General features: G+C 38.0%; 68 protein-coding genes, 1 tRNA gene, 3 pseudogenes and 1 other annotated feature (2 of these 73 only partly in view). Of the genes and pseudogenes, 62 read left to right on the top strand and 10 right to left on the bottom strand.

Going from position 1 to position 53,695, the window contains the following annotated elements:
* The 4 genes from G5B60_RS07005 to G5B60_RS06990 form a co-directional block, all read left to right on the top strand.
* Positions 1-933, top strand: the 3' portion of a protein-coding gene (locus tag G5B60_RS07005) for an ATP-binding cassette domain-containing protein (protein ID WP_164683370.1). It extends 444 nt beyond the left edge of the window; 933 of the gene's 1,377 nt are visible here — the last part of the coding sequence; its start codon lies beyond the left edge, outside the window; its stop codon occupies positions 931-933.
* 117 nt (positions 934-1,050) lie between these two features.
* A complete protein-coding gene (locus G5B60_RS07000) occupies positions 1,051-2,559 on the top strand; it encodes a zinc ABC transporter substrate-binding protein AdcA (RefSeq protein WP_164683369.1) in 1,509 nt (502 codons plus the stop codon).
* Positions 2,560-2,943: 384 nt separating this feature from the next.
* Entirely contained in the window at positions 2,944-3,234 is a 291-nt protein-coding gene (locus G5B60_RS06995) for a hypothetical protein (RefSeq protein ID WP_013642908.1), read from the top strand.
* A complete protein-coding gene (locus G5B60_RS06990; RefSeq protein WP_164683368.1) occupies positions 3,224-3,553 on the top strand; it encodes a type II toxin-antitoxin system RelE/ParE family toxin in 330 nt (109 codons plus the stop codon). Before G5B60_RS06995 ends, G5B60_RS06990 begins: the two co-directional genes overlap by 11 nt.
* A gap of 295 nt (positions 3,554-3,848) precedes the next feature.
* On the opposite strand, the gene G5B60_RS06985 is transcribed toward G5B60_RS06990, so the two are convergent.
* The 3 genes and pseudogenes from G5B60_RS06985 to G5B60_RS06980 form a co-directional block, all read right to left on the bottom strand.
* On the bottom strand, positions 3,849-4,322 hold the full coding sequence (locus G5B60_RS06985) for a hypothetical protein (protein ID WP_164683367.1): 474 nt from the start codon (positions 4,320-4,322) through the stop codon (positions 3,849-3,851).
* A 172-nt stretch (positions 4,323-4,494) separates the two neighbouring features.
* Positions 4,495-4,620 (bottom strand): annotated as a pseudogene (locus G5B60_RS11475) (plasmid recombination enzyme); the annotation flags it as partial.
* Positions 4,565-4,870 (bottom strand): DNA-binding protein, encoded by a 306-nt coding sequence (locus G5B60_RS06980; RefSeq protein WP_164684227.1) that lies wholly within the window; start codon positions 4,868-4,870, stop codon positions 4,565-4,567. The gene G5B60_RS06980 and the pseudogene G5B60_RS11475, both read right to left, overlap by 56 nt.
* A 238-nt stretch (positions 4,871-5,108) precedes the next feature.
* Here G5B60_RS06980 and G5B60_RS06975 point away from each other — a divergent pair, with 238 nt between their 5' ends.
* Positions 5,109-5,672, top strand: a complete 564-nt coding sequence (locus tag G5B60_RS06975) for a helix-turn-helix domain-containing protein (protein WP_164683366.1) — start codon at positions 5,109-5,111, stop codon at positions 5,670-5,672.
* Between the two features lie 66 nt (positions 5,673-5,738).
* Positions 5,739-6,896: a site-specific integrase gene (locus tag G5B60_RS06970; RefSeq protein WP_164683365.1), complete on the top strand. Its 1,158-nt coding sequence runs from the start codon at positions 5,739-5,741 to the stop codon at positions 6,894-6,896.
* 104 nt (positions 6,897-7,000) lie between these two features.
* Here G5B60_RS06970 and G5B60_RS06965 read toward each other — a convergent pair whose 3' ends face one another.
* On the bottom strand, positions 7,001-7,243 hold the full coding sequence (locus G5B60_RS06965; RefSeq protein ID WP_115269015.1) for a type B 50S ribosomal protein L31: 243 nt from the start codon (positions 7,241-7,243) through the stop codon (positions 7,001-7,003).
* A 261-nt stretch (positions 7,244-7,504) separates the two neighbouring features.
* On the opposite strand from G5B60_RS06965, the gene wecB reads away from it, so the two are divergent.
* The 5 genes from wecB to G5B60_RS06940 are packed head-to-tail and all read left to right on the top strand — an operon-like array spanning position 7,505 to position 12,006.
* Positions 7,505-8,671: a non-hydrolyzing UDP-N-acetylglucosamine 2-epimerase gene (gene wecB, locus G5B60_RS06960; protein WP_241154512.1), complete on the top strand. Its 1,167-nt coding sequence runs from the start codon at positions 7,505-7,507 to the stop codon at positions 8,669-8,671.
* Complete coding sequence (locus G5B60_RS06955; protein ID WP_164683364.1) at positions 8,664-9,449, top strand: hypothetical protein; 786 nt, start codon at positions 8,664-8,666, stop codon at positions 9,447-9,449. Before wecB ends, G5B60_RS06955 begins: the two co-directional genes overlap by 8 nt.
* 12 nt (positions 9,450-9,461) lie before the next feature.
* Entirely contained in the window at positions 9,462-9,599 is a 138-nt protein-coding gene (locus tag G5B60_RS06950; protein ID WP_164683363.1) for a hypothetical protein, read from the top strand.
* Entirely contained in the window at positions 9,592-10,902 is a 1,311-nt protein-coding gene (locus G5B60_RS06945) for a glycosyltransferase family 2 protein (protein ID WP_164683362.1), read from the top strand. The genes G5B60_RS06950 and G5B60_RS06945 overlap by 8 nt, the downstream gene beginning before the upstream one ends.
* Before the next feature lie 6 nt (positions 10,903-10,908).
* The gene (locus G5B60_RS06940) at positions 10,909-12,006 is read left to right on the top strand and encodes a glycosyl hydrolase family 8 (RefSeq protein WP_164683361.1); all 1,098 of its coding nucleotides are present in this window, start codon (positions 10,909-10,911) and stop codon (positions 12,004-12,006) included.
* A gap of 31 nt (positions 12,007-12,037) precedes the next feature.
* Here G5B60_RS06940 and G5B60_RS06935 read toward each other — a convergent pair whose 3' ends face one another.
* Positions 12,038-12,964: a DHH family phosphoesterase gene (locus G5B60_RS06935; RefSeq protein ID WP_164683360.1), complete on the bottom strand. Its 927-nt coding sequence runs from the start codon at positions 12,962-12,964 to the stop codon at positions 12,038-12,040.
* Positions 12,965-13,118: 154 nt separating this feature from the next.
* Between G5B60_RS06935 and add the strand changes: the two genes are divergently transcribed.
* The 9 genes from add to G5B60_RS06890 all read left to right on the top strand — a co-directional run bounded on the left by add (position 13,119) and on the right by G5B60_RS06890 (position 18,087).
* On the top strand, positions 13,119-14,141 hold the full coding sequence (gene add, locus G5B60_RS06930) for an adenosine deaminase (RefSeq protein WP_164683359.1): 1,023 nt from the start codon (positions 13,119-13,121) through the stop codon (positions 14,139-14,141).
* Between the two features lie 55 nt (positions 14,142-14,196).
* On the top strand, positions 14,197-14,640 hold the full coding sequence (locus tag G5B60_RS06925; RefSeq protein ID WP_164683358.1) for a flavodoxin: 444 nt from the start codon (positions 14,197-14,199) through the stop codon (positions 14,638-14,640).
* 60 nt (positions 14,641-14,700) lie between these two features.
* Positions 14,701-15,420, top strand: a complete 720-nt coding sequence (locus G5B60_RS06920) for a VTT domain-containing protein (RefSeq protein ID WP_164683357.1) — start codon at positions 14,701-14,703, stop codon at positions 15,418-15,420.
* Positions 15,389-15,658, top strand: coding sequence for a chorismate mutase (locus G5B60_RS06915; RefSeq protein WP_164683356.1), 270 nt, complete (start codon positions 15,389-15,391; stop codon positions 15,656-15,658). Before G5B60_RS06920 ends, G5B60_RS06915 begins: the two co-directional genes overlap by 32 nt.
* On the top strand, positions 15,651-16,040 hold the full coding sequence (gene crcB / locus G5B60_RS06910; protein WP_164683355.1) for a fluoride efflux transporter CrcB: 390 nt from the start codon (positions 15,651-15,653) through the stop codon (positions 16,038-16,040). Before G5B60_RS06915 ends, crcB (G5B60_RS06910) begins: the two co-directional genes overlap by 8 nt.
* Positions 16,040-16,381 (top strand): fluoride efflux transporter CrcB, encoded by a 342-nt coding sequence (crcB, locus tag G5B60_RS06905; protein WP_206225107.1) that lies wholly within the window; start codon positions 16,040-16,042, stop codon positions 16,379-16,381. The genes crcB (G5B60_RS06910) and crcB (G5B60_RS06905) overlap by 1 nt, the downstream gene beginning before the upstream one ends.
* A 102-nt stretch (positions 16,382-16,483) precedes the next feature.
* Positions 16,484-16,831: a 50S ribosomal protein L19 gene (gene rplS / locus G5B60_RS06900; protein WP_115269035.1), complete on the top strand. Its 348-nt coding sequence runs from the start codon at positions 16,484-16,486 to the stop codon at positions 16,829-16,831.
* A gap of 46 nt (positions 16,832-16,877) precedes the next feature.
* Positions 16,878-16,949, top strand: a tRNA-Arg gene (locus G5B60_RS06895).
* 271 nt (positions 16,950-17,220) lie between these two features.
* On the top strand, positions 17,221-18,087 hold the full coding sequence (locus G5B60_RS06890) for a hypothetical protein (RefSeq protein WP_164683354.1): 867 nt from the start codon (positions 17,221-17,223) through the stop codon (positions 18,085-18,087).
* 65 nt (positions 18,088-18,152) lie between these two features.
* Here G5B60_RS06890 and G5B60_RS06885 read toward each other — a convergent pair whose 3' ends face one another.
* Both G5B60_RS06885 and G5B60_RS06880 read right to left on the bottom strand, forming a co-directional pair.
* Complete coding sequence (locus tag G5B60_RS06885; protein ID WP_241154557.1) at positions 18,153-18,548, bottom strand: ImmA/IrrE family metallo-endopeptidase; 396 nt, start codon at positions 18,546-18,548, stop codon at positions 18,153-18,155.
* Positions 18,523-18,891, bottom strand: coding sequence for a helix-turn-helix domain-containing protein (locus tag G5B60_RS06880; protein WP_164683352.1), 369 nt, complete (start codon positions 18,889-18,891; stop codon positions 18,523-18,525). Before G5B60_RS06880 ends, G5B60_RS06885 begins: the two co-directional genes overlap by 26 nt.
* 154 nt (positions 18,892-19,045) lie before the next feature.
* Between G5B60_RS06880 and G5B60_RS06875 the strand changes: the two genes are divergently transcribed.
* On the top strand, positions 19,046-19,249 hold the full coding sequence (locus G5B60_RS06875) for a hypothetical protein (RefSeq protein ID WP_164683351.1): 204 nt from the start codon (positions 19,046-19,048) through the stop codon (positions 19,247-19,249).
* Here G5B60_RS06875 and G5B60_RS06870 read toward each other — a convergent pair.
* Positions 19,230-19,412, bottom strand: a complete 183-nt coding sequence (locus G5B60_RS06870) for a hypothetical protein (protein WP_164683350.1) — start codon at positions 19,410-19,412, stop codon at positions 19,230-19,232. The two genes, G5B60_RS06875 and G5B60_RS06870, sit on opposite strands and share 20 nt — an antisense overlap.
* Before the next feature lie 850 nt (positions 19,413-20,262).
* Positions 20,263-21,078: a DUF3825 domain-containing protein gene (locus G5B60_RS06865; RefSeq protein WP_164683349.1), complete on the bottom strand. Its 816-nt coding sequence runs from the start codon at positions 21,076-21,078 to the stop codon at positions 20,263-20,265.
* 294 nt (positions 21,079-21,372) lie between these two features.
* Between G5B60_RS06865 and G5B60_RS06860 the strand changes: the two genes are divergently transcribed.
* From G5B60_RS06860 to G5B60_RS06775, 18 genes and pseudogenes are all read left to right on the top strand, one after another.
* Positions 21,373-21,939 carry a hypothetical protein gene (locus G5B60_RS06860; RefSeq protein WP_346773328.1) on the top strand — a complete coding sequence of 189 codons (567 nt, stop codon included), beginning with the start codon at positions 21,373-21,375 and terminating at the stop codon, positions 21,937-21,939.
* Positions 21,940-22,077: 138 nt separating this feature from the next.
* Positions 22,078-22,329, top strand: a complete 252-nt coding sequence (locus G5B60_RS06855) for a hypothetical protein (RefSeq protein WP_164683347.1) — start codon at positions 22,078-22,080, stop codon at positions 22,327-22,329.
* Positions 22,330-22,575: 246 nt separating this feature from the next.
* The gene (locus G5B60_RS06850; protein ID WP_164684221.1) at positions 22,576-22,923 is read left to right on the top strand and encodes a nucleotidyltransferase family protein; all 348 of its coding nucleotides are present in this window, start codon (positions 22,576-22,578) and stop codon (positions 22,921-22,923) included.
* Complete coding sequence (locus tag G5B60_RS06845) at positions 22,883-23,266, top strand: HepT-like ribonuclease domain-containing protein (RefSeq protein ID WP_115271334.1); 384 nt, start codon at positions 22,883-22,885, stop codon at positions 23,264-23,266. The genes G5B60_RS06850 and G5B60_RS06845 overlap by 41 nt, the downstream gene beginning before the upstream one ends.
* A gap of 77 nt (positions 23,267-23,343) precedes the next feature.
* Positions 23,344-23,766 (top strand): helix-turn-helix domain-containing protein, encoded by a 423-nt coding sequence (locus G5B60_RS06840; protein WP_164683346.1) that lies wholly within the window; start codon positions 23,344-23,346, stop codon positions 23,764-23,766.
* 24 nt (positions 23,767-23,790) lie between these two features.
* Positions 23,791-24,114, top strand: a complete 324-nt coding sequence (locus tag G5B60_RS06835; protein ID WP_164683345.1) for a hypothetical protein — start codon at positions 23,791-23,793, stop codon at positions 24,112-24,114.
* Positions 24,115-24,346: 232 nt separating this feature from the next.
* Positions 24,347-24,787 carry a thioredoxin gene (locus G5B60_RS06830; protein ID WP_164683344.1) on the top strand — a complete coding sequence of 147 codons (441 nt, stop codon included), beginning with the start codon at positions 24,347-24,349 and terminating at the stop codon, positions 24,785-24,787.
* Positions 24,780-25,091, top strand: coding sequence for a hypothetical protein (locus G5B60_RS06825; RefSeq protein WP_164683343.1), 312 nt, complete (start codon positions 24,780-24,782; stop codon positions 25,089-25,091). Before G5B60_RS06830 ends, G5B60_RS06825 begins: the two co-directional genes overlap by 8 nt.
* A gap of 234 nt (positions 25,092-25,325) precedes the next feature.
* A complete protein-coding gene (locus tag G5B60_RS06820; protein WP_164683342.1) occupies positions 25,326-27,548 on the top strand; it encodes an LPXTG cell wall anchor domain-containing protein in 2,223 nt (740 codons plus the stop codon).
* A gap of 173 nt (positions 27,549-27,721) precedes the next feature.
* The gene (locus G5B60_RS06815; protein WP_164683341.1) at positions 27,722-28,027 is read left to right on the top strand and encodes a hypothetical protein; all 306 of its coding nucleotides are present in this window, start codon (positions 27,722-27,724) and stop codon (positions 28,025-28,027) included.
* Between the two features lie 15 nt (positions 28,028-28,042).
* On the top strand, positions 28,043-28,495 hold the full coding sequence (locus tag G5B60_RS06810) for a DUF961 family protein (protein ID WP_164683340.1): 453 nt from the start codon (positions 28,043-28,045) through the stop codon (positions 28,493-28,495).
* Between the two features lie 3 nt (positions 28,496-28,498).
* Entirely contained in the window at positions 28,499-30,151 is a 1,653-nt protein-coding gene (locus tag G5B60_RS06805; protein WP_164683339.1) for an FtsK/SpoIIIE domain-containing protein, read from the top strand.
* Between the two features lie 250 nt (positions 30,152-30,401).
* Positions 30,402-31,664, top strand: coding sequence for a replication initiation factor domain-containing protein (locus G5B60_RS06800; RefSeq protein WP_164683338.1), 1,263 nt, complete (start codon positions 30,402-30,404; stop codon positions 31,662-31,664).
* Positions 31,642-32,004: a hypothetical protein gene (locus tag G5B60_RS06795; RefSeq protein ID WP_164683337.1), complete on the top strand. Its 363-nt coding sequence runs from the start codon at positions 31,642-31,644 to the stop codon at positions 32,002-32,004. The genes G5B60_RS06800 and G5B60_RS06795 overlap by 23 nt, the downstream gene beginning before the upstream one ends.
* Positions 32,001-32,342, top strand: coding sequence for a hypothetical protein (locus G5B60_RS06790; RefSeq protein WP_164683336.1), 342 nt, complete (start codon positions 32,001-32,003; stop codon positions 32,340-32,342). The genes G5B60_RS06795 and G5B60_RS06790 overlap by 4 nt, the downstream gene beginning before the upstream one ends.
* Positions 32,343-32,497: 155 nt before the next feature.
* Positions 32,498-32,770, top strand: coding sequence for a hypothetical protein (locus G5B60_RS06785; protein WP_164683335.1), 273 nt, complete (start codon positions 32,498-32,500; stop codon positions 32,768-32,770).
* Positions 32,771-32,829: 59 nt separating this feature from the next.
* A pseudogene (locus G5B60_RS06780) lies at positions 32,830-33,308 on the top strand (antirestriction protein ArdA).
* A gap of 10 nt (positions 33,309-33,318) precedes the next feature.
* A complete protein-coding gene (locus tag G5B60_RS06775; RefSeq protein ID WP_164683334.1) occupies positions 33,319-33,558 on the top strand; it encodes a hypothetical protein in 240 nt (79 codons plus the stop codon).
* 458 nt (positions 33,559-34,016) lie between these two features.
* On the opposite strand, the gene G5B60_RS06770 is transcribed toward G5B60_RS06775, so the two are convergent.
* Positions 34,017-34,682, bottom strand: coding sequence for a hypothetical protein (locus G5B60_RS06770; protein WP_164683333.1), 666 nt, complete (start codon positions 34,680-34,682; stop codon positions 34,017-34,019).
* Between the two features lie 61 nt (positions 34,683-34,743).
* Here G5B60_RS06770 and G5B60_RS06765 point away from each other — a divergent pair, with 61 nt between their 5' ends.
* The 23 genes and pseudogenes from G5B60_RS06765 to G5B60_RS06655 form a co-directional block, all read left to right on the top strand.
* Positions 34,744-35,211: a hypothetical protein gene (locus G5B60_RS06765; RefSeq protein WP_164683332.1), complete on the top strand. Its 468-nt coding sequence runs from the start codon at positions 34,744-34,746 to the stop codon at positions 35,209-35,211.
* A 57-nt stretch (positions 35,212-35,268) separates the two neighbouring features.
* On the top strand, positions 35,269-35,535 hold the full coding sequence (locus tag G5B60_RS06760; RefSeq protein ID WP_164683331.1) for a type II toxin-antitoxin system Phd/YefM family antitoxin: 267 nt from the start codon (positions 35,269-35,271) through the stop codon (positions 35,533-35,535).
* Positions 35,528-35,782 (top strand): Txe/YoeB family addiction module toxin, encoded by a 255-nt coding sequence (locus G5B60_RS06755; protein ID WP_164683330.1) that lies wholly within the window; start codon positions 35,528-35,530, stop codon positions 35,780-35,782. The genes G5B60_RS06760 and G5B60_RS06755 overlap by 8 nt, the downstream gene beginning before the upstream one ends.
* A 112-nt stretch (positions 35,783-35,894) precedes the next feature.
* On the top strand, positions 35,895-36,767 hold the full coding sequence (locus G5B60_RS06750; protein WP_164683329.1) for a conjugal transfer protein: 873 nt from the start codon (positions 35,895-35,897) through the stop codon (positions 36,765-36,767).
* 2 nt (positions 36,768-36,769) lie between these two features.
* Positions 36,770-36,988 (top strand): TcpD family membrane protein, encoded by a 219-nt coding sequence (locus G5B60_RS06745; RefSeq protein WP_115271326.1) that lies wholly within the window; start codon positions 36,770-36,772, stop codon positions 36,986-36,988.
* Positions 36,989-36,993: 5 nt separating this feature from the next.
* The gene (locus tag G5B60_RS06740; protein ID WP_164683328.1) at positions 36,994-37,386 is read left to right on the top strand and encodes a TcpE family conjugal transfer membrane protein; all 393 of its coding nucleotides are present in this window, start codon (positions 36,994-36,996) and stop codon (positions 37,384-37,386) included.
* Positions 37,376-39,907 carry an ATP-binding protein gene (locus G5B60_RS06735; protein ID WP_430523647.1) on the top strand — a complete coding sequence of 844 codons (2,532 nt, stop codon included), beginning with the start codon at positions 37,376-37,378 and terminating at the stop codon, positions 39,905-39,907. Before G5B60_RS06740 ends, G5B60_RS06735 begins: the two co-directional genes overlap by 11 nt.
* 11 nt (positions 39,908-39,918) lie before the next feature.
* The gene (locus tag G5B60_RS06730) at positions 39,919-42,315 is read left to right on the top strand and encodes a hypothetical protein (RefSeq protein WP_164683327.1); all 2,397 of its coding nucleotides are present in this window, start codon (positions 39,919-39,921) and stop codon (positions 42,313-42,315) included.
* 8 nt (positions 42,316-42,323) lie between these two features.
* Positions 42,324-43,730: a phage tail tip lysozyme gene (locus G5B60_RS06725; protein WP_164683326.1), complete on the top strand. Its 1,407-nt coding sequence runs from the start codon at positions 42,324-42,326 to the stop codon at positions 43,728-43,730.
* Between the two features lies 1 nt (position 43,731).
* Positions 43,732-44,277, top strand: a complete 546-nt coding sequence (locus G5B60_RS06720) for a hypothetical protein (RefSeq protein ID WP_164683325.1) — start codon at positions 43,732-43,734, stop codon at positions 44,275-44,277.
* Between the two features lie 14 nt (positions 44,278-44,291).
* Entirely contained in the window at positions 44,292-45,182 is an 891-nt protein-coding gene (locus tag G5B60_RS06715) for an LPXTG cell wall anchor domain-containing protein (protein ID WP_164683324.1), read from the top strand.
* A 65-nt stretch (positions 45,183-45,247) separates the two neighbouring features.
* Positions 45,248-45,478, top strand: coding sequence for a DUF4160 domain-containing protein (locus tag G5B60_RS06710; protein WP_164683323.1), 231 nt, complete (start codon positions 45,248-45,250; stop codon positions 45,476-45,478).
* Between the two features lie 13 nt (positions 45,479-45,491).
* On the top strand, positions 45,492-45,776 hold the full coding sequence (locus G5B60_RS06705) for a DUF2442 domain-containing protein (protein WP_164683322.1): 285 nt from the start codon (positions 45,492-45,494) through the stop codon (positions 45,774-45,776).
* 265 nt (positions 45,777-46,041) lie between these two features.
* Positions 46,042-46,419, top strand: a complete 378-nt coding sequence (locus G5B60_RS06700) for a type II toxin-antitoxin system RelE/ParE family toxin (protein WP_164683321.1) — start codon at positions 46,042-46,044, stop codon at positions 46,417-46,419.
* Positions 46,400-46,675 carry a helix-turn-helix domain-containing protein gene (locus tag G5B60_RS06695; RefSeq protein ID WP_164683320.1) on the top strand — a complete coding sequence of 92 codons (276 nt, stop codon included), beginning with the start codon at positions 46,400-46,402 and terminating at the stop codon, positions 46,673-46,675. Before G5B60_RS06700 ends, G5B60_RS06695 begins: the two co-directional genes overlap by 20 nt.
* A gap of 250 nt (positions 46,676-46,925) precedes the next feature.
* Positions 46,926-47,786 (top strand): hypothetical protein, encoded by an 861-nt coding sequence (locus G5B60_RS06690; RefSeq protein ID WP_164683319.1) that lies wholly within the window; start codon positions 46,926-46,928, stop codon positions 47,784-47,786.
* A 54-nt stretch (positions 47,787-47,840) separates the two neighbouring features.
* Entirely contained in the window at positions 47,841-48,191 is a 351-nt protein-coding gene (locus tag G5B60_RS06685) for a DUF771 domain-containing protein (protein ID WP_164683318.1), read from the top strand.
* A 69-nt stretch (positions 48,192-48,260) separates the two neighbouring features.
* On the top strand, positions 48,261-49,385 hold the full coding sequence (locus G5B60_RS06680) for a site-specific integrase (protein WP_164683317.1): 1,125 nt from the start codon (positions 48,261-48,263) through the stop codon (positions 49,383-49,385).
* 238 nt (positions 49,386-49,623) lie between these two features.
* Positions 49,624-49,758 (top strand) — a sequence feature (ribosomal protein L10 leader region).
* A 28-nt stretch (positions 49,759-49,786) separates the two neighbouring features.
* A complete protein-coding gene (gene rplJ, locus G5B60_RS06675; RefSeq protein WP_115269039.1) occupies positions 49,787-50,284 on the top strand; it encodes a 50S ribosomal protein L10 in 498 nt (165 codons plus the stop codon).
* Positions 50,285-50,346: 62 nt separating this feature from the next.
* A complete protein-coding gene (rplL, locus tag G5B60_RS06670) occupies positions 50,347-50,715 on the top strand; it encodes a 50S ribosomal protein L7/L12 (protein WP_115269041.1) in 369 nt (122 codons plus the stop codon).
* Between the two features lie 178 nt (positions 50,716-50,893).
* On the top strand, positions 50,894-51,448 hold the full coding sequence (locus tag G5B60_RS06665; protein ID WP_164683316.1) for a TetR/AcrR family transcriptional regulator: 555 nt from the start codon (positions 50,894-50,896) through the stop codon (positions 51,446-51,448).
* 70 nt (positions 51,449-51,518) lie between these two features.
* The gene (gene uvrC, locus G5B60_RS06660; protein WP_164683315.1) at positions 51,519-53,297 is read left to right on the top strand and encodes an excinuclease ABC subunit UvrC; all 1,779 of its coding nucleotides are present in this window, start codon (positions 51,519-51,521) and stop codon (positions 53,295-53,297) included.
* Between the two features lie 207 nt (positions 53,298-53,504).
* Positions 53,505-53,695: pseudogene (locus tag G5B60_RS06655) on the top strand (glycoside hydrolase family 70 protein); it runs 4,445 nt beyond the window's last position.

The raw sequence follows: 53,695 nt of genomic DNA, 5'->3' as shown, positions 1-53,695 counted from the left end.
GAGCAAGGAAAAGTCAAGCAGTACGACTGTGGCTATGAGGACTATCTGACCGAGCGAGCTTATGAGACCAGTCATTATCAAAGTGAGCTCAAAAACTATGAGCGTGAAAAGCGTAAGCTCAAGAAATCCCTCCAGCAGATGAAGGAAAAGAAGGACAAGAAAAAGGGCAAACCTAGAAAGATGAGCGCTTCTGAGTACCGTATCGCAGGGGTGAAAACGAGTATCAACGTCAAGCAAAAGAAACTGCAAAAGGGTATCACACAACAAGAGAACAAACTAAGCCAGCTCAAACAACCTAAGCAAGTGACAGAAGACTACGACATCTCATTTCTAGCTCAAGCCAGTCTCCGTCCCAAAAGACAGCTGGTCATACCAGCCTACAGCGCCTTTGTCGGTGAGAAGCGCCTTTGGCAATCACAAGACTTAACGCTTAAAAGCGGTGACAAACTGGCTATCAAGGGCGCCAACGGTTCTGGAAAGACTACTTTTTTGAACTACCTGTACACAAGCCTGCCAACAGCCTACAAAGTCGGTTATTTTCGCCAAAGCCATCTGGATTTTCTAGATAGCAATGACACGGTTTTAGCAGCGGTGAGTGAGAAGGCAGAGGGGCGTTTAGAGGAAAGTCAGTTGAGAACCTTGCTTGCTCTTTTGGATTTTAAAAGGGAGAAAGTCTTTCGTAAAATCAAAGACCTCAGCCGAGGTGAGCAGGTGAAAATCAGCTTTCTAGCTTTGCTGGTCAGCGACTTGGATGTCTTGCTGCTGGATGAGATTACCAATTTTCTCGATATGAAAACCATCGAAGCTTGCGAGAAGGTCTTGAATACTTTTCCAGGTATCTTGGTTTTTGTTAGCCACGATTATTACTTTATCGAGCATGTGGCGAATCGTGTCTTAGACATCAAAACATGGCAACAGGAGAATGATACTTAAAAAAAGACTTAGCTTTTTTGACATCAGGGCTTGAAATTTCCAAAAATCATGATATAATTAACCAGTAAACAATTAACTAGTTAAGTATATACTTGACCTAATGAGGAAAGGAAAACCATGAGAAGGAAATTAGTATGCTTACTGACTGCTATGACATTGGTTCTTGGCGTGTCGCTTGCCTTTAGCAAAACGAGCCACGCAGATGATAAGATAAAGGTAGTGACCACCTTTTACCCTGTCTACGAGTTTACCAAGGAAGTCATGGGAGATGAGGGAGACGTGTCTCTTTTGATTAAGGCGGGAACAGAACCGCATGATTTTGAGCCTTCCACAAAGGACGTTGCCAAGATTCAAAAGGCGGACAGCTTTGTCTACATGGATGATAACATGGAGACTTGGGTCAGCTCTGTCAAGAAGACAGTCGGCGACAACTCGAAGTTTATCAAAGGTACAGGGGATATGCTCCTTTTAGCTGGTAGCGAAGAAGAGCACGAAGAAAGCGGCAAAAGCCACAGCCACGCCTATGACCCACACGTTTGGCTCTCTCCAAAACGTGCCAAAACCGTCGTTGAAAATATCCGTGACGGCTTGATTAAAGCCTATCCAGACAAGAAAGAGACCTTTACTAAAAATGCTGCCGCTTACATCACCAAGCTAGAAGCACTGGATAAGAGTTATGAAACAGCGCTCTCAAAAGCTAAACAAAAGAGCTTTGTCACACAGCACGCAGCCTTTTCTTACCTTGCCCTTGACTACGGGCTCAATCAAATCGCTATCACAGGTGTCAGCCCTGAGACAGAACCAACCGCAAAACGTCTAGCAGAGCTTGCTAAATACATCAAAAAATACGACATCAAGTACATTTACTTTGAGGAAACAGCCTCAAGTAAAGTCGCTAAAACCCTGGCGAATGAAGCAGGTGTCAAAACAGCAGTGCTCAACCCTATTGAGAGCCTAACCAGCAAGCAAGAAAAAGCTGGCGAGTCTTACATCTCTATCATGAAATCAAACCTCAAAGCCCTTCAAAAGACAACATCTGTCAAGGGGAAAGAGATTAAGGCAGAGTCTGACGCAAGCGAAAAAACAGTTGAAAATGGCTACTTCAAGACAAGTGCTGTTAAAAATCGCACCCTGTCTGACTGGAGTGGTAATTGGCAGTCTGTTTATCCTTATCTTGAGGATGGCACACTTGACCAAGTCTGGGACTACAAGGCAAAGCTCAACAAGGACAAGACTGCCGAAGAGTACAAAGCCTACTACACCACAGGTTACAAGACAGATGTCACCAACATCAGCATTGATGGTAGCAAAAACACCATCACCTTTACACAAAATGGTGAAAAGAAAACCTTTACCTACAAATATGTCGGCTACAAAATCTTGAAGTATAAAAAAGGCAATCGAGGTGTTCGCTACCTCTTTGAAACAGAGGATAAAGACGCTGGCGAGTTCAAGTATGTCCAGTTCAGCGACCACGGTATCAAGCCACAAACAGCTGCGCATTTCCACCTTTTCTGGGGCAGTACCAGCCAAGACGACGTCCTAAAAGAAATGGACAACTGGCCAACCTACTATCCTGAAAAACTCTCAGGACACGACATTGCCCAAGAAATGGTAGCTCACTAAAGAGAATCTAAAAGACTAGAAGTTAATGCTTCTAGTCTTTTTTGGTAGGTAGAATAAAAAAACTCGCTTCCGTAGAAGAAACGAGTTTTGTATTAGCACATTTAAGTAGCAAATGGTTTTGCTTATTTGAGACCGTATTATCCAAAAATTATATATGATATGGGCAAATACCTTTTAAAATAAGGGGTTAACGGATTTTAATTTTAAAAAATTTTATATACATTAAGTATTTATAAATATATACGGTACCAAAAAGGTACCAAAAATATTAAGTTTCGGAGCTTATAAAATAATGAAATCTCACTCAATTATGTTGAGCCTTTTTTATTGACTTTTTTTATATATATGAGATAATTAAATAAATTACATAAAGGAGTTACATAAATGGTAGTTGCAGAAAAAAATAGAGCCGTCACTTTTCAAGCTAATAAAGAATTAGTAAGTGAGGCTAAAGAAGTTTTAAATAAAAAGAATTTGACATTATCACATGCTTTAAGATTATTTCTACAAAATGTTGTTGTTACTAATGAAATTGACTTGTTGAACGAAGAAGAACTAGAAAAAGAGAAGTTATTTAGACAACTTCAAGGAGAAATAAAGCAGGCTATAGATGATTATGAAGCTGGTGTAAATACTTATTCAGCTGAAGAGGTGAGAAAACGTCTTGGATTATAAAGTGAGTTATAACACTGGTGCTTTGGAAGCATTGGTAGAAATAAAAGAATATATAATTAATAATTTCAAGTCAGAAACATCAGCGAAAAAAGTAGTTGATAATATCATGCAAAAAATAAGTGCTTTAGAGATTTTTCCTGAAGTAGGGTTTGATGCTGATGAAAGATTTGGAAAAACTTTAGATAAACGTCATAAAACCAGAGGTTTAACAATTGGGAAAGATTATATAGCTTTATATTTTGTTGATGATGAAAAAAAGGAAGTTATCATTACCCATATTGTCTCAACTCGAAGTGATTATGTAAAATTGTTCAAATAGCAATCTAAAAGCCTTAGTAGTAAAACTAAGGCTTTTAAGGTGATTTTAGTTAGGAGCAAAATTAGTTCGGGCTGTTTAGATAATCTCAAGGCAGAGCCGACCCTGTATTGATAAACAATACCTTTGAGCAAACTGTTACCAATCACTCCACTTTCTCCTAGAGTAAAAGCTGAGAACCCTTCGGGGATTTAACTGAGGAAACTCAGGGGCAGCACCTCTACCTAATTCTCACAAAGAGAATTCTTTGAATGAGTTGTCACCAACTCAAACTCAGTCTCAACTTGTTTCTAAAGTATCACTTTTTATTATCTTTTGCAAGTCTTTTATAGACATTCATATGTTCAATAGGTAACATCGTATCCATTGTTTTTATTAGTCTGTGATAAATGGCATAACGAGTATTAGCATTGGAGATATCAGCAATAAACTCTTGATACCCTTCAATATAATCTTCTTCATTAGTTGGTAAAATGCCTATCATCATCTTTGACTTATCTTTTGGGTCAATATCATATCCAAATCTGATATTATAATTAGCCAGTTCATTCTTAATACGATAAAGCTGTAAGCTATTATCGTGAAAATTAGTAAATTCTGGCACTTCAAATATTGACCTATCAATTTGTAGATTGTCAGATACTTCAGTATGGGAATAAACCCACCAAAGCAGAAATAAAAGATTCTTACCAGTATATATTGGCTCTATGCCACCTTTATCTTTTTTTGATAAGTCATGATGAAAATAGTAAAAGACTTCCTTATTTGCCATTTTATGTACTCCTTGCATTAAAAAATTTATTCCATGGTCTACTTGACAGCAAGTAACCCATGCTATTTTTTTCTAATTTGTCGGTTGTCAGCTCTTCAGTCTGACAACTCGTCAAATTTAGTCTAAATCGCATGGCTTGCTATCAAGTAGCTTTCACGGCATAAAAGTGATACTAGCTATTTTTGTCGACAAGATTTTTAACTTGCCTAACAACTGTCTTAGCTAACCCTATTGGGCTTAAGCTATTGACAAATGAAAGTGTGTTTTGGAAAACTGGCTTTGGCATAAATTCTTTGAGCAACTTTATGTTTGTCGTATAAAGTGACTCCGTCAATAACCATATGGGGCATGCCTTCTTTTTGCCATTTTGCAATAGTAGTCGTTGAAACGTCTAGCCAACGGCATAAACCAGACATGCGAACCATTGGCTTATAAAGTTCCTTATCTTCAAGGGCTTTTTCAATGGCGGTTTGTACCATGTTATCGTAGCGAGCTAATAGCTCTTTTTCTTTTCGTTTAGGTAATTGTAAAATGAATTCTTCTGCCATTTGCAGGTTCTCCTTTTTCTTAAAATCATTATCCAGTGCGTCAAATCGGACAAACGTTTCTTGTTCTTCTAGTGTGTAAGCCATAGTTGACCCCTTTCTTTATTGTATAAGCTTCGAATATTAATTACTCATTTCGTGTAATTTGTATTTATTTTAAACCCTTTTTGGGTTTTTGTCAACAGTTTTTTCTCTTTTTGTGTAATTTGTGTTATAATGTCTCAAAAAGGAGAATACGTAAATGACAAATTTTCAATTTCTTGTAAAAGAAAGTAAGAAAAGCTTGACTGAAATAAGTCACGAAACAGGCATTAGTTACTCAACATTAGGTAATTATAATCAGGGTACTAGAACACCAAAGAAAGAGAATGCCAAAATCCTTGCCGACTACTTCGGTGTCTCTATCCCTTACTTACTAGGGCTTGATGATAATCCTAATCTCATAGACCCAGGAGCACCTAAAGAAGTTCTGAAAGGTTTTGCCAAGATACTTCAAGGAAAAAGTAGCATAGACAATAAAATCACCAAATGGACGCCTTTTGGTGATGAATTAGCTATCATACTTAAGGAAATCAATCAGTCAGAATTATTAGCTGACTATATTGATTTCCTAGCAAGTAAAAAAGACTTCAACCCTATTTTGGTTAAAGCTATTAAGGAATTTATAGCCGACGAAAAACAAGGACTAATTCCTTTTCTGATTAACAAGTCAGGGGGAGAAGACTCACCTTATCACTACGTATGGCAAGCATGGGAGAACTCTGACGAATACAAAAGAAGAATGGCTGAAAAGCATAAAAAATAATTGTAACAACTCGTAATTTCTTTATTTTATAAGCTTCGAAACCTAAAAAATAAAGGAGAAATTACAATGTCTATTATTAAGTACAAGGCTAAAAAGTCTAAAACAGGCTATCTTTACAAAGTTAGAATTTACCGAGTGATTGACGGAAAACGTCATGATTATTTTAAAAGCGGTTTTAAAACACGTAGAGAAGCAAAAGAACATGAAGCTATGATTTATCATAAAAAATCAACAGGAGAGCTCTCAGAGCTTCTCAGAGCCTCTGAGAGACGTTTTGAGGGAGTTTTTGAAGAATGGTTTAGAACGTATCAAGATACCGTAGAGAGGACGACAAGCGTTCGTACTGATGATATTTTTAGGCTCCATATTTTACCAACACTAGGAAATGTTGCAATTTCAAAAATAACTCCTTGGCAATGCCAGGAGTTTATTACGGAAAAAGGAAAGACCTTTAGAAATATTAAGCAAATAAAATCTTATGCTAGTCAAGTTTTTTCCTTTGCGGTTAAGATGAAATTGATTGCTGAGAACCCTATGAGAGACGTTACCTTACCTAAAAGAGAGCAAAAACAGTCTGATAATTTTTTCAATGTTGATGAATTACACGAGTTTTTAGGTATTGTGAAATCGGAAGAACCTTATAAGAACTATGCTTTATTTAGATTATTAGCTTATAGCGGTTTAAGGAAAGGTGAGCTTTACTCTTTAAGGTGGTCTGATATGAATTTTGATAAACAGATATTATCTGTCACCAAAAATTTAGGGCGGATAAAAGGAAAAGCAGTCGAAAAAAGTACTAAAAATAGATTTTCAGTACGTCAAATTCCTTTAGATATTGAGACAGTTTCTATCTTAAAAGAATGGAAACAGCAAAGTAAAAAAGAAAAAGGGCAACTTTCAGTTACTCCATTAATTGATAATGATTATATGTTTACGTTTGTTGATAGAGACGGAAAAATACAGCCTTTGTATCAAGATTATATCAACAGCATATTGAAGCGTATTATCAATAAACATAATTTAAAGAAAATCACACCTCATGGGTTTAGGCATACTCATGCAACCTTAATGATAGAAGTAGGAGTAGACCCAGTTAATGCTGCCAAGCGGTTAGGTCATGCTAGTAGTCAAATGACATTAGATACCTACAGTCATGCCACAGAAGCAGGAGGAGAACAGACAATAAAAAAATTTGCTGATTATCTCAAAAAGTCAAATAATTAATTTTCCAAGACGGTACCAAAAACGGTACTAAAAATAAAAAAAGCCAATTTCGACTTCTCGAAAATGGCTTAATATCAACGTTTTCAGATGATAAATGCGGTTTCTTATTTGAGACCGTATTTTTTGTTGAAACGATCCACACGTCCGTCTGCTTGAGTGAATTTTTGACGACCTGTGTAGAATGGGTGTGAATCTGATGAGATTTCAACACGGATAAGTGGGTATTCAGCACCTTCAAATTCAACAGTTTCTTTAGAAGATTTTGTTGAACCGCTAAGGAACTTGTAGCCAGTAGTAGTGTCCATGAAGACAACTTGACGATATTCTGGATGGATATCTTTTTTCATGTTTAACAATTTTCCTTTCTGCCATAGCTCTTGTGAGCCATAGTTTATTAACTATTACATTCTATCAAAACTTGCCAGACTTGACAAGTCTTTTTAGCGAATTTTTTGACGGATAAGAAAAAGTCACTCCAAAAATAAATGAAATATTAGTTTAATATTATTTTAATGTTTTCAATCTCTTTTTCATCTTATTAAAATAAACTTGTGTAACAATAAGAGGTTGTTACTATAACATTATAAACAAATGAAAGAGAGGTCATTATGTCTTCTGAAAAACGTTTGAAGGTGATGGTTGTTTTTGGGACACGACCAGAAGCCATTAAGATGGCTCCTTTAATTTTTCAGTTGAAAAAGGAAAAACATTTATTTGAGACCAAGGTTGTGGTGACGTCACAGCACAGGGAACTTCTTGACCAAGTGTGTCAGGTGTTTGGAATAGTGCCTGATTATGATTTGGATGTCATGAGTGAGCGCCAGAGTTTGGTGGATGTGACGACAGTCATTCTTGAAAAAATGGACGCTGTGCTCAAAAAAGAACAGCCTGATATGGTTTTGGTTCATGGTGACACAGCGACAGCCTTTGCTGCTAGTCTAGCGACTTTTTACAATCACATTAAGCTGGGGCATGTCGAGGCTGGGCTTCGCACTTGGGACAAGCTCTCACCCTGTCCAGAGGAGATGAATCGTCAGCTGACCGACGCTATGTGTGATGTTTACTTTGCACCGACTGCTAAGAGTAGAGCTAATCTCCTGCAAGAAGGACGAAACAAAGATGCTATCTTTGTGACGGGAAATACAGTGATAGACACTTTGTCTCTGACTGTCAGCGACTCTTATCACCATGAGCTGTTTGATAGACTTGATAGCAATAAACGCTTTATTTTATTGACCATGCACCGCAGAGAAAGTCACGGTGACGCCATGAAAGAGGTGTTTGAGGCTATCTATGAGGTGAGTGCAGAGTATGAGGACTTGGAGATTGTCTTTCCAGTACATCCAAATCCTAATGTGCAAGCGCTAGCCAAGCAGATGCTAGATGGCGTTGAGCATATCCATCTCATCTCACCGCTTGATGTGGTTGACTTTCATAATATCGCACGGCGCAGTTATTTCATCATGACCGACTCAGGTGGTGTGCAAGAAGAAGCGCCGTCACTTGGTAAGCCTGTCCTTGTCTTACGTAAGGAAACAGAGCGCCCAGAAGGCGTGCAGGCAGGCACCTTGCGTTTAGTTGGTACTGACAAGGAAACGATTAAAAGCGCTATGCGAGAGCTCTTAGGTGATAGAGAGTGTTACAACCGCATGGCAAGGGCGCAAAATCCTTATGGAGATGGCTGTGCGTCAGAGCGTATCACACAGGCACTCGCCTATCATTTTGGACGAGCAGAGCGCCCGCTAGATTTTGCAAGTGGGGTGAGTGATGAATAAGCAAAGACATTTGTTAATAGAGAGTGTGGTCTTATCGGCTGGATTACTGTTTTTGCTCATTTATGACTTTTTGGTGGATAAGCCTTTTTTGTCGAGTTTGCTTTGCCTACTTGCCTTGGCTTTAGTGAGCAATCTTTTCTTGAGTACGCTCTTAGTTGCGTGGCTGACGCTTTTGTCAATAGCCCTTGCAGTCATGATTTTGTTGTCTGGTGTGAGCTTTATGGCAGGCATGTCTCTTTTTTTGCTGGTGATTAGCTTTCCCTTGGCATTGACACTAGGCAATTGCTTGGTGGCTTATTACCACACGATAGTCTCTAAGGTCACTACAAAGGAAAAGCAGGCTGAAGCTGCCTATAAGGTCTTGCTTGAGGAGACGAGAATTTCAGGGAGTCACCTGCAAATTAGTCTCGTTCATTGGGCGCACAATGACTATTTTTATCAAGTGCACTCCAAGGAATATCGCCGTATAATTAAGCACATGGCGGATACTCTAGAGCGCTTTGTCGGTTTAGAAGACAGTGTCTACTATCTCTCAGACGGTGATTTTTTGATTTTATCGACAGACGATAGTAAGGACTATGAGAAACTTATCCGTCAAACCTTGTTGCCTCAATTGCAAGCAGAGCTGTTTATCAATAAAAGCAGTCATCACAGCCTGCAATACCAGAGTGCTGTTATGAGTATGAGGAGCTCATTTGAAGCGGATACGATGTCCTTTTCAAAAGTACAGCATTTGTTAAAGCGCATGCTAGAGACCGACTTAATCATAGAATATTGAAAGGAGTAGCAGATGTTAGTTGAGGTATTTCATGTTCTGGTGTGGATTGTCAGTATCCTCTTTGCGCTGAATTTTTGCGTGCTCGCTATTTGTTATCTAGTGATTTACAATCGGGTCAATCATCACTTTAAGGCGGTGAAGCATGATTAGTCAGCTTTCTATCATAGTGACCTTGGTGTCTATCTGGCTGTCGCTTTTTTGGGCGCTCTTGACTCTTTCTTCTGCCACCCATTTTTGGCTCAAGCACAGCAGATTTGACGTTGACCTATCGCCACTAGAAGAATATCCGATGATTAGTGTTGTTGTGCCTGCGCACAATGAAGAAGTGGTCATTGCAAAAACCATGCGAGCGATTTTAGAGATGAATTATCCAAAAGACTCCATGGAAGTTTTGCTCTTTGCAGATAACTGTAGCGATGCGACCTTTTCAGAGATGGAGCGTGTCAAGGCAGACGCCAAGTATAAAGGTCACACCATTCGCCTAATAGAGCGTCAAGGCACAGGCGGAAAAGCTGGTGTCTTAAACGATGCGCTAAAGCTAGCAAAGGGCGACTACATCGCTGTCTACGACGCAGACGCTATGCCAGAAGCAAATGCACTTTATTTTTTGGTCAAAAAGATTTTAGAAAACAAAGACGACTATGTGGCTGCTTTTGGGCGCAATAAAACTCGCAACGCTAAGCAAAATCTCTTGACCCGCTTTATCAATCAAGAAATCATCACCACACAGCGTGTGCAGCATGTGGGCAGTTGGCATTTGTTTAAAATTGGGCGTATTCCAGGGACGAATTTTCTCATTGAAAAGGCTTTTGTTGAGAGTATTGGTGGCTGGAGTTCGGGAGCTTTGACAGAGGACACCGACATTTCCTTTAAGATTATGGAAAAAGGCAAACTCATCGCTCTCGCCTACAATTCAGAAGCTTTTCAGCAAGAGCCAGAGACGCTAAAAACCTACTACATGCAGAGAAAACGCTGGGCAAAAGGCAATTACGAGGTGGTTTTCAAAAATATTCGCCATCTCTTTAGACCCAGCAATTGGCGGGTCAAGCTAGAAGTTGTCTACTACACTTGTACCTTCTTCTGGTTCAATGCCGCTATTGTCCTATCAAACATCATCTTTGCGTCTAATCTTATCACACTTGTTGTCAGACAATTTAACGATGAGGTGACTCTGCCTTTTACCTTTAACGGCAGCAATCTTTATTTGGAGCAGATGTTGTTTTTTAATTGGCTACTGATGATTTTGATTTACCTTTTGCAGATTCATCTAGCGATGGCAACACAATTTGGGCAGGCAACGTCTCACCAGCTTTGGATAGCCTTGCTTGCTTATTTTACCTATTCACAGTTATTTATTATCGTATCCATTGACGCTCTTGTATCGCTCACCTTAGACAAGGTGCTCCAGCGTGACGGGACAAAATGGGTGAAAACAAAACGCTTTTCAGGTTAGGAAGTTATGAGGAGAACGAAATTTAGATTTATTTGGTTTATAGTAGCACTGGTCTTACTTTCTGTGATTTTTCTACGAGCGAGACAGACCAACGACAAAGTGCTAAAGTCCAACCTTTACAAGGAATGGACGCAACGATTTTTGGTGACAAAGGGTGATACAGCCTACATCAAAACGACAAACGACGAGACAAAAGACGTGGTTTTGTCGGAGGCGCAGGGATATGGGATGTTGATTTCTGTTGAGGCAGCCGAGGAGGGATTAGCCAGCAAAAGTCAGTTTAATCATCTCTATCACTACTATCTCAGCCACCGTGATGGAAGCAGTCAGCTCATGTCTTGGCGACAAATTATCTCTGGGCAAAAAGAGACCTCACAAAAAAGCAACGCAACAGACGGCGACCTCTACATCGCCTATGCGCTTATCCGAGCGGCTAAGCTTTGGAATGATGAGGAATATAAAAAGCAAGCGAAGCGCTTGCTTGCCGACATCTTGGTCTATAATTACAACAGCACGCAGGAAGTGCTGACGGTAGGCAATTGGGCGACAAAAGACAGCAAGTATTACAACCTCGTCCGAACATCAGATGTACTTCCTGAGCAATTTAGCAGTTTTTATGAGCTGTCAGGAGACGAGCGCTGGCTGACTATCAAGGATAACATGCTTGACAAATTGACCCTCGTTAGTCAAAAGGTCAAGACGGGCTTAGTGCCTGACTTTATTTGGCTGGAGGACGGCAATGTCAAGGTCGCTTCAAGTAATGACGTAGCAAATGAATTTGACGGCAGTTATTCTTACAACGCCTGTCGTCTGCCTTACAATCTAGCCCACAGCAAGGACGCTAAAAGTCAGCAGGTGTTAGGCAAGATGATGACCTTTTTCATGAGTAAAAACCATGTCTACGCTGGCTACGACCTAGCAGGACACGCCCTCACCAAGCAAAATGCGGGTAGTTTTTCAGCGCCGCTGCTTTATGCTGGCAGCCAAAACACAGACTATCAAAAATTGGTCGAGGAAAATCGCTATATTTTCATGACCAAGCTGTCTGGACAGTCCTACTATGACGCTACGCTAGTGACACTGGTCGCTCTTGAGACCTTATAAAAAGCCAATTGCTAAAAGCAATGGCTTTTTTCTAGGCAAATAAATCCTTTAATTCTTGGAAAATCTGCTCATTCTCAGCTAGGCTGTAGGAGTTGGCACCGCTAGCTAGGGGGTGTCCACCGCCGTCATGGCGCTTAGCAATGGTATTGATGACTTTTTCCTTACTACGCAGGCGCACACGGTAATGCCCGTCAGCCTGCTCCACAAAAATTGCCCACGTCTCAACGCTGTCAATCTTTCCAGGCACACCAACAATAGCAGCCGTCTCAGCGTCAGTCACATCAAAATGTTTGAGCGTTTCCTGCGTCAAGAGCACACGAGCAGCACCAGTTGGGTCAATCTCGAGGTGGTCAAAGACGTAGCTCTGCAATTTTGCTACCTTAAGTGAAAATGAATCCATCCGACGTGACAAAGCGGCAAAATCAAACTGAAACTGGCGCAGAAAACTTGCAATAGCAAGCGTCTTACTAGTTGTTGCAGGGTAGAGAAAGCGTCCTGTATCTCCGACAATCCCCGTATAGAGCAGGCGTGCTGCCTCATCAGACAGACTGAGTCCAACGGTCTGTGCAAAATCGCAGATAATCTCACTAGCGCTTGAAGCAGTCGTATCCACATAGCAGATGTCACCGTAGACATCATCGTTTGGATGGTGGTCCATCTTGATCAGAAATGCCCCTTTGGTATAGCGCTTATCGTCAATGCGAGGAGTGTTGGCTGTATCTGTCACAATGACCAAGGCGTCCTTGTAGTCGCTGTCGGCTACCTCGTCCATTTGTGCCACCCAAGACAGACTAGGCTCGTTGTAGCCCGTTGCAAGGACTCGCTTATCTGGAAAATTATGTTTGATAATCTCTTTCAGCCCTACTTGGCTACCCAGAGCGTCTGGGTCTGGCTTCATGTGACGGTGAATGATGATGGTGTGATAGTTTTGTATTTGTGCTAAAATCTCTTGAAACATACAATTCTCTTTTCTAACTAGCAGTTTTATTCATTATACCACAAATAGAGCGGGATATTATGAGAGAAGTCCTCATTTGAGCAGTTTTCCCCTTGAAATAATCCTTATTTTTGTTAGAATAGAAACAATATACTATTGAGACGGAGGATATAGTGTGAGTGCGATTGATTTTCACGCTTTAGCAAAAGCAGAACTACATTGTCATTTAGATGGCTCTTTGTCCATTCCTGTGATTCGTAAGTTGGCTAAAATGGCGAATGTGACGCTTCCAGAGAGTGACGCTGATTTAAAAGAGTGTATCACCGCTCCTAAGGATGCGACTAGTCTAGTGGATTATCTCAAAATCTTTGACTTTGTCCGTCCGCTCTTGCAGACAAAGGAAGCGCTGCGCCTAGCTGCCTATGACGTGGCGAGACAAGCTGCTAGTGAAAATGTCCTCTATATCGAGGTACGATTTGCCCCAGAGCTCTCAATGGATGAGGGGCTCACTGCCAAGGAAACCATAGAAGGCGTGGTCGCGGGTCTCAAGGACGCCCAAGAGGAGTTTGGTATCGTTGCTAAGTGTCTAGCTTGTGGCATGCGTCAGTCTAGCGTGACACTTACCGAAGCGCTTTTTGAGGAAATAGCAGAGCTGGCTGCTGATGGTTTTGTGGGCTTTGACTTTGCTGGAGATGAGCACGGTTTTCCTCCAGAAAAGATTAAAGAACTCATCGCCTACACGCAATCGCTAGGTTATCCTATGACCTTTCACGCTGGTGAGTGTGGCTGTCCAAACCACATCACAGACAGCATTGCACTAGGTATCAAACGCATGGGACATGTGACAGCTATTTGCCAAGAGCCAGAGATTTTAGAAGAGTTTGTCAAGGCTGGAGTGACTGCAGAGCTGTGTCTAACCAGCAATCTCCAAACCAAAGCCGCACAGACAATAGCTGATTTTCCTTATCTAGACTTGGTCAAAGCTGGCGCTAAACTCAGTATCAATACCGACAACCGCACCGTGTCTGATACCACCTTAGCAAAGGAATACCAGCTCTTTCACGATTATTTTGGGGTTGATGTGGCTCATTTTCTAGAGTATAATCAAATGGCGCTTGACGCTGCCTTTATCAATCAAGACCAAAAAGAAGCGTTGAAAGCGAAACTTTTAGAAAATTATCAGCCTTTCTTAAAATAAACTGTCAAATCAACTGAAATTATGCTAAAATAGAGCTAATAATAGGGAGGAACTTATGGCTTTAGCAAAAATTATTTACGCCAGCATGACTGGTAATACAGAAGAAATCGCAGATATCGTCGGACAGAAACTAGAAGAACTCGGACACGACGTTGAGGTTGATGAGTGTACAACCGTTGACGCTAGTGACTTTGAGGACGCAGACCTTGCCATTGTAGCCACTTACACCTATGGCGATGGTGACCTGCCAGACGAGATTGTCGACCTTTACGAAGATTTAGCAGACCTTGACTTATCAGGGAAAATCTACGGTGTGGTCGGCTCTGGAGATACCTTCTACGATTATTTCTGTAAGGCTGTTGATGACTTTGAAGAACAATTTGCACAAACAGGTGCTGAAAAAGGCGCTGAGAGTGTTAAAGTCGACCTAGCAGCTGAAGATGAGGACATTGAGAAATTAGAAGCTTTTGCAGAGACCTTATCTGCTAAGCTAGGATAGAGGGAGCTAGCTATGAGTTGTCAGCTTTAGGGCAAAAAACTCATAGTTTTTTATACGCTTATGACAAAAAAACGTTTCCAACTCCCCTACAAATGGATTGAGCGGCTGCTGATTATTTTTGGGCTCCTCTTGGTGGTGAGCTATGCTAGCGTTTATCTCATTCATAACTGGGATAAATTGCTAAATCTGAGCGAGACGTCAAAGAGTATCACGGATTTTTTACAGCGTTTTCGCTCACCAACATGGACTAATTTTGCCATTCTCACTCTGCTAACAGCAGTGACTGCAGCCATTCCCTTTATGTCCAATGCTGCCTTTGCGATTTTTAATGGGATGACTTTTGGTCCTTTTATTGGCTTTGCTATGACCCTAACGGCTAATCTTCTTGGTAACTTTGGCTTAATCCAAATCTTAAAGGTCTTGCCCCTCTCTAGGCAGGATTCAAAGGTCAATGAACACCTCAAAACCTTAGACAAACTCCCAGACCCCAAGTTGGCTATTGCGCTTGGCTATATGTTTCCCATCGTTCCTACCATTTTAGTCAACTATCGTATCGTCGAGATGAAGTTGAGCTTTAGAGAGTGGCTGCTGTTGGCTAGTGTCGGCTTAGCGCCTCTAAGTCTTCTCTACACGCTAGGCGGAACGGCTATTTTACGAGGTAATACCAAACTGCTGGTTGCTATTATCGTGATTGGCGGACTTGCCTTTATTGGGTTTAAAATCTTCCAGAAGAAAGGACACCACAAACATGAATCTCACAGACACACGAAAAGCCATTGATGTGCTTGATAATGACTTAGTCGCTCTGCTAGAGAAGCGCATGCAGCTTGTTTCTGAAGTTGTCGCTTACAAAAAAGCAACAGGCAAGGCAGTTTTTGATAAAGAACGTGAAGAAGCTATCCTTGAAAAGGTTGCTGCACGTGTTACAAACAAGGACTTTGAAGAAACGGTCGTTGCGACTTTTTCGGACATCATGAAACAATCACGCCTCTATCAGGAAAAACAATTACATGACTAGATTAAAAGAAAGTAGTGCTGTCTTTGTCGGTGCTACTCTTGGTGGTTTGGCACGTTATTTACTAGGGCTTTACCTGCCGACCTTAGCTGGTTTGTCGTTAGGTACGCTCTTTGTAAATTATCTAGGAACCTTTCTCTTGGTCTTTTTTGTCAAGGGATATCTAAGTCAAAAAGGGTTATCATCATCTTTGCAGCTAGCACTAGGCACTGGCTTTTGTGGCAGTTTCACTACCTTTTCAAGCGCCATGCTGGATTTATTCAAGCTGCTAAGAGCAGGGAATTATCTTGCTTTTGGCTCTTATAGTTTTTTGATAATCGTTGGTGGCTTGTTGGTTGCTTACTTGTCTTATTGCTTGCTTACGAGCGTGGAGGGTAGACCGTGATTGTTATTTATATGATGTTTTGCTGTGCTATCGGTGCACTTTTACGCTTTTTTCTATCAAGGCTCAACAGGCAGCAAGTCTATCTAGGTACTTTTTTAGCAAATATGCTAGGCTGTTTTTGTCTTGGTCTCGTTTACCGTTGTGTACCAGACAGTCCGGCTTACACCATTCTTGCAACAGGTTTTTGCGGTGGCTTGACCACCTACTCTACCTTTCAAGCTGAACTGTTAGCGCTGTTTAAAAGCCCTAAAAATCTAGTGATTTATCTGGCGACGACCTATGTTTTTGGCTTTTTAGCGATTTGTATCGGTTATTTTCTTCCATTTGCTTTACAGAAATAACTGGGTATGATATACTACTAAGAGTGTGTAATGGACACACAAAAAACGGCTAATCCGCTGGGACAAGAACTTTATGATTAGCAAGAGAAGGAGAAAAAAATAATGAATCCATTGATCCAAAGTTTGACAGAAGGTCAACTTCGTACTGACATCCCATCATTCCGCCCTGGTGACACTGTGCGTGTACACGCAAAAGTTGTCGAAGGAACACGTGAACGTATCCAAATTTTTGAAGGTGTTGTTATCTCTCGTAAAGGTCAAGGCATCTCAGAAATGTACACTGTTCGTAAAATTTCAAGCGGTATCGGTGTAGAACGTACTTTCCCAGTACACACACCACGTGTTGACAAAATCGAAGTGGTTCGTTACGGTAAAGTACGCCGTGCTAAACTTTACTACTTGCGTGCATTGCAAGGTAAAGCAGCTCGTATCAAAGAAATCCGTAAATAATCTGATACTCTTGTATCAAATCTGCCTTTTGGCAGATTTTTTACTAGACCCCTTAGTTCAATGGATATAACAACTCCCTCCTAAGGAGTAGTTGCTGGTTCGATTCCGGCAGGGGTCATTATTAGGTGAATATAAGTTAATTTAAAATAGCAGAATGCGATTAAATCAAGGTTTGTATTTTTTGTAAAGGTATAGTTCAGAGAATTTTTTGTGCCAAATTTGTGCCAATTAACGATAAAATAAAGGATATTAGTTAGCACTAATGTCTTTTATTTTGTTGTTAAGGTTGCTAAGTTGTGTTGTTTCCTGCTGATAGCTCTTGACGAAAAAGAGAATAATTTGGTAGAATTAAGATAAATTTAAGTTTATTTAGAATAATGGAGTATTTTATGAAGAAAAAATTCTTTGGTGTTGTGTTGACTGTCTTGGCGTTATTTGCATTGACTGCTTGTACAAGTCTTAGCGGTAAGTATTATAAGATAAATGAGAGTTCTTCGGGAGCTTATGAGGGATTTGATGATGATACTTATTTTAACTTTACAGATAAGAGTTTTACAGCTATCTCAGATGGTAATGAAGAAGGAACTGGAGTTATAGATAACGACAAATCTACATTGACCTCAGGTCAGTTTGTTTTAACTTATACTTTGAAAGATGATGTGCTGATTGTCACTGATGGCAAAGACACAGCTAAGTATGTACAGAAAGACTCTGACTTGTACCATTCTTTATCTAAAAAGAATATAGCTAAGAAAAATGCAGAATGGGATTTAAAGAGTGCAGAAGAAAACTATGAAAAAGCATTTGAGAAAGCACAAAAAAGAGTAGTGTTAGATTTTAAGAAGAAATATTTAGGAACTTACAAAAATAGTAATGTCGAAGTTGTATTTAATGCAGAAGAGTTTTCTTATAAGAGTTTGTTAAATGATTCAAGTTCTTCAGATACAAAAACTGAGAAATATAAAATAAATATTGTATCAACACTACATGATAGTGATGACTTTACAGCTAATGATTGGAGAACAGCAAAAGAACAGCTTGATAAGATTGAAACATGGTCTGATTATATTAAGTATAATAGTAAAGGCGAAATCTTAATCTCGTATGGTGGTGATGATTTAGATAACTATGAGATTTATTTTACTTTTGACAAAGATAATAAGACACTTACTAGATTAAATAATCGTTATGGTGGTGGTCCGCTTGCTATAGATATGGGATTTGATAGTGATGATGATAAATTAGTCAAAGAGTAAATTGAAAGTACATAAAAAGGAAGATTAGAACACTTAATCTTCCTTTTTTGTTTATCATTCTGCTGTCATTTTAATTTTTTAAATTCTTCATCAACATAGCCTTCAAACCTTGAGTCGATATTAAAGTGTTTTAAGAACTGATGTGTGTTCCAGTATTCTTTTGGCGTGGATGAGGTATAATGTTTGATATCATAACTTATACGTCCTTTTTCAGCCTCTGCTTCGAGTTTATAGTAATAATTGGCAGATGCAAGAGCATTAAAACGGTGCTCTTTTTTAAAATGTTCAAATTCGTGTAACAGGACGTTTATTGTTGTGAGTTCATCCATACTTTTGTCTAAGAAGATAACTTTTAGGTTATCTTCGTCAAGGTGTCTCCCTTTACTTTTGGGAAGGTCGGTGTAGAGGATAGTAATCCCTAACTTTTTAATTTCTTCACTTAATTCCTTTAGCTTTCTCATCAACTTGATTAAGGCTCTCCAGATAAATTTTTAGTACTTCTTTCATATTTTCACGTTCTTCATCAGTAGGAGGTTTGCCGTTAAAGCCAAGTGAGCGACTAATTGCGTCATCAAGTTTTTTATCGTCGATAATATTAGCATTTCTTACATCGGTATTGCCTAGAAGGTAATCGGTAGAAACATTAAAAAAAATAGCAAATTTTTCAAGAGTTGCAGCTCTTGGTTTTGTTCTTCCGTTTTCCCATTGAGCATAGGTCTGTTGCTTTATATTAAGTTTGGAAGCTAATTCTTTTTGTGTTAATCCTGCTTCTGCTCTTAATAATTTTAAACGTTCTGGAAACATACTATCTCCTTTCAAAAAATATTTTTGTTTTTTTTACAAAATAGGGTTGACAGTACAGTTATTTAACTGTATAATATATTTAACAGTTAAATAACTGTTAAAAGTACCTTGAATATTATATCAAAGATTGCGAGAAGTAAAGTAGGGGGAGGATATGGAAGATAAAAACATAGAATTGATTTTATTGAAGTTTCTAATTACAAAATATGAGATGGCAGAAAATATTAAATACAGTCTACCTCAAACAGATTCTCCTCTTATAGAAGAGCTATATAGTGAGGTAGAAATAATCTTTCAAAACCATAGAGAAGAATTGATGACTCTTATTGATAAAGTAATTAGTCGTCTAAATGAGTGATGGATAATAAACCATTCTTGATATTAACTTCTAATTCTTCGGTTAGATTTGCTAATCTGCCAGAGTAACCATATTCGTGAGCTAGGTATTCTCCATGATTAGAGATTTGAGTTTGTACAATATCCATAATGTTATGGAATTGTTCTAGAGTTAGTTGTTTCATAAAATTTTCCTTTCAGTAGTTATAGCGAAGAGATTGACTCTCAATCTTTTCTCCATACCTATTGAAAAACTAAAGAGAACTGTCATAAAAAGTTTTATATGTAAAATTAAGTAACAAAAAATGACATCTCTTGAACTGTTTTAAAAGGTAGTAGAACTTTGACAATTAAATAAAAAATGCGTCAGACAACCTGCTTCTAGGCAGTCCATCCAACGCTATAATAAAAACTTCGAACACTTTTATTGTAGCATAAAGACAGGAAAAAGTAAACGTTTATCAAAGAGCGTTTACTGTCTAAAAAGGTTAGCTGACTGTTGTGAGAGATTCATAACAGAATGCATTAGGTTGGTGTTCCAGTACCTGATTGAGATGAGTCTTATTTAATAGGTAAGGCATACAAAACATGGAAAACTGCTGTCCCTGGAGGGGATACGATGGGGTGACCGTTGGCGGTGTGTGAACCTTACTTAGTAAGGTTTGCTAAGAGGGTAAGGTAAAGGGGAGCACTTATTGAGTTAAGTGTAAACTAGGACTTATCCGTTACGAGTAGCTGTGTCGTGATGACATTGTGAAAGTGAGCATGCGAAGATACGAGCGTGCATCGGTGGTTGTTTTTCAGTTGCCGTAAAAAATGTTAGTGCTTTATACTGAAATGATTATTTTAGTATGAAAAGTTACTAGACAATTATCTGTTTGGAGGAGTAAAAAAACATTATAATAAATATTGACAATATTATTTTATAGTGTTATCCTATACCTAAGGATTGAATAATTTAATGGATTGTTTGTTCAGTGGGGAATTTAAATCTGAGTATTGTTTTTTATTATGTGAAAAGAGTAGGTTAAGTTCCTACTCTTTTTTATTTTTAGTTGCTGATGTTAACCAATCTACTTCTGGTTTCATAAGTAAGCGAGCATTTTTATATGCCATTTCAACTGTAAAGATGGTATTGACACGATAGCGTCCATTGATTTCTTCTATAGCTAATGACATTAGTTGACCATCTAGAGTAACAGGTAGTAGATAAGTAATCTTTCCTTTGTAATATTGTGGTACAGCGATACGATAGTTTCGCTTACACTTCGTGATAGTTAGATCTAAAGCTTGGTTTAGTAATGCATTTATGTAAGGTTTCCCTTTTTCCTGTAATTTAGAACTAAATCGATCAAAGTTATCGTTTAAGATATGATCTAGGTTTTTGATAAGTTCTTTAGTCGGGTCAAAGTAGATATCTGCAGGATTTGAAAAGAAGTTTACAACTTTTGGTGTTTTTGAGAAATGGCTCATAAAATCCCAGTCAGATACTTTTTTAAAACCAGATAAATGCCAGTGATAATCAGGGCTGCTATCATATGTGTTAAAGAGACAGATGATATCTTCACCATTTTCAGTCAGTAAACCAGTGTTAAAACAAGCAAAATCTTCATTTGGAGTAACTAATATGTAGGAGTCTCCGAGTTCAAATGCTTTTGAAAATGTATTTGTGATATAGCTATAGAGAATATTATTATCTCTGTTAGAATTTGCAGAAGTCCAGTTTTCTGGTTCAGCCAAATCTGCTAGTTCTTGAAAACGTTGATTTCTGATATTGTCAGTTCCTAAAAAAGCAAATTTCCATATGATTTCATCAGTGTCTTTTTTGATTAAGTATTTTTCTAAATTCATTGTAGCTATTCTCCTTATCAATTTCATTATATCATAATTTAGATAGTATTTTACTCTTGCAAACAGGTAATTGTCTAGTAATACGAAGTTAGTTTTATAGCAGCAAGATAGCTGAGGTTTCGTCCTTGTTTTTGTTGCTATTTTACTGGCTTTGTGGTGGAAGTAAGACTTATTTCCAGCTAGAGCTAGTAAAGATTAGTTAATGCTGTGTTATATATTTTACAGTATTGTTTTATTTTTACACTTAATATGTTAGAATGGAGAGGAAGGAAAATGATAGGAGAATATTCTACTATGGATTGGGTTACGCTGGGCGGTATAGCTATAACAGCAGGCGCAGTTATTACACTATTTGTTAGTAATATCAGAGATAATAGAGCTGTTATGCGAGAGTTTGAAATTTTATCAAAAGAAATTTCAAACGAGCGATTAATATTGTCAAATGAAAATACTGGTTTGTCAAAAGAACATGAGGATTTATCACGAGAGCATAAGTCTATAAAGTCTGACACAGGCTATATTAGAGATGAAATGCTTGCTGAAAAAATGGCACGTGAAAGTCTATATCGCAACACGTCTAATGCTGAAGAGATATTAGACAAATTAGACTTTATGCGAGAAGTAGTTATTCAAAATTCAGAGTTACATGCTGAAAACAAGCGATTAAGTAGTAAAGTTACTACACTGCAAAACGATAAGCAAGAGGTTTTGGACGAGAAAGCTGAAGAAACTCAAAAATTACTCACGACTATTAGCTCTTTTAGAAGTCAGTTAGCTGAGTTTGAAAACTACAGAGAAGCAGAAGAGATACAATCTTTGTTAAGAAAAATTGAAAATAGCTTATCAGAATACACAAATTAAATGCACATCAATTGTGCATTTTTTGTTTTAAGAAGTTTACTCATTGTAGCAGGCTTCTTAAAGCATATAGAATCAATATATGTTATAATAATCATAGAAAGAGTGATTAGAAAAATCAACAGAAAGGTGGTCTTTACATTGCAAGAGTCATTTGGAGAAACAGTTTTGGAATTGTCTAAAGAAGACATGCGTCATAATCCAAAAGAACCAGTTGTTAGAATGTATGATGACGACGAGTTAATCGGTAAGTTCTCGTTAAAAACATTAGAAGTCATTGAAAATATTGATATGGCTGATTATGATATTCGATTTGCTCAAAAAGAAATTAAGCGTAATCAATCTAATTGGCTTGAAACTTGGCGAGACTATGTAGGTATTCTAAATGCCTAGAAATGGCGAGATGAAAGATGGCTATTTAAAAGCAAAGGACTACAAAAAGGTTTCTGATTATGTTAAATAGAATGCTGAACGCTACCAAGCTATGTGGGATGAATTTCAATCTAGTGATTACTAATTTAAAGTCATGATGAAAGTCATGGCTTTTTGTTTTAAGAAGTCTACTCATTGTAGCAGGCTTCTTAAAGCATATAAAGTCAGTATATGTTATAATAACTATAGAAAGAGAGGTATGTGGTTATGGTTTATACGATAGAACAGATACAAGAAAAGATTATTCCACTAGCAGATAAGTATAACCTGCCTGTTATCTATCTTTTTGGTTCCTATGCAAGAGGTGAAGCTGATGACGATAGTGATATTGATTTAGTCATCGTTTCTAAAGGCTCTAATGCTTTAGGTTTTGCGTTTTATAAACTTTATGATGAGTTAGAAGCCGTTTTTGATGTAGGTGTTGACTTAATGACTTTGGAAGGACTGTCAACAAATACTACCTACATTGGTAAAGAAGTTTATAAGAGTTTCAAGAAGGATAAGGTATTACTATATGAGAAAAGAGCAGCTGGAACTAGATTATTCGTATCTTAGGCAGATGTTGAGCTTTGCGGAAGAAATTGAAAATACTCTTGGTAAAGTCAAGCATTATGGTATTGATATTTACGATGAGATGGTTGTTGCTTCATTAGCCATGCACATTGGGCAAATTGGTGAGCAATTAGATTCTAGAAAGTTATCAAGTGATATTCAGAGAAAGTATGCTGATTTATTACCTTGGTCTCAAATTAAAAGATTTAGAGATAAGGCTTATCACCATTATGGCGGAACCGATTCCTATGAAATTGTTCAAATTGCTATAAAAGATATTCCAGTTTTAATTGAAAATCTACAGATTATCATTAGGGATGTTGAAAAGGAGTTGGATGATTATTAGCTCAATTCAAGAACCCTAGAACAACTTTTTGTCATGATGAAAGTCATGGCTTTTTATTTTGGAAAAAGGAGAAAGATATGAGTGCTTTTGCAAGTCATTTGAGACAGCTTCGTAAGGACAGAGGAGCTAAAAAAGAAGATATAGCGACTTATTTAGGAGTAACGACAAGTTATTATAACAAGTTTGAAGCAGGTGCTAGAACACCTTCCTTGGAAGTTTTGGTCAAGCTCAAGACTTATTTTAGCTGCAGTTTGGATGAGCTTGTGGCTACTGAAGAAGAAAGTACATTAGTTGATCGTCAATTAGTTGTTTCTTATCGTGATTTGTATGATATGGGATTCAACGAGCGCTTGGCTCATGGCTTAATCAAAGAAGTTTATGACAGTTATCAAGCAGAAACTATTCCAAAAGCTAGTCTTGATAAGAAAGTGAAGTTTGTCTACAAGAAAGATGTTGTTGCTCTGTGTGATAAGCTCAAAGAGCAACTAGAGGAAAAATAACTATTTAGAAAGGTAAGTGAAAAGATGAAGCAGAAAGGAGATGTAACATGTAAAGTTATCAAAAAAGTGAGGTATGACAGTGAAAGCTTAGCTATTCCTGTCTATTTTTATGGTATAGCTATTTACAAGAAAAACAAAGAATGGTATCGTCCAATCTATCCTTTTTCTTGTGATGACAAGTCTCTTCCAGCTCTAAGGGAATTTGTAGAAGCTTATCAGGAAGAGTTACAAGATTTCTATAAAGAAGGTTACAATTATGATTTCAGTAGACATATCTGCGGTATTTCAGGTGACTCTAAAGACAAATTTAGAGAACGTTGGTTCAAGCGAGGGGTTATTATTTTTTAGGGATTAGCTATCCCTTTTGGTGAGAGTACAAAGAAAACGATAAGACAGACTTGTACTCTCTCTAAAAGAGATAGTAGATTTGCATGAGCAGATAATAGTAGAATATATTTCTCCTGATTAAAATTTTACCTATTTCTTTCTAATTTTTGATTTTTAGTAAAACATTTTTCCTTTATTATTTTTTGTTATTCTCTGCTCTTTCAAGTTAACTATCTTAGAAAAGGAGGTTATTATGATAGAAAGTAAAACATTTCTAAAGAAAACAGGGATAGTTCTTGCTGGTGCAGGAACTATTTTTTGTTTAGCCGTTACAACAAATACTCTTGTTGACACTTATCAAAAGTCACATGATTATGACATTCATTTGGCAGCTAAGCAGGCGCTAGATGTTTCAAATAAGCATTATAATCTTGTCTTTTACAAGCGTTCTTGTCCTATGTGCCGCTTTGGCAAACAGGCTGTCATAAAAGCAGGTGAAAAGAGTTCGTTGACGACTTTTTACGTTGATGTTGAGAGCGAAGAGGGACAAAAGTTGGTTGAAAAATACAGTATTAAGGAAGCGCCGAGCGTTGTTTTTGTCCGTGGAGACATGGTTGAGAAGTATTTGTATATCACTGAAAAAGATGGTAGCTATCAAGTAAACAAGGAGGTTTTAGAGAAATTTAATGATTGATATGGTTTCATTTTACAATAAAAAACTATTGCTGAAGGTTTTGAAAAAGAGTAATCCACGAACTTTTGTTACGATTTATCACAGTCCTGAAGCAAAGGAAGTTATATTAGTTAAGAGTACACGTCGTAAAGATGTGGCTTTTTCATTTAAATTAAATATGATAGCTAATGCAACTCTGGAAGACAATGTATCAGAGGGTGATTTTATCATATATGCTGGTGAGATTGTTCATCCCATGTATGATTACCTTCTAGAGTGCATTAAAGTAGCTAAACATATTCAAAAATGGGAGGTAGCACAGTGATTTTGTTATTAGGTCTTTTATTTATTGCAGCGGTGGCTTGTCGAGTCTCTGCAATGGCTGATAAAGCACTGGAAGAGATGCAGAAAGATAAAAGTGTAGAAAGGTAAAAAGATGTCAGAGAATATTAGAGCACCGTCATATAAATTATTTTATGTAATAATTAAAATAAATTCGAAGAAGATGACCGCAATGTCCTTAAACTAAAATTTTTTAAAAGAAAAAGGAGAATCTTTCATGATTCAAGACAACAAAAACATTTTTTCAATCCGCAAATTCAAAACAGGCACCCACTCAGCTTTAATTGCTAAGTACGGTATTGTTCTAGCCACTACTGCAGCTCTTATGGGAGCAGGTGCTGTCTCGGCCGATGAAGTGACAAGCACACAAGACCAAGCAACAACTGAGCAAGTTAGCCCAGCTACGCCTACAGAAAGCTCATCTCAAGCACAAACAGCTGTTACCAGTGACATCCCAACGTCAGTTCCAGCTAATACGACCCAAGAGCAAGCTGTAACAGCGGTCGATAAGGCACAAGAAACTCTTAAGGATAACGTGGCAACGGCACAAGAGACGGGGGTTGTTGTCAAAGAAGGCGAAACGCAGGAAGTTGTCATCAATGATAACAACGCAGCTGATAAAACTTCTGAAGTGCTAACTGATCTCAATAAACAAGACCAAGCTGTTAAAGAAGCGACTGCTAAACAAGCGGATAATCAAAAAGCATACGAAGAAACCACTAAAGAACGTGAACAAGTAGTCACAGAAGGGCAAGCGAGCCTAGATAAGTCAACAGCTGAAGTGGATAAACTTGTGGATCAAGCCAAGAAAGCGGGACTTCTCGTCACTGAAAGCACTAGTGATAAAACGCCAACCTATACGGAAACGAAAGGTTTAACAGGTGATGAGCTACGTCAAGCGATGGCTGACAACCTCAAGCTCTACAAGGAAGCCATTGCAGCAGGACTCGCTATCCAAGGCAAATCCGTTGAGGAATTGAAACAAGCTCTTGCTCTCTATCAAGCCAATCGAAAGGCTTATACTGAAACGAAGACCAGTCGTGATTTAGCTGTTTCGGAAGGTCAGTCCACTCTCAAAAAAGCAACGGCAGCTTTAGACGAACAACTTGCTATTGCGAAGAAATATGAGTTAGCTGTAACAACAGCCACTTCTGATAAGACACCAAGTTACAAAAATCTTAAAGGTTTGACAGGAGACGCTCTACGAGCAGCGATGGCTGAGAATCTCAAACTGTATACGGCAGCCGTCAAAGCAGCTGCAGATGCTATGAATCTATCAACGTCGGATATGAAAAAACAAATTGATGCTTATGCGGCAGCTCTTGCCGATTATCAAAAAGGTATTGGTACAAACACGGGTCTTAAATGGCAAAATGGAGTTGTTTTAGAAGCAGGTTCTGGTGCTACTAAGATGACAGGGGCTGAGAATGTGGTTAGCTTTGCGGATGGCAGTCTTAAAGCGGCAGCCATGTATGCGACACAAGGTAATAATCTAGACCAAAATACGGACGCTAACTTTGAGAACATCTTTAAAATTGATGGGACAGGTACTATCCTTGTCAAGAACACCACTAATGGGGATGTGACCTTGACCTTCTCAGAAATCAATAGTCCTTACAATACAGGAACCTATGTGGCTATCTGGGGTGATGATAATGGTGGTATTGCTTGGTCTGTCTTTGCCCTCTATAGCGGAGCTGCTCAAGGAGGTGCTGGTGAGTCTGCATCGGGTAGCGGTTCTGGTATCGGGGGACGTATCTTAAACTATGTTTACTCTTACAAAGTCAAAGTTGTCACTTCTAATGACGTCTCTGTGGTGACCTTCAATGACATTGATAACAAGCAAACCATTGATGTCTCAGGACTGGATGGTGCCGCTATTGAAAAAGGGAAAAATGTGACCGGTTCGGGTACACGCTATAGCTCAGGAGCGGGGGATAAGTCCCAAGCTTCAGCAGGAGTTCTAGACTCTAATGGTGTGGGGTGGACTTTTGACACTGCTAAGAAACAAGATTTTACGGTTGTTCACTCCGTGGATGGTAAGAATAGTTCAATTGTTGGGGGTGTTTTTGGGGTAGCCAGTGAAAAGCCAAAAGAGCCTAAGAAACCAGAGCTTACCGCAACAAAAGCGACTGTCAATGCTCCAGCAGCACCAGAGGCACCAAAACCAATTACTGTAGCTGTACAAAAAGCAACAGTAACAGCACCAGAGGCACCAGAAGCCCCTGCTCCGATTGAGGTAGAGGTTCACTATTACAAGATGACAACGACTCCAACGCCTGAAACGCCAACACCAGCGCAACCTCAACCTCAAGCACCAGTCGCTAAACAAGCTGCTCTCCCAACGACTGGGGAAGCTAATAGTGGTTTAGCAGTTCTAGGAGGTCTAATTCTATCAGGAATGGGGCTTATCGGTATTCGTAAACGTAAAGAAGATTAAGTTACAAGATGAATGTGATATAATAGTCTTGAGCAATGCTTTAACGCGCTGGGAGCCTAGACACTGTGCTAGGCTTTTAGTGTTTTTTGTTTTAAAAATAGTATAAACCTCTTTTACCTATTTTTGAGTGTTAAAATAGGCTTTTTATTTTTTCAGAAAGAGAGAAAACAATAATGGAAATTTCACGTGTTTATTTAAATCCTAAGGAAGTTTTGGGAGATAAAGTGTTTGTAAGCGGTATGGAAGATGTACCAGCTACGCAAAATACGCCAGCTTATCGTGTTTATCAACTGGATTCTAAGAAAGAGCGTTCCGCTTTTTTAGTTTGTGATACACCACGTTCTAGCGATGTTGTCTCTTCTACTGCTGAAGTGGAAACAATGGAAGGTTTTTCTATTGTGCACCGAAACATTACGCACGCAGGTAAACGTTATAATGAGCCTGTTTTTTTAGTTGATTCTTTGAAAGTTAAGAAATAATAGGGGGAAAATAAAATGTCTATTAAACTAGGTACAACAGATCCAATTACAAATTTTGATATTAAGAAAACATTAGGTGACCTTGAATTTATTGAAGTGCAGCCACAATATGATTTTGAAGAATACACAGATGAAGAAACAGGTGAAATCCGTCAACGTCCAACGGACGTGATTAGAGAATATAATATTCTTTGTTACTCATCTGTAGCCAAAGGAAATATTGTTATTACAGTTCCTGTTGACGCTAAAGGTATTGAAATTGATGAAGATAAGGCTTATCGTGAAAAGATTGTCTTTGAGGGACTATCAGCCCGTTTGTGGGGACGTCGTGAGCGTCGTAGAACCCGTGATGGGGAAAGAACAGTTTTAGTCACAGGAACAAAATTGCGTGCTACTGATTTTAAATTAGCTGCTACTAATGATAATAAACTTGAAACAAAGCCTGATAATCAACCAAAGAAAGGGTAGTCAATGAGTTTGTGGACGTATAAAGGGTGGCGAGTGCGAAAGTATTATCGCCGTATAAAACTTATCACGTTCTTACTTTTGTATTCTCCTTTTTTAGTTGCTAATGGTGTTTATCACTTTTTGAATTATGAAAATGCTATGGATAGTCCCATTTTATACGGGGCTATTTCTTTTTTGGGTTTGCTATTGCCTGCTCTTTTGTGTTTGGTTATCAATATCTACTTGTATAAATCATTTGTCTTTTTTGGACGTCTCGACAATCTTAGGGTAGTGAGTAACTTTCTCTATGAAGGTGGCTATTACTACCAAAAGAAGTCTAAAAACGGTAGAGAGAAGGTTAAATATCCCAAAGTTTATCTCAAACGGGATAAGTATGGTTTGGATATTACTTTTATTCTTCAGGGCAATAAGTTCCAAGACCGCTTTTTAAATCTAGGAGCGACACTTGAAACCATGTTCAATGGTGACTTCATGGCTAAAACGTTCATCAAGGGTTTTATTACTTATACCGTTGTCTTAGATCACATTGGAGGTCGTATTGATATTAAAGATGTTAAGGTGGATAGTAATGGCTTACGTTTGATGGATGATATTTATTGGAATTTTGATGAGCAACCGCACTTACTTGTATCAGGTGGTACTGGTGGCGGTAAGACTGTCACGCTGATGTCTATTATCAAAGGTTTAGCCGAAGTAGGAACTGTCAAGATATTAGACCCTAAAAAGTCGGATTTTGTAGGTTTAAAAGATGCCCCTGTTTTTAAAGGGCAAGTTTTCTTTGAAAAAGATGACATGGTTCGTTGTATGGAAGAGACTGTTGATGAGATGAATCGACGCTATATTTATATGACTGAACATAGAGAGTACGCTGCTGGTAAACGCTATTCTGCTTATGGTTTAAGACCTATTTTTCTGATTGCTGATGAGTGGGCTGCCTTTATGGCAGAAATCCAGAAGGATTTTAAAGCAGATTCTAAGGTTCTTGATAATCTAACACAAATTGTTTTAAAAGGGCGTCAAGCAGGTGTTTTCATGGTTCTAGCTCTACAACGTCCAGACGGTGAATATATCAAGACGTCTTTACGTGATAATTTTATGAAACGCCTATCTGTTGGACATTTGGAAGACATGGGTTATGCGATGATGTTTGGTGATGTTAATCGTAATAAAGTTTTCAAAAAGATTGATGTTATCAACGGTAAAAAAGTGCGTGGACGTGGTTATATTGCTAATGGAGGAGAAATTGCCCAGGAGTTTTACTCTCCTTATGTACCATTTGATGAAGGGTATTCTTTCTTAGATGAGTTCATGAAAATGTCTCCTTTGGGTGATGATCCGTCTATACATTCTCGTTATTCTGCAGATAATAAGGATGATGAAGTTAATAATGACGTTGATGAAATACCGTCATCTGTAGAAAATGAGCAGACTTTTACAACTAATCAGTTATCAGAGAAGGTAGATATTCCTCTTGGAACGCTTAAGAAAATCATTTCAACGATATCTGAATTAACGTCTAAAGAGTTTTCTAAGGATGACAGAGGTCGCAATGTCTTTACAGAAGATGACGTCGTTTTGTTTACTTCTTTAGCTAATCGCAAAGAGTCTTTCGATGGTTCTTGGACGGACTTGGTGAAGGAGTACTTTGCTGTTTAAACATTATTTTAGGGCGCTTTATGCCCTCTACTATGGAAAATAGGAACAAAGAACAAGGAACAAGAGCGAACGCAGTGTAGCTCGCCGTTCCGCCGTTCTGCCGTTCCGTTGATTTTCTATAGTAGAGGTGATAAAGGTTTACCCCCCTATATACTAATAGGGGGGTAACTAGGGACTAAGCAGTCCGATACCGCTCCTAGCACGAATCTAGGTAACTTAAAAAAAGACTAACAACGAAAGAGAGATGAAAATGAGTAAAAAAATACAAACAATGAGTAAGGTTGAACTAAAGCAAATTCGTAAAGAGCTTGATTTTAATCAAAGGCAGATGGCAGCTCTTTTGGAGTTGAATTTAAGTACTTATAAGAATTATGAACAAGGAGTGGTTTCAATTCCTAAAGATGTAATTGTACGATTATATAATGTCTTGTCACGACAAGCGCAACACTCGTTAGAAAGTTCGATTGACTGGTTGAAAATCCGTTTCAAGACGTTGGATTACAAGACTGTTGTCAAAGACGTTTTAAAAATGGAACTAAGTGATTTTGTAGATAGTGATAAAACATTTTATGGTTACGAAGATATGTTGACTTATGGCAATATGCGCTTATTGTTTCATCATGATCCTATGAAAGTTGAGGAAGGTGTCTTGATAGAATTTACTGGTCTAGCCTGCAGAGAGTTTGAGTCGGTGCTACTTTCTCAAAAAAGAGAATGGTGGGAGTTTTTGTCAGACGTCTTCGAGTTTGCAGAAAAACATCGTAAGCACATGGCACTGGATGATTTTCTAGCTTTTACACGTTTAGATCTCGCACTGGATGAGCTTTACGAAGAGGATGGCTCTAATCTTGATTTGCATGATTTTAGAAGTCGCATTGTTGATGAAAAAATAAAGGTAAATTTGGTTGGTAATATTAGCTTTGTTGAAGGTTTAAAACGTGTCAAAGGGCGATTTTTGAATAGTGATTTAACCATCAATATTGGTAGTCGTCAGTCAGAGGTTTTTATTAGGTTATATCAAAAAGATTTTGAACAGGCGATGATAAAAAATGTGACAGTTGATTATATTCGTGAGGTTGAAGGGCTGAAAAATCGTTATGAGATTGAGTTACATGGAAAGAAAGCCTTTCAAGTTGTTCAAGAGTTTGTTGAGGGTGCTGATTTGGCAGTTATTGGTTGTAAAATTCTTATTAAGTATTTTGAGGTTTACAACTGGGATGGTAGTTTAGATTTGCAGTGGCAAGAACTGGTTGGTCTCTATGGCGGGTATAAGTTTGTGACACGTCCGAGGCGGTATGATTATTCTAAAAGTAAAAAATGGATTTCTCGTTCCGCTGGAGGTGTTTTGCTTTTGATGAAAGTTGAGAGCATCTTAAATCAACGTGATTTGTTATCAGAAGTTTTAGAGGAAGCTGAGCTGAATCCTAAACAGGAAAAGGTTGCTAGGATGATGGCGGAACGAAAAGGTGTTGATTACGAGGAGGTTTTAGATGATGCTAAAAGACTTGGATAATTTGGAGGGAGTTTTTGTAAGAGAACTTCCTCCTTTTTTTGAAAACTATTATCTTGAATTTAGAAATTTTGATGATATAGCTGAATTAATTGACTCTTGGGGTTTTTTATATAAGGGAGAACCAAAGGTTGATAATAGACAGGTTCTAGATTATATGAAAAAACGAAAAGAGCGTAATAATGATAGGGCTAAACGCTTTTTATTACAGCAAGGGAGGATAAAGTTGAGACAAAAGGAATTACAAGAACTTAGAGTTAAAAGAATTGGTGCTATGAGTTCTAATGTTAAATGGGTTGCTGCTATTTTGTATCGGACAGGGCATTGTGAGGTGGTTATATGAGTCGTTATGTAGTTGTTAGTGATTTTGATTTGACGGGTATTGGAAAACGCTTTGATTTAGAAGAAATTCGAGACAATGTTGATCGTGAGACAGGTGAGATTGTTGGACATTATTATGATGTCAAGGCATTAGATGGACCGCTTCGTAAAAAGTTATTAACGGTTAGGGTTGATGGCTATAGTAGGGATATCACAAATGAGGATATTATCAAGTGTGAGCAGTTTATTGTCGCCTTTGATAATATCAGAGTTTCCTCAATCCAACCACGGCGTTTAGAAGGACTTAGAGTTTACTATATTGCAGATAGTATTAAGGTTTTGGAAAAAGTGGAGATGTAGGAGGGAGAAGTAGTAAAAAAATCAATTCGTTAATTTTATGATAACTTGCTTATTTAGAATCTAGAGAGGTTTAATATGGTGATTAGAAGCCCGCCGTTTTACAATACTATTCAGTGTATAGTATCAAAAGTATTATTGAAAGAGGTAGAAAAATTATGGCAAATGGACGTTCAGAAGCAGATCAAAAGGTATTACGAGTGACTCAGGAGTTATCGGGATTGCTGACAAGCTATAAGTATGATGAAGCATGGGAAAAAGCTGGAGAGTTAAACAGTCTGCTCAAGAAGCGAGATGAATTATCTCTACCAGCTTATATGCTGGATATGCTGCAACAGCATTTGAAATCCTATTACTATCAAAACAATGTTGTCTCCAAAGCTCGTAAATCTATGGCAGCTATTGGGCATAAGCTAGAAGAATTTAAATAGTAGTGAGTCACAAGCGATTAGGTTAAACCTAGTCGTTTTTTTAGTTTTGGAGGATTGATATGAAATTAAGTGCAACGATACAAGACCTAAAAGATGGACGGATAATCTCCGTTAACTTACCTATCGCACCTGAGCGTATTATTGCAAGGGCAAAACGTGATTCGTGGAGTGATAAAGACTTTGCTTTTATTGAGTCTACTTTCAATCTCATTGAGGAGCATACAAGCTTAAAAGTCGCTAATCGCTTTGCGGAGATGGTAGAAGATGTTGATGATGACTTGGTTAAAGCTGTTAGTGATGTGATAGGCTATAAAGCGAGTGATTTTGTAGATTATGACTTTAATTTTTCAGATTGCTCATTATTACAGATGTCACAACAAGGCGAGAACTTGGTGAGTATTGGGTAGACGAACTAGGTATTCAAAACATACCACGAGATCAGTTGGAAATGTACTTTGATTATGAAGCTTATGGTCGTGATATTGACATTGAAAATCAAGGTGGCTTTTCAGAATTTGGCTGGGTAGATATTCGTTAGGGAGGTAAGCATGAAAGATTTTTCTCGTATTGATAAGCGCAGTTGTCAGCGGTTAATGCTTGATAATAGACCTTTAAGAGCCTATGATTTACAAAAAGACAATTTGAGGGTTCTAGGGGTTAAGCGGGCAAAACCAGATTGGTATGAAATATTTGACTGGGACTATTACGATGTGCTCAAGAAAAATGGATATGTTCCCAGTTTAACTAATATGATTGCTCTACACAACTATCTGCTAGAGACAATGTAGTAGAGGATGATTTTATGGTAAAAGTATATTGTAATAATCAGTGGATGGATCTACCAGTTAACGGAAAGCAGGTAACGGAATCTTTTAGAAATAACATCTCAATAACACCCTATGAGGTTTTAGAGTTGACAGATTCTGAAAGAGAGTTTTATAGACGCTGCAGTAAGGTTTTTAGAAGTCGTGCTGACAAATGATGATCGTATTAAGCAGGCTTCTACTGGTGTTATCATCGAAGAATTTTATTTTGGGGGGAGAAGGGGTGAAATGTTACGAAAATACTTTTTTCAGGTTTTAGAGATATTAAATCTTTTGGCTAAGCTGGTCATATGGTTGGCATCTGTGGTTTTGAGAATGGTAATTTTTTATCAATTATCTCTTGTTTGTCTGAGCTCTATCCCTCTTGTTGCATTTTGGTGGTGTCTTGTACTAACTAGCTTGTCTGAGCTGGTTTTTCAAATTTATATTAAGTAGTCAAGAAAAAGTAGCTCTTTAATAAAGGTTATAAAAGTATAAGATTGGTATGACGGATAGTCATGTTTGTATTTACAACTTTTTAAAATTTTAAGCGTCAGTCGCTTATTATAAGTTAAAAGTTGTAGTGTAAAGTAAGGCAACAAAATAAAGCTTGTAATGAGTATAGTTATTAGAAAAAGTAATTGAAAAATAGAATCAGAATTATTTATGAGCGAGCGTATTTCTTCACTTAAATCATTTAAAGGTATAGCATCAATTATTAAATCAAATCCTTTCATGTAAAGGTTGACAGAGATGGTTACAGTTAAGGCGATGATAGTTGCCAGTATACCGCATATCCATTTAGCAAAATCACTAAATTTTTTTAAAGAACTTTCTAATTCTTGAATAAGAAGGTCTCTGTCATCAGGCAGGAATGATTTTTTAATAATAGGTGTAAGAGAATGTATCAGATAGTTAGTGCACAAATGTATTCCTCTAATGAAAAGCAAATAAACTAATAAATTACCATAATTTATAAATTGAGGAGTTATTAAGGAAAATATTAGTCCGATACATAGCAAGATTTGCATAAACTGTAATATTAGTAAAATAATTAGTGATAGTTCGTGTGTAATTTTTTTAAAAACAATAGAATAAAAATGGCTCATGAAATGTCTCCTTTATTATATTCTGAGTTTATTTTACCATTTTTTAGTGTAAGGAGTTATTATGATTGCAGATATTAGAATCCGAAGCGACGGGAACAGTCGCTCTTTATGTCAATTAGACTTGATGCGCTTCTCGGAGGAACAGGTACGAGAACGCATGCGAGTGCGAGGTATCGAAGACGATGCCTTTTTTATTTGTGGTTTTGTGGATTGGCAAGTGGATACTATCATGTCCTTAAAAGAAGCCTATGCGCTAAAATTATGCGTTATGGAGCTGTATGAAGGTGATGACTACATTGTCCGCTATTGCTTAAAGCGACGTTTGTCTGTCCCTTATATCATCAGTCATTATTATGAGTTTGTCTCTAAAAATGAAGTAGAAACCATGCAAAAACTCTTGAAGTATGTGGATAGAACCGCTATTATTGAGTTTTTCTATAAAACTAATAATTGGATGAACTTTGTCTCGCAATACGTCAATCAAGGTATTCTATTGAATACGCCTAAAGGTTTTTATATGACAACTTAATACTTGTACAATATCTTGTTAAATGATATAATGATGATAGCTAGAGGAGGACAAGTAATGGAAGTTGTAGTTTATTCAAACTTTAGAAATAATCTGAAAAGTTATATGAAAAAGGTAAATGATGAATTTGAACCTTTGGTTGTTGTCAATAAAAATCCTGATGAGGATATTGTCGTTGTTTCAAAAGATGAATGGGACAGTATTCAAGAAACATTAAGAGTAATGCGTAATGAGTACCTCTCTACTAAAATCCTAAAAGGGTTAGCTTCTTTTCAGGAAGGACAGTTAGAGGAACACGATTTATTAGAGGTGAATGATGATTAAGTTTACTGATGATGCATGGCAGGATTATGTTTCTTGGCAACGAGAAGATAAGAAAATCCTAAAACGTATCAATCGTTTAATCGAGGATATTAAACGTCATCCTTTTGAGGGGATTGGTAAACCTGAACCTTTAAAATATGATTTTACAGGTGCATGGTCAAGACGTATTACTGATGAACACCGTTTAATTTATATTGTTGAAAATGATGTTATTGGTTTCTTATCATTTAGAGACCATTATAAGTAGTAAGCAGTCACCATTGACTGCTTTTTTTAGTTTAGAAAAGAAGGAGGTAAGACTTATCGCTAAAGAAAAAAGGCGTTTTTTAAAACGCCCAAAAACAAAAGATAGGCAGGATATGAAAGTCATTAGTCAACGTAAAATGAATGCCTACTTTATTGGTGGGGCTTTGGTTTTTGTATTGCTGAGTGGAACAGCGATTACAACCAACGTCATCAAAAATTCGCACCGAGAAAGTACACAAGACTTAACCAGTTTGACCTTTGGTAAGAATAATGTGGACTATCGCTTGCAGCAGTTTTTGGATAGCTTTGTCATGGATTATTTTACCTATCCGACAGAACAAAGTGACCAAAAAGCGCAAGAAGAGTTGGTTAATAGCTATTATGACAATGTGCCTGCCGCTAAGCTAACGTCTGAAGACCGTAAGCCTAGTGAACTAGTGAGTGCTGTTTTACAGACCATTAAAGATAAGGTGGCAACCTATCAGGTTACCTATGCAACAGGGGACGACTTGGCAAATACAGTGACCATCCGTTTTTCCATTCCTTTTGGTGAAAAGAATGGAGGTTACTACGTGTCAGGTCTACCGTGGATTGAAGCGGTCAATGACTTAAAGGCGTCTGGTGCTAGTAAAAATGAGGTGCTCAGTCTCACGGCTACTGATAATCTCCCACAAAGAGAGAAAAAAGAGTTGGACGACTTTTTAACACTCTTTTTCACCAACTACACGACCAGTCAAAAGAACTTGAATTTGATTGCTAAGGATGTGCAGTCGGTTAATGGAGTGACCTTTGATGGTGTAGATTATGTTTACTACGCTAAGGACGGCTCAAAAGTGACTGCCTATGTGCAAGTCAAGTTTGACATTGCAGGCAATAAACATAGTGAGAATTTCACACTAAAATTAGGGCGTAAAAAAGACAGCTACTATGTCAATGCGCTTGAACATACAATCCCAGTGGATTATGCAGACAAGGAGGATAAATAAAGATGACATTATCAGGATTATGGGAATGGTTTTTTCAAAATATCGGGATGTGGCTGGTAATTGCCTACTCAGCCTTTGGTATTATCGAAGCAGTGAAAGACGGCTCCTTTGGTAAAGCGGTAACTAAACTAGCTATTGGAGTTGCTGCTTACTACTATGGTTCTAATCCACAACAAGTTATGGATAGCCTAAAAGGTGTTGTCGCTAAAATCTTTGGGTGAAGCCTATGGAAAAACCAGATAAGGAACTCTATTGTTACAAACAAGCCTTATCGCAACCTTATTGGATTCAAAGACTTACGGATAACTTCTCGCTCAATTCAGCGCTTAAGTTATCCTTTTTTGTTTATGGCTTTGTCGTAGGAGCTAGCTTATGGTACCTGATGGACTTCCTACTCTTCTTTCTCCCTTGGGGATTAAGAGGGATGTTATGTGTAGTCGCAGGGATTTATCTAGGCAGGTGCCTATCTGATTTGGTTGTAGATGGTAAGGCTTTTGTCTTTTATCTAAAAGATTATCTTCTCTTTTATATCAAGTATGGTATGCGAGAAGAATCTATCTATGTCAATAAAGGACAGATTTATCACAAACCAAGAGGAAGGAGAACACGTGTCATTTAGTGATGTTTTAAATAGTCGAGATAAATACATGCTCAATCCCTTGTGGGATATTCATGAGAACCTCATTTTACGAAAAGACGGTAGTGTCTCAGCAGTCTATCGTATTCCACCTAAAGTCATTAACTCTCCAGACTTCAAAGGTAAGGAACAGTTTAAAGAAAGTGTCTATGCAACACTTTCTAGCTTACGAGACTACCATGATTTTGAGATTGCTATGATTCCTATGGATCAAGATATTTTCCCACGCTTCGAAAAGATTGCTTTGGATATTGATTGGGAGGATGGTGCTGCTCCTTTAGCAGAGTATCTTTTAAATGGTATGGTAGAAAAACTTTATGAGTCACTAGGAACGATTTACGAGTATGTCTACTACCTTGTGGTGCCTCTAAAATCTATCCATGTCTCTATTGACCTCAAGTCCGTTGTGGGACAAGGCTATCGCAGTCTTAGAAATTCAACCTTATCTCTTCTAGGTTTTAGAGAACAGGTGCCAAGCAACTGGTATGAGAAGTACCAACATCAAGAAAGACTCCTCAAGAGTACACTTGACATGTTGGATGCCAAGCGAGTATCAACAGGTGAAAATATCTTTATCCAACGCCTCCAATTTTTACGTGGTATGGTCGTTGATAAGGAGACGGAAATGACCTTTGTTGGCAATAATATGGAAAATGTCGATGAAGTTAATATCGAGTTTGAGCATGTCAATATCATGAAATTCTCTAATATGGATGAGGTTTCCTATGTCGCAGCGCTTCCTATTGATACGCTTCCAGAAAATGTGTCTTATCTCCATTTGCAAGAAGAGATTGAAAAGCTCAGTTTTCCAGTTGAGTCACGGTTCAAGGTACAATTTTCAACACCTAACGGTATTTTTTCTCTGCCAAATAAAGCTAAACGTAGTCGTAGGCGCTTGAAAAATACCATGGATGAAGCGGATGAAGCAGACGATACACAAAATGTTAGTGTAGTGCGTAGCCGTTTCCTTTTGGAAGACCTAAAAGAAAAGGTAGATGAGGATGTGCCTTTGGTGTCTTATCTCAATACCTTGTTTGTGACAGGTAGCACCATTGACGTTTTAAAATCTCGTATTGATATTCTATTCTCAGTCTTTAGCCAACTAGGTATCAGCCTAGTGAGGGCTAATGCAGACCAGCTCTACCTTTTCTATAAGAACCGTTTTACAGAAGTGCTTACCAAGTCAGACAGGAACTTTATTCAGCCTATGAGTTTAGAGGGCTTCTGTGAAAACCTCTTCTTTATGACTAAGAAAGTCGGTACAGACGTTGGCTTTCCTATTGGACGGATTGATTATCAGTCGGATTCATGGCAAGGGGATTATAAGGCGGCGATTGCTGCTAGCTCTACTCCAGTTTATGTCAATCTCTTACAAGCTAATAAACAAGGGATTGAAGGGAAAGTGACTAACAACCCACATGTTGGAGTGACGGGTGAAACAGGGTCAGGAAAATCCTATTTGATTAAACTGCTTTTTTTATATCACAGTTTACTTAAGATGCAATGTCTGTATGTTGATCCTAAACGAGAAGTCAGAGCACAATATCAAAAGATACTCTATGAGTTAGAACGTAAGCAAGAGTTCCCAGAACTCCAAGAGTACATTAAGAGTATTCATTATGTGACCTTAGATGCCAAAAATCCAGATAATTATGGTGTGCTTGACCCAATTGTCTTTCTTGATGGACAAGAAGCTATTGACCTTGCTGATTCTATGATTGATTCGGTGCTTAAAGAAAATACAGATGAGATTGAAGATGCCTATCTCACGAGTATTGATCGAGTGTTGGCTCGAAAGAAACAAGGTGAAAAAGTTGGTATGTTACATGTCTTTGAGGATATGCAGCAATCTTCTTCTGAGACTGTCGTTAATGCAGGACGTAACTTGTGGCGAAAATCACAAAAGTCTATTCTGTCTCTTTGCTTCTCAGATGGACGCAACAGCGCTATTAACTTAACTAACAAGACCACTATCCTTGAAATTTCAGGACTTGATTTACCAAAATCAGAATCACAGATGGACTTAACCAAGTCGCAGAAGAAGTCCTTGGTTGTCCTTTATGGATTAGGCTATTTCTGTAAGCGATTTGGGGAACGTGACAGAACGGTAGAAACCATGTCTGTATTTGATGAGTGTTGGATGTTTAACTCAACGCCTGCAGGTCGTGAGGTTATCATGGAGATGAAACGTATCGGACGCTCCTATAATAACTTTATGATTCTAGGTACGCAGTCGGTTCATGACTTAGAGACAGAGGAAGATTCGACTGGTTTTGGAACGGTTTTTGCCTTTTTGGAAGAAACTGAGATTGATGATATCCTTGCTTACCTCAAACTGCCTGTCAATGAAGAGACCAAGAGGTGGATTGGTAATATGACCATGGGTCAATGTATCATGTATGATACCTTTGGACGGCGTGAGCGCATCACCGTTGATGGTATGTTTCCAGAAGTCACGGTTCTCTTTGATACGGTTGAGAGTCAGTTGAAAGCAACAGCTTAAAGGAGGGGCTTATGAAACGAAAACGTTTAATGTTGCTAGGGGTGTTATTGCTTCTAGTGACTTTTCCGATAGGGAGCTTAGCAGACTCTAAATTAAATAAAGGTCTAACGAACAGTTTCACTAATCCACCTCTAAAAACAGGAAAAATTGATAAATCTAAGGAAAAAAACAAAAATGATACCAACACCAAGAAAAACGATAAAGGAAAAGGTTCAGATGGAGCAAAAACCAATACGGTTGACCCTAAAAACTTGCTAGAAATTCAAGAGCAGGGAATCAAAAAGATACTCGGTGATGATTATGACAAGTATGTCAAGGATGCCAAAAAACTCGGAACAGATATTGATTCTAAAAAAGAAACTCAAAAAAAGTTGATAGATGCGGCGACTTATGACACCTTTGATAGACCTTTATTCTACGATCAATTCAAGGATGACCTCGACCGCTTTACATCTAAGACTTATTTTAAAGGGGACTTTTTGGGTTTTAGCTCCGAAACAAACTATTTGATTAACTCCTTTGTGCAAGCTATCTTTTGGGTTAATAAGACGATTTTCTCTATGATGGCGACTATCTATGATTCACTAGATAAGAATAGTAGCCTTAATACTCAGATTGTCGATATCTTAAATATCGCTGGAGATACTTATAATAGCCTGATGACGAGTCAAGTCTTACTCTTTGTCGGGGGCTTGTTTGTCTCTTATGCTTACTATGAATATGTCAAAAGAGGTGGTGGTTTCTTTACATCGCTGCTTAAACTTTTTGTGACCTTCGGTGTTGTGACAATTTTCTTTACAAAGTCAGCGACTGGAGATTATTACCTGACAAGAGCCTATACAAACGTAGATAGTGCTTTGACAGGGGTAGCTTCTAGCGTTTCTAAACTTGAAAACGCTTATAGTAGCAAAGGGTATGGTGAGGGTAGTCCTTTGGATAGTTATTTTGAACAAGCTATTTGGGAGCCTTACGCTTACATGAATGCTGATAAGGTGAGTGAGGACAAGGCAAAATACAAAGGATTGAAGCTCAATTTGAGTGAAAAAGATCTAAAAGCTTTGTTAGCTTATGATAGTGATGATAAGAAATTTAAATTGAACGATAAGACGATGGAAGAGATTGTTTATAATGGTGATAAGGTTAAAATTAAAAACTTATCTAACAATTGGGGTGATAAATTTTCCTATGCTATCGGTTCTATCTTCAAGACAACTGTTTTGGGAATTATCATAGATGCCTTTGCTATTTTCCGATTTGTGTTAAGAATCACATTGTTGATACTGTTTGTACTATCACCTTTTGTGGCGCTTATCAGTTTTATACCTACCATGCAAATTGTTTTACTTAATTTTGCTAAACGTATAGGTATCACCGTGGGCTTATCTGGTTTCATGGATTTCTTTGCCATTATGGCTTTGTTTATCTACAAGATGATTGATGATGTTGTTTCCACATTCTTTAATAACTATTTGCTGGTTGTTTTTGTCGAGATTATAGTTTTAGTTATGCTTTGGAAGAAGCGTGATTGGCTCGTTTCCATTTTGACTGCAGATCGCTTGCGGGTGTCAAGTTCCTTTGGTCGCTTCCCTAATCGTCTTAAGAGAGGCTTTAAAGGGACTGTACGTAGTCGCCGCTATGGTGGTCGTAGCTTAACAAATGATATGACTAAAATGGCAGTAGCAAGACAAGCAGTTAAAGGTATCCGTAATCGTTCGTTAGCTGGATTAGGCAGAGGTACTGTAAAGGGAATTTCTGGTCTATCAAGAGCGGGTCAAATGAGCTTTGCTATGGCAGGTGCTGGTTACAGTAGAGAAGCTGCTAGTCGGTTAGTTCATGCACAATCACAGGCACGAAAAGATCGCTTTAATCAGTTGAAAACGAACTTTGGACGTGGGCTTAATCACTTGAAATATAACACGTTGAAATTAGCTCAAGATGGTACAAGAGATAAAGCGCTTAAGAGTCATTTGCAAGGTCGTGCTGGTGATGTTAGGTTGTCTGGTATGCAGCTAGCTTCTGATAAAGAGAGAGCTAGAAGAAAAGCTAATGTTTCTAAGCAAAGAGTCAGTCGCTTAAAAGAAGCGCATCAACTCAAACAGAACCAACAAAGAGAAAAACAAATGATTGTTAAGTCGGTGGAAGATATTCGTCAAAAAACAGGTATGTCTGCTAAGGAAGCCTACAAGAAATACAGTCATGACCAACGTTTGGAGCGTCGCACATCTGACTATAGCCAAGCAAAAGAAAAGAAAACTGTGAAGCCTAAAATGACAAAAGAAAGTCATACCAAGCGTTCTGCACCTAAACAAAAGGTAACTCCGAATGGCGGTAAAAAGCCAAAAGTAACTTCTTCTTACTCACATGAACAGTTAAAATCAAAATTGAGACGGTCTTCGCTCAAGAGATGAGGTGAAGCATGAAAAAAGCATTTAAGCGAAAAGTTTTCATAGCTTTAGGTTTTCTAATGGCGCCCTTTCTTTTGATTTTAACGATTTTTGTCCTTTTGTTTCATGTTAGCATTAGCGGGTCTTGCTCAACGAGTTCGAGTTACTCAACGACAAGCGATACCGTTAGTGCTGGTGCTAGTGATACAGACCCATTTACAAAAGGCACAAAAGCCAATCAGAATGCAGAAAAGCTGGTACAGTCTTGGATAAATGTAGGACTCTCTGGAGCAAGTGCAACAGGTCTAGCGGGCTGGATTAACTCTGAAGGCGGCTTTGCCATGTTTGGACGGGCGGAAGGGCACTATGGAAATGACCTAGAGTCTAATTCGATTGCCTATGGGAATCGTCCTAAAGGTCTTTCTTACTACACGACAGAAGCTGGTGGCGGTACTTATCAAATTACACCCTTTACCAAGTATGCCCCTTTAGGTGATGCTAAATGGGAAGATATTGATAGTATGAACCACTATGTCATGACAGCCATTAAAAATGGTGACTGGAATGCTAGTATGGATATGACTGGTGGCAATCATAGCTTTGAGCAATTTGCCAAAATGACAGATGTGAAACAGGCAGCGCTTGTTTGGCAGGCTTATGAAAGAGGAAATCCTGCTTATATCCATAAAGACCAAAAACAAGCAGACGCTCAAAAATTCTATGACCTCTTTGATGGAGGAAAATACAGCTTTGACGCTGCTAAGTTTAAGGCTAACTTTGGCACAAGCTCTGATAAAGCAAGTAATGGTGATGACTCAAGCAGCTCAAGCTCTTCTAAGTCTAAATGTAAGCATTCAAGTAGCGGTGGTTCTTGGGGAGATGATGGGACTGGTCTTGTTAATTATAAGAACCTAAACGCTTGGAAGGCAGAAGATTTACCAGACGATTTGAAGAAATACGCTATTGATCCAAAGTCAGTTGGATTAGCCTTTAGAAGTCGTGAAGGATGGAAGGTTTTAGCCTCAAGCGGTGGTCAATGTACAGACCTTTCCGCTAGTCTGATGTACGCTCTTTGGGAAAAGGACGGTCAACACCCTAGTCAAAGTTCTGGTAACGGGAATGCTGTTGTCTCTAACTGGGTTGCTGCTTTTGGAGGTAGTCAATCTGATAAACCATCGGCTGGTGCAGTTTTCTCATCAGCTGCTGGAACAGGTGGTTCTGGAGGTTATGGACATACAGGTGTTGTCTCACATGTCTTTGAAAACGGTGATTATCTTGTTGTTGAGCAAAACTTTGACACTTATTCAGGTGAAAACAAAGGCTTTGGTCAATTTACATGGAACTATCGCTATGTAACGGCGGATGCCGCAGGATATACTTTCTACTCACCGGCTCAAAAAGGCTACAGTATTGTAAAGGAGGCGAAAACAGTCGGTTAAGATGAAAAAAAGATGGTTTTTACTGGGAGCTGTTCTTCTCTTAGGTCTCTTTATCTTTAGAATGTGTTCTCACCCTAAAGAGACGTCTAAAACAAGTCATGACCAAGAGACAACGGAACAGACAAGCTTTTACCAAACAGATGACAATGAACAATCTTCCTCAAGTGTTGTTCGTCAAGCCCGAGAAGCACTAGAGCAGTCCCAAAACGCAGCGACTGATACTGGTGCAAAAGAGGTCAAAGAAGTGCTCAATCAAGTGATGGACTACCTAAAGACAGCTAGCTCCTTAGAGATGACCTATGCTAATCACTTATCTATTACAAATTCTGCGGATGCGGAAACAATAGCCATGATGATTAGAGCAGGTTATCAGTATGATGAGACTAGTGTCGAGGTCTATAAGAGTGACTCGTCTAACGTCTATCAGTTTTTAGCGCTTCTCAAAAAGGATGAGGAAGTCTTAAGTTTTACAGGAAATTATGTTGTTGGTACTCAGCAGATCGAGTTAGCAGGTTTGCAGGGGGAACCAACAGGTATTGCAAATTAAGAAAGGATAAATCAATGACTAAAAAGAATGTGATTAAAATGGTGGCTATCTCTACGATAGCTTTGAGTAATATCGGTGTAGCTGCGTTAGCAGATGAAGTAGTGGTTGGTAATCAAAACCAACCGTCTAGTGGTGTTGTCAGTGATGGTAGCGGTGTTGTTATTGGGGAAAATACCAGCTCAACAGAAAGTTCCCAAGGAACGAGCAGCAGCTCTTCTTCTAATACAGGAACAGTGATTGGTTCTGATTCCAGTAGCACCACAAAACCGAGTGATGGCAGCGGTATTGTCGTAGATACAGGAAGTAGCAGTGAAACAAATCCAAGTGAGTCAACGCCTCCTTCTACAGAAGAAACAACTCAGCCAGCAGATTCTACAACGGAAATGACACCGCCAAAAGAGGAAGAAAAACCAGAAACAGAAGGTAAAACTGAAGTAGAGGTACCAACTACAGATGGTGGCACTACAACGCTAACACCTGATGTGACGGTTCCAACGAATAATCCAAATATTAGTGCAGAAGTTGCTGATAAAGCAGGTGCTAGCCAAGTGGGCACAACCTCACAGGTAACAGGACAAGTGGTACAAAATGTGACTCCACAAGCACCTATTGTGACCAGCACGGGCTACAAAGTGGTCTCAACTGTAGATAGTCAACTTGTGGTGGAAAATACAGATGGCAGTACAAGCACTATTGCTCCTGAGGCTATCGGTGCTAAAGTCAATGAAGATAAAACAATTTCTTTAACCACAGTAGATGGTGAGATCAAGACACTTCCTAAAACAGGTGATGAAAATACACTGAAACTGGTCGTCTTAGGTTTTATTGTTATCATTGCAGGACTTGCAGGTTACTATAAAGATAAATTAAAACAGCTCTTTAACAAAGAGAAAAAGTCAAAATAAGAAACGGCTCATCCTAAAAAAGGATGGGCTTTTGTTTTCTTTTAGAGAGGAGACGTGCTATAATTATGCCAACACTATATTTAAACCACGGATTGCGTATCTATATTAACAACCGAGAAAAAGGACATAATAAACCTCATGTCCATGTGCTTTATCGAGATGAAGATTATTCTTTCGCCTTTGACGGTGAACAATTAGCAGGTGGAAAGTTACCACGTAAACAATTAAAAGAAGTCAGACTTTATTTAGAAAATCACCAAGATTATCTAAACGAACTCTGGCAATCAGATTTTTAAAAGGAGGTTAATCATGAGAACAAGAGCTATCAAAGTGATTCCATTAGCCAACTACCATATTCAAGTATGGTATGAAGATGGGCGTTGTGTGATTTACAATGTAAAGCAAGATATTGACCATATCAAAGCCTTTAAAGCTTTAGAGGATAAAGAGCAATTTCAAAAGGTTTACTTACAATATAACGGTTACTCCATTGCATGGGGAGATGGTGATGAGTTTTCAGATCCAACTATAGATTGTGAAGTACCTTATGATGAGGGGGCTGTTTTAATAAATGGGGAGACATATTATGGATAAGAAAAAAGAGTCATATCTTATTAAGATAAAAGCTATGGGAAAAACGAATTACGCAAGTTATAAAGCTTATCTTGATACAAAAACACAAGATGAGTTACATGATATATAGTTCCCTAAAGTTTTTGGTTTTTTACTTTTTGAGGTTATCAATAACACGAATAACCTAATTCTTCTCATAATTTTTATCCTGACAACAGTCAGGATTTTTTATTTAACATCGATAGCATATATTGACAAAACAAACAATATATGCTATCATAAAGATATGAAAAATCCTAAATTTGAGTTTTATACCAGACCAAATGGTAGAACTGAGTTTCAAGAGTTTTTAGATGAACTCCCTAAGAAAGATAAAGAGAAATTGTTGACGGTTATTGCTAGTATTCAAGAGCACGGCTTATTAGTCTCCCAACGTATGGAGTGGGTTAAAAAACTAGATGAAGAAATTTTTGAAATTCGCTCAAAAGTTTCTAGTAACATTCAAAGAGCTTTATATTTTCATGTGGTAGATAACAGATATGTTATTACTCATGGATTTACAAAGAAAACACAAAAAACACCAAAAGCCCAAATTGAACACGCTAAACAACTAAAAGTAGAATTTGAGAAAGAGGAGAATAAAAATGACAACTATAAAATTTGATGATTACCTTGCTGAACAGTTAAAAGATGATGATTTTAAACAAGGATTTTTAAAAGAAAAAAGGAAATTAGATAGTGCGGTTGCTTTAATGCTTGCACGTGAAGAAGCAGGGTACAGTCAACGAGAATTGGCAGAATTAGCTCACGTTCCTCAATCGACAATTGCACGTATCGAAAAGGGAGCAAATACAAGTGTAGACACACTAAGCAAGATTGCTTTCGCCCTTGGTAAAGAACTTAAAATTAGCTTTAGTTAGGGTAAAAAGGTAGAAATTGGATTTATGAAAGAATGTAACACGATAACTAAGACAACGCTTGAAGGTACACTTAATACAAACTTTGAAAATAAATTTGGGGAACTATAGTTATTGTTGGTATAGGAGGGGTTGCTTTGGACTCTTAGTATTTGTAAAGAGTTGATATTTATGTAATGGTATTTCGAAAGGTTAAGTCATGTTTAGAGCATGGCTTTTTTTGCTGATTATGATAGAATATGAGGAGATGTAAATGTACATATTTATTGTATTGGTAGGTGTGTTGATGTATTCAATTCTGTATAAATTAGGTTTAAAAGTATATGATAATCTTTATGGAAGAACATTATTAGCGATACTTTTATTTCAACCTATTATATTGGTAGGGTTGATATTATCGGAATATCTTCTTTCAGATTCCGGTTACTCTATTACAAGTGAGTTTTTGGTTTCTTTTTTTAATGAAATGGGTTTTAATGTTCGATTAAGTCCTATGTTTGATGTTATTCAAAATGTCATTATAATTTTAGCGGTGTTTATTGCGCTTAGATTTTTAACAGGTAAGTCTATAAACAAAATAGCAAAAGTAGAGGGTATATCCTATGATGATGAGAGAAGAGAAATAGTTGTAGAAGGAAAAGGAGGAGTAGAGACAACTTTGCCTCTATCTTTATTAAATACGTCAGTTTTATTTTCTGTAATCTATATGCTGATAATAACTTTATCTCTTTACAATTGGTATCTTTTTAGTAATCACTTTGGAAACGTATTACAAAATATAGTAATTGTTTTAGCAGTGCTAGCTGTTATTGAGTTTTTTATTATGACTTATGAGATGATTGAGTATATGAAAGAACAATCTATTCGTATGGTTTTTCAATATCCAGAAGATTACTTATCTGTAATGGCAATATTTGATTTGTATATAGAAAATAGAGAAGTTGTTTTATCATATCTTGATATTGATTCGTGCGTTAAACAATTTATTGAAAAAGGGATATTTAGATCTGCTTTTAAAGTTGATTTCAATGGAAAACCTAGTGAATATTACAGAATAGATATAGCTAAAGAATTAGTTGATGTTTATGAATCTGAAAAGAAAAAATATTTATAAGCTTTAGGTCATGTTTAGAGCATGGCTTTTTTTGTTTTGGAGAGAGGTGAGTGTATGTCGCAGGTTATCAATCTGACTTTGCCTAACGTGGCTATTCCTATACCAGAGGATATGTTGCTAGTGGATAAAGTAGAGTTTGAGAAATTAAAGCGTGATGCGTCTGAGGGACGCTGGATGGATATTAAGGAAATACTAGAGATGTTATCTATTAGTCGAGGGTATCTTTATGACTTAGTTTTACTAAATCCTCGCTATAAAGATAAGATTGATATTGCAAAAAATCCCAAAACAGGTTTTGTTAGCTATCCTGAAAGCCAAGGTGGTAAATACTTGTTTTTAGCGAGTCGAGCAAAACCTTTCTTTGAAAAGAACTTTGCAGAAATTTTATTAGATAGAGGGCGATAATTGAGGTATGTTATAATAGAGTAGCAAACCTTGATTGTCGCTTTTTTATTTGGAAAGGATAATCACATTATGTCAGTAACACTGAGAAGACGTGGGAAAAAGAAATTATGGTCTTATAGTGTCAAAGATAAAAAAGGAAATACAATAGCATCGAAAGGTAGCTTTAAGACAAAGAAAGAAGCACAGTTAGCAGGTTATGCAAAAGATGAGCTTCTTTTTAGAGGAATTGATTTAACGAATGAGTCTACGCTCTATGATTTATGGAAAATGTGGTATGAAACTATTGTTCTTCCACAATCGCATAGTGATTCTACTCTCTATAAGCATGAGCTACGAGGAAGGTATATCAAGCAGAATTTTGGAACTCAGCCAGCAGTTACTATTCAGTTTAGTAAATACCAGAAAGTTTTAACAAAACTAGGAGAAACACAGAATAAAGATAATGTTCGTCGCTTCAATGCTGAGGTTAGGAAAGTTATTCAGTTTGCGAGACGTGACAGGATAGCTATTGATGATTTTACAGAGGGAGTTATTATTGTAAGTGAAAAAACACAACAGAAAACCTCTGACAAATCCTTAAGAAACTTATCAGATTATTCGAAATTAAAGGCTGCTGTCAAAGCAAGAATTGATAGTCGCTATATTGTTTCTGATTATATTCTTTTTATTGCTTTAAAAACGGGTTTACGAACTGGTGAAAATCTAGGTTTAACGTGGGATTGCATTGATTTTGAAAATAAAGTGATTAAAACTTATCGTAGATACGATAGTACTAAGAAGTGTTTTACATCACCAAAAACTGAAACATCTGTTAGAGAAGTACCTATAGATGATGAGGCATGTTCAGTATTAAAACAGTTAAAACAAGTGCAAAAACGTTCTTTAAAAGAGACAAATACTAGTAATCCTGATGATTTTATCTATTTTGATTCAAATTACGGCGTTCCTACCTCAGCTAATGTAAATAAGCTTTTGAGACAATTATTAAAGGAAGAAAAGATAGAGCCTAGACGATTATCTTTAACAGGTTTACGTCATACCTATGCGAGTTACCTTTTAGCCAATAATATCGATATTTGGGTTGTTTCAAATGTGATGGGGCATAAAGATATAGAGCAGGTTACTAAAACTTATGGACACTTGCTGGAAGAAAAGCGAGATAAGGGCTTCGAATTGATTCGTCATAACTTATAATAAAAAGTGAGAATTTGTGACATACTTGTGACAAATAGGAAAAAAAGCTTTAAAACCAAGGTTTTTAAAGTATTATATATTCCGGCAGGGGTCATTGTTGATAGTTGACAAACTAAAAGACGCTAGCTGTTGGCTGGTGTTTTTTGAATAAACTGTATTGATAACATCTTCAGAAAAAAATCCCAAAATAATCTCAAAAAAGCTTGACAAATAAAAAACTTCACGATATACTAGATGAGGTTTTGAATAAAACTGACCTAAGACAGTAGGGGAGCGGTGCTCATAATAGTCCTACCGAGGCACAAAACGTGATTTAGAAATAACGGTTTTGTACTTTCGTGTCTAGGTGTAGATACGTTTTTTTTGTATCTATCCCAAAAATAAAAACGGAGGTAAAACTAATGAGTGAAGCAATTATTGCTAAAAAAGCTGAACAAGTCGAACTTGTCGCTGAAAAGATGAAAGCAGCAGCAAGTATCGTTGTTGTAGACTCTCGTGGTCTTACAGTTGAGCAAGATACAGTTCTTCGTCGTAATCTTCGCGAAAGCGGTGTTGAGTTTAAAGTTATCAAAAACTCTATCTTGACTCGTGCAGCTGAAAAAGCAGGTCTTGACGAGATGAAAGACATCTTTGTTGGACCATCTGCAGTAGCATTCTCAAACGAAGATGTTATTGCGCCAGCAAAAATTCTTAGCGAATTTGCTGCTGATGCTGAAGCACTTGAAATTAAAGGTGGTGCAATCGAAGGCGCTGTTTCTACTAAAGAAGAAATCGATGCTCTTGCTAAATTGCCAAACCGCGAAGGCATGCTTTCTATGCTCCTTTCAGTACTTCAAGCTCCTGTCCGCAACGTGGCTTACGCTGTCAAAGCGGTTGCAGAAGCAAAAGAAGAAGCTTAATGCTTCAAGTAGCTTAAGCTACAAACCTATTTTATCATTTAACTATTTTGGAGGAAACTACAATGGCATTGAACATTGAAAACATTATTGCTGAAATTAAAGAAGCTTCAATCCTTGAGCTTAACGATCTTGTAAAAGCTATCGAAGAAGAATTTGGTGTAACTGCAGCTGCTCCTGTAGCTGTTGCTGCTGACGGTGCTGCTGACGCTGGTGCTGCTAAAGATTCATTCGATATCGAATTGACTGCAGGTGGTGACAAGAAAGTTGCTGTTATCAAAGTCGTTCGTGAAATCACAGGTGAAGGTCTTAAAGAAGCTAAAGCACTTGTTGACAACGCACCATCTGTACTTAAAGAAGGTGTTGCAGCTGCTGAAGCTGAAGAACTTAAAGCTAAACTTGAAGAAGCTGGAGCTAGCGTAACTCTTAAATAATCGGATTTAAGCTAGACTTGCTTTGTAAAGTCGATATGTGTAAACCCTGCCTTGCAAGCCATGGTGGGGTTTTCTTATCGAAAATAAGTAAAGGGTTTTCAATTATCGAACTATTTTAAGAAAGTTTTAAGTATGTTGTGTTATTGTGCACAGTACTATATGAATTAGGAGGAACGTGATGTCTGAACTTGTTAGCAGAAGAAGTCAACGCTCAAAAGAGTTGTTTATCCGTGCTTTGTTGACTCTGATGCACCAAAAACCTCTCGAAGATATTTCCATTAAGGAAATCGTTGAGGAAGCTTCTTTGACACGCCAAACATTTTATCGCCACTTTACCTCAAAAGAGGATGTTTTAAAGACTTATTTAGATTATTTATATAAAGATTGTTTCAATGTGATTGACTCTAGAAAGCCTGAGGATTTGCTGGGAGTATTGAAGACTTACTTTGACTACTGGCTTCAATACCAAAAGAGTATCGAGGTTTTGTATGTGCAAAATGCGCACTGGATTATCAATGACATTGCTCTGACTTATGTTCAAGGCTTGCAGCCTTATGTTGAGCGTTATTTTACCGCTGACTTAGGTCCGAATGCAGAGTATTTGTGGACATATCTTTTTGGCGGTTTGGTGCAAATGAAGAGCAAATGGTTTGAAAGACATTGTCGTGTTACAACACAAAAAATGGCTATGCTTGTCTACCAGTTTTGGACTGGTGAGGTATTTGGTCGTTAAAGCGAAAAAGAGATTAGCTGGTCTAATCTCTTTTTGCTGTCTTTTGGGTAAAATTTGTTATAATAAAAGCATGAATGAACTGATTAAGCATAAATTAGAGCTTTTACCAGATAGCCCTGGCTGTTATCTCCATAAGGACAAAAATGGGACTATCATCTATGTGGGGAAGGCTAAAAATTTAAAAAATCGTGTGCGCTCCTATTTTCATGGCAGTCACAATACCAAAACCGAGCTTTTGGTGTCTGAGATTGAGGATTTTGAGTATATTGTCACAAGTTCTAACACAGAGGCGCTTCTGCTTGAGATTAATCTCATCCAAGAAAATATGCCCAAGTACAATATCAAGCTAAAAGATGACAAGTCCTATCCTTACATCAAGATTACGGATGAAGTTTATCCAAGACTACTTATCACACGTCAAGTTAAGAAAAATGACGGGCTTTATTTTGGACCCTATCCAGACTCGGGTGCCGCAACGGAGATTAAGCGTTTGTTAGATCGTCTCTTTCCCTTTAAGAAATGTACCAATCCAGCCAATAAGGTCTGCTTTTACTATCATTTGGGGCAGTGTAATGCCCATACCATTTGCCATACGAACAAGGCTTATTGGGACGGCTTAAAAGAGGATGTCAAAAACTTTCTCAACGGAAAAGACAATAAAATCGTGGATGGCTTGCGGGATAAAATGCAAGCAGCAGCTGCTCAGATGGAGTTTGAGCGTGCAGCGGAGTATCGGGATTTGATTGAGGCGATTGGGCTTTTACGCACCAAGCAGCGTGTCATTCATCAGGATATGAAAGACCGTGATATTTTCGGTTATGCTGTGGATAAGGGCTGGATGTGCGTGCAGGTTTTCTTTGTGCGAAATGGCAAGCTCATCCAGCGAGACGTTAATATGTTTCCTTACTACAATGAGCCTGAAGAGGACTTTTTGACCTACATCGGTCAGTTTTATCAGGATAAAAAGCACCTTTTGCCAAAGGAAATTTTCATTCCAAAAGACATTGATGAAGATTTGGTGCAGGCTTTGGTCAAGAGTAAGGTCATCAAGCCCCAGCGTGGTGAGAAAAAGCAACTAGTCAATCTAGCGACCAAGAATGCCAGGGTCAGCCTCCAACAAAAGTTTGATTTGCTGGAAAAAGACATCCGAAAAACGCACGGCGCTATTGAAAATCTGGGCGATTTGCTCAATATTCCAAAACCTGTGCGTATCGAGGCTTTTGACAACTCCAACATCCAAGGGACAAGCCCTGTGTCTGCTATGGTGGTCTTTGTCAATGGCAAGCCAAGTAAGAAAGATTATCGCAAGTTTAAGATTAAGACTGTAGTGGGTCCTGATGACTACGCTAGTATGCGTGAGGTTATTTACCGCAGGTACAGCCGTGTGCTTAAAGACGGTTTGACACCGCCAGACCTTATCGTGATTGATGGAGGGCAAGGGCAGGTCAATGTCGCAAGAGAAGTGATTGAGGATAAGCTTGGCTTAGACATTCCTATCGCTGGTCTGCAAAAAAATGATAAGCACCAGACGCACGAGTTGCTTTTTGGCAATCCCTTGCAGGTGGTGCCGCTGCCTAGACAGTCTGAGGAGTTCTTTTTATTGCAGCGTATCCAAGACGAGGTGCACCGCTTTGCCATTACCTTTCACCGTCAAGTGCGCTCTAAAAACTCCTTCTCCTCTAAGCTAGACGGCATTTCTGGGCTGGGTCCAAAGCGCAAGCAACTCTTGATGAAACACTTTAAAAATCTCACCAATATCCAAAAAGCAAGTGTTGATGATATCGTCAACTGTGGTATCCCACGGACTGTCGCTGAAAATATCCAAACAACTTTAAATCAAAAAGAATAACTTGATACATTGTATCGAGTTGTTTTTATTTTTAGTAATTTTCTTATCAAAACCATTAAGGGCTGGTTAAAAGAGAAGACTGTTATTGCTGTATCTCTCATGATTTGTTACAATGGAAATGGTTTTAAGAATGATGACAAGCCTTGTTAGAATTGTTGAGACCGCATTAGGAAAGCATAAGCTTTCTAAGGAAAAGGAGAACTAATTATGGAGACCAAAATGCGTTATAAGCGACGTAAGGTCAAAAAGCACTGGGTAACAGTTGCAATTGCCGCTACTGCACTTATGTTGGGAGGCGCTGTTAGCACACAAGCAAGTGCTGATAGTGTTGTGAGTGAGCAAGTAGCAAGCACGACTGCTGAGCAAAAAGTAGATGAAACAACAGCTTCATCTACAAG

Source organism: Streptococcus hyointestinalis, assembly GCF_011039275.1.
Taxonomy (GTDB): Bacteria; Bacillota; Bacilli; order Lactobacillales; family Streptococcaceae; genus Streptococcus; species Streptococcus hyointestinalis_A.
The sequence above is the reverse complement of the archived record's forward strand: the minus strand, read 5'-3'. Positions and strand labels throughout refer to the sequence as shown.

What these genes read in the sequence shown, in the direction of transcription:
- G5B60_RS07000 (WP_164683369.1), top strand. Translation starts at nt 1,051, where the DNA reads ATGAGAAGGAAATTAGTATGCTTACTGACTGCTATGACATTGGTTCTT.
- G5B60_RS06995 (WP_013642908.1), top strand. Translation starts at nt 2,944, where the DNA reads ATGGTAGTTGCAGAAAAAAATAGAGCCGTCACTTTTCAAGCTAATAAA.
- G5B60_RS06985 (WP_164683367.1), bottom strand. Translation starts at nt 4,322, where the DNA reads ATGGCAAATAAGGAAGTCTTTTACTATTTTCATCATGACTTATCAAAA.
- G5B60_RS06980 (WP_164684227.1), bottom strand. Translation starts at nt 4,870, where the DNA reads ATGGCAGAAGAATTCATTTTACAATTACCTAAACGAAAAGAAAAAGAG.
- G5B60_RS06975 (WP_164683366.1), top strand. Translation starts at nt 5,109, where the DNA reads ATGACAAATTTTCAATTTCTTGTAAAAGAAAGTAAGAAAAGCTTGACT.
- G5B60_RS06970 (WP_164683365.1), top strand. Translation starts at nt 5,739, where the DNA reads ATGTCTATTATTAAGTACAAGGCTAAAAAGTCTAAAACAGGCTATCTT.
- G5B60_RS06965 (WP_115269015.1), bottom strand. Translation starts at nt 7,243, where the DNA reads ATGAAAAAAGATATCCATCCAGAATATCGTCAAGTTGTCTTCATGGAC.
- wecB (WP_241154512.1), top strand. Translation starts at nt 7,505, where the DNA reads ATGTCTTCTGAAAAACGTTTGAAGGTGATGGTTGTTTTTGGGACACGA.
- G5B60_RS06955 (WP_164683364.1), top strand. Translation starts at nt 8,664, where the DNA reads ATGAATAAGCAAAGACATTTGTTAATAGAGAGTGTGGTCTTATCGGCT.
- G5B60_RS06950 (WP_164683363.1), top strand. Translation starts at nt 9,462, where the DNA reads ATGTTAGTTGAGGTATTTCATGTTCTGGTGTGGATTGTCAGTATCCTC.
- G5B60_RS06945 (WP_164683362.1), top strand. Translation starts at nt 9,592, where the DNA reads ATGATTAGTCAGCTTTCTATCATAGTGACCTTGGTGTCTATCTGGCTG.
- G5B60_RS06940 (WP_164683361.1), top strand. Translation starts at nt 10,909, where the DNA reads ATGAGGAGAACGAAATTTAGATTTATTTGGTTTATAGTAGCACTGGTC.
- G5B60_RS06935 (WP_164683360.1), bottom strand. Translation starts at nt 12,964, where the DNA reads ATGTTTCAAGAGATTTTAGCACAAATACAAAACTATCACACCATCATC.
- G5B60_RS06925 (WP_164683358.1), top strand. Translation starts at nt 14,197, where the DNA reads ATGGCTTTAGCAAAAATTATTTACGCCAGCATGACTGGTAATACAGAA.
- G5B60_RS06920 (WP_164683357.1), top strand. Translation starts at nt 14,701, where the DNA reads ATGACAAAAAAACGTTTCCAACTCCCCTACAAATGGATTGAGCGGCTG.
- G5B60_RS06915 (WP_164683356.1), top strand. Translation starts at nt 15,389, where the DNA reads ATGAATCTCACAGACACACGAAAAGCCATTGATGTGCTTGATAATGAC.
- crcB (WP_164683355.1), top strand. Translation starts at nt 15,651, where the DNA reads ATGACTAGATTAAAAGAAAGTAGTGCTGTCTTTGTCGGTGCTACTCTT.
- rplS (WP_115269035.1), top strand. Translation starts at nt 16,484, where the DNA reads ATGAATCCATTGATCCAAAGTTTGACAGAAGGTCAACTTCGTACTGAC.
- G5B60_RS06890 (WP_164683354.1), top strand. Translation starts at nt 17,221, where the DNA reads ATGAAGAAAAAATTCTTTGGTGTTGTGTTGACTGTCTTGGCGTTATTT.
- G5B60_RS06885 (WP_241154557.1), bottom strand. Translation starts at nt 18,548, where the DNA reads ATGAGAAAGCTAAAGGAATTAAGTGAAGAAATTAAAAAGTTAGGGATT.
- G5B60_RS06880 (WP_164683352.1), bottom strand. Translation starts at nt 18,891, where the DNA reads ATGTTTCCAGAACGTTTAAAATTATTAAGAGCAGAAGCAGGATTAACA.
- G5B60_RS06875 (WP_164683351.1), top strand. Translation starts at nt 19,046, where the DNA reads ATGGAAGATAAAAACATAGAATTGATTTTATTGAAGTTTCTAATTACA.
- G5B60_RS06870 (WP_164683350.1), bottom strand. Translation starts at nt 19,412, where the DNA reads ATGAAACAACTAACTCTAGAACAATTCCATAACATTATGGATATTGTA.
- G5B60_RS06865 (WP_164683349.1), bottom strand. Translation starts at nt 21,078, where the DNA reads ATGAATTTAGAAAAATACTTAATCAAAAAAGACACTGATGAAATCATA.
- G5B60_RS06860 (WP_346773328.1), top strand. Translation starts at nt 21,373, where the DNA reads ATGGATTGGGTTACGCTGGGCGGTATAGCTATAACAGCAGGCGCAGTT.
- G5B60_RS06850 (WP_164684221.1), top strand. Translation starts at nt 22,576, where the DNA reads ATGGTTTATACGATAGAACAGATACAAGAAAAGATTATTCCACTAGCA.
- G5B60_RS06845 (WP_115271334.1), top strand. Translation starts at nt 22,883, where the DNA reads ATGAGAAAAGAGCAGCTGGAACTAGATTATTCGTATCTTAGGCAGATG.
- G5B60_RS06840 (WP_164683346.1), top strand. Translation starts at nt 23,344, where the DNA reads ATGAGTGCTTTTGCAAGTCATTTGAGACAGCTTCGTAAGGACAGAGGA.
- G5B60_RS06835 (WP_164683345.1), top strand. Translation starts at nt 23,791, where the DNA reads ATGAAGCAGAAAGGAGATGTAACATGTAAAGTTATCAAAAAAGTGAGG.
- G5B60_RS06830 (WP_164683344.1), top strand. Translation starts at nt 24,347, where the DNA reads ATGATAGAAAGTAAAACATTTCTAAAGAAAACAGGGATAGTTCTTGCT.
- G5B60_RS06825 (WP_164683343.1), top strand. Translation starts at nt 24,780, where the DNA reads ATGATTGATATGGTTTCATTTTACAATAAAAAACTATTGCTGAAGGTT.
- G5B60_RS06820 (WP_164683342.1), top strand. Translation starts at nt 25,326, where the DNA reads ATGATTCAAGACAACAAAAACATTTTTTCAATCCGCAAATTCAAAACA.
- G5B60_RS06815 (WP_164683341.1), top strand. Translation starts at nt 27,722, where the DNA reads ATGGAAATTTCACGTGTTTATTTAAATCCTAAGGAAGTTTTGGGAGAT.
- G5B60_RS06810 (WP_164683340.1), top strand. Translation starts at nt 28,043, where the DNA reads ATGTCTATTAAACTAGGTACAACAGATCCAATTACAAATTTTGATATT.
- G5B60_RS06805 (WP_164683339.1), top strand. Translation starts at nt 28,499, where the DNA reads ATGAGTTTGTGGACGTATAAAGGGTGGCGAGTGCGAAAGTATTATCGC.
- G5B60_RS06800 (WP_164683338.1), top strand. Translation starts at nt 30,402, where the DNA reads ATGAGTAAAAAAATACAAACAATGAGTAAGGTTGAACTAAAGCAAATT.
- G5B60_RS06795 (WP_164683337.1), top strand. Translation starts at nt 31,642, where the DNA reads ATGATGCTAAAAGACTTGGATAATTTGGAGGGAGTTTTTGTAAGAGAA.
- G5B60_RS06790 (WP_164683336.1), top strand. Translation starts at nt 32,001, where the DNA reads ATGAGTCGTTATGTAGTTGTTAGTGATTTTGATTTGACGGGTATTGGA.
- G5B60_RS06785 (WP_164683335.1), top strand. Translation starts at nt 32,498, where the DNA reads ATGGCAAATGGACGTTCAGAAGCAGATCAAAAGGTATTACGAGTGACT.
- G5B60_RS06775 (WP_164683334.1), top strand. Translation starts at nt 33,319, where the DNA reads ATGAAAGATTTTTCTCGTATTGATAAGCGCAGTTGTCAGCGGTTAATG.
- G5B60_RS06770 (WP_164683333.1), bottom strand. Translation starts at nt 34,682, where the DNA reads ATGAGCCATTTTTATTCTATTGTTTTTAAAAAAATTACACACGAACTA.
- G5B60_RS06765 (WP_164683332.1), top strand. Translation starts at nt 34,744, where the DNA reads ATGATTGCAGATATTAGAATCCGAAGCGACGGGAACAGTCGCTCTTTA.
- G5B60_RS06760 (WP_164683331.1), top strand. Translation starts at nt 35,269, where the DNA reads ATGGAAGTTGTAGTTTATTCAAACTTTAGAAATAATCTGAAAAGTTAT.
- G5B60_RS06755 (WP_164683330.1), top strand. Translation starts at nt 35,528, where the DNA reads ATGATTAAGTTTACTGATGATGCATGGCAGGATTATGTTTCTTGGCAA.
- G5B60_RS06750 (WP_164683329.1), top strand. Translation starts at nt 35,895, where the DNA reads ATGAAAGTCATTAGTCAACGTAAAATGAATGCCTACTTTATTGGTGGG.
- G5B60_RS06745 (WP_115271326.1), top strand. Translation starts at nt 36,770, where the DNA reads ATGACATTATCAGGATTATGGGAATGGTTTTTTCAAAATATCGGGATG.
- G5B60_RS06740 (WP_164683328.1), top strand. Translation starts at nt 36,994, where the DNA reads ATGGAAAAACCAGATAAGGAACTCTATTGTTACAAACAAGCCTTATCG.
- G5B60_RS06730 (WP_164683327.1), top strand. Translation starts at nt 39,919, where the DNA reads ATGAAACGAAAACGTTTAATGTTGCTAGGGGTGTTATTGCTTCTAGTG.
- G5B60_RS06725 (WP_164683326.1), top strand. Translation starts at nt 42,324, where the DNA reads ATGAAAAAAGCATTTAAGCGAAAAGTTTTCATAGCTTTAGGTTTTCTA.
- G5B60_RS06720 (WP_164683325.1), top strand. Translation starts at nt 43,732, where the DNA reads ATGAAAAAAAGATGGTTTTTACTGGGAGCTGTTCTTCTCTTAGGTCTC.
- G5B60_RS06715 (WP_164683324.1), top strand. Translation starts at nt 44,292, where the DNA reads ATGACTAAAAAGAATGTGATTAAAATGGTGGCTATCTCTACGATAGCT.
- G5B60_RS06710 (WP_164683323.1), top strand. Translation starts at nt 45,248, where the DNA reads ATGCCAACACTATATTTAAACCACGGATTGCGTATCTATATTAACAAC.
- G5B60_RS06705 (WP_164683322.1), top strand. Translation starts at nt 45,492, where the DNA reads ATGAGAACAAGAGCTATCAAAGTGATTCCATTAGCCAACTACCATATT.
- G5B60_RS06700 (WP_164683321.1), top strand. Translation starts at nt 46,042, where the DNA reads ATGAAAAATCCTAAATTTGAGTTTTATACCAGACCAAATGGTAGAACT.
- G5B60_RS06695 (WP_164683320.1), top strand. Translation starts at nt 46,400, where the DNA reads ATGACAACTATAAAATTTGATGATTACCTTGCTGAACAGTTAAAAGAT.
- G5B60_RS06690 (WP_164683319.1), top strand. Translation starts at nt 46,926, where the DNA reads ATGTACATATTTATTGTATTGGTAGGTGTGTTGATGTATTCAATTCTG.
- G5B60_RS06685 (WP_164683318.1), top strand. Translation starts at nt 47,841, where the DNA reads ATGTCGCAGGTTATCAATCTGACTTTGCCTAACGTGGCTATTCCTATA.
- G5B60_RS06680 (WP_164683317.1), top strand. Translation starts at nt 48,261, where the DNA reads ATGTCAGTAACACTGAGAAGACGTGGGAAAAAGAAATTATGGTCTTAT.
- rplJ (WP_115269039.1), top strand. Translation starts at nt 49,787, where the DNA reads ATGAGTGAAGCAATTATTGCTAAAAAAGCTGAACAAGTCGAACTTGTC.
- rplL (WP_115269041.1), top strand. Translation starts at nt 50,347, where the DNA reads ATGGCATTGAACATTGAAAACATTATTGCTGAAATTAAAGAAGCTTCA.
- G5B60_RS06665 (WP_164683316.1), top strand. Translation starts at nt 50,894, where the DNA reads ATGTCTGAACTTGTTAGCAGAAGAAGTCAACGCTCAAAAGAGTTGTTT.
- uvrC (WP_164683315.1), top strand. Translation starts at nt 51,519, where the DNA reads ATGAATGAACTGATTAAGCATAAATTAGAGCTTTTACCAGATAGCCCT.